Below are 57,671 nucleotides of genomic sequence, written 5' to 3' on the forward strand. Positions count from 1 at the left end.
AAATGTGCTTTTAAATACGCAGTTTGAAAAGCTATATAGGCATAACATGTAGCATGAGATTTATTAAAAGCATAACAAGAAAAATATTCCCAATCTTTCCATATTTTTTCTAATATATTTTTAGAATAACCTTTTTTCATAGCTTGAAGAATAAATAAATTCCTCATTTTATTGAGTCTTTCTTTTTGTTTTTTTCCCATAGCTATTCTAAGAATATCCGCATCTCCTTTACTAAAATCAGCTATTTTTTGAGCTATAAGCATGACTTGTTCTTGATATATTGTTATTCCATAAGTTTCTTTTAAAAATTCCTCCATTTCTGGTAAATCATAAGTTATAGCTTCTTTTCCATGTTTTCTGGATATAAAATTAGGAATGTATTGTAAAGGACCTGGTCGATACAATGCGGTCATTGCAATTAGATCATAAAATTTATCAGGTTTTAACTGTCGTAAATATTTTTTCATTCCTGGAGATTCATATTGAAAAACAGCAACAGTTTCTCCTTTTTGAAAAAGATGATAAGTTTTCTCATCTTTTAAAGAAAATGAATCCTCTGTAAGATTAATATTTTTATGTCTTTTTCTTATGAGATTCATTGCGTCTTTAATAATCGTAAGAGTTTTTAATCCCAAAAAATCCATTTTTAATAATCCAGTGTGTTCTACCACATGATTATCAAATTGCGTTAGCAATAAATCTGATTCTTTTGACATCGATACTGGAATATATTTTCTAATATCATCTGTACTTATTATGATCCCACAAGCGTGAATTCCTGTACTTCTTATAGTCCCTTCTAAAATTTCTGCCTGTCGCAAAACTTTTCCTTCCAATGTATCTTTATTTTCTGCTATTTCTCTTAATTTTCGTACATTATTCATTTCTTCTTTATTTATTGTGAGACTTTTTTGGGATAAAATTTTTTTTAATGAAAACATGTTAGGAACCATTTTTGCGAATCGATCTGTTTCTTTTAGAGATAACCCTAAAACACGTCCAGTATCTCTTATAGATGATTTAGCTCCCATAGTTGCATATGTTATAATTTGTGCCACTTGATGTTTTCCGTATTTTTGAACAACCCATTCAATAATTTTTTCACGTCCTCTGTCATCAAAATCAATATCAATGTCTGGCAAGGAAATTCTATCTGGATTTAAAAATCGTTCGAAAAGAAGATGATATTTCATTGGATCTATGTTTGTTATTTTTAAACAATAAGCAACAATAGATCCTGCAACGGATCCTCTTCCAGGACCTACTGAAATATTCATTTTTCTAGCTTGAGAAATAAAATTATGAACAATTAGAAAATAACCAGGATAGCCTATTTTTTCTATTGTTTTTAATTCAAAAAAAATTCTTTCTTGAATTTTTTTTGTTATATTTTTATAACGTTTTTTAGCTCCACAAAAAGTGATTTGTTTTAAAAAATAATTTTCTCCTCTATTTCCTCCATCTATTTTATCCATAGGATTTTCAAAAGATTTTGGAATCTGAAATTTTGGAAGCAATGTTTTATGCGAAAGATGATAAGATTCAATTTTGTTAACTAATTCTTCTAGAAAATCAAAAGATTCTGGAATATCAAAAAACATTTTTTTCATTTCTTCTGTACTTTTAAAATAAAATTCATGATTAGGAAAACCAAATCTGTAACCTTTTCCTTTTCCTATAGGGGTAAATTGTTTTTCTCCATTTTTTATACAAAGTAAAATATCATGAGCATTCGCTTCTTTTTTATCTAAATAGAAAGTATTATTTTGTATAATATATTTTACATGATATTTTTTTGAAAATTTCAGTAATACATTATTTACATAATCTTCAGCTTCTAAACCATGACGTAATAATTCTATGTAAAAATCATCTCCAAAAAGATCTTTCCACCATAAAAAAATTATCTCAGCTTTTCTTTCCCCACAATTCAGAATAGTATATGGAATTTCTGCATTTAAATCTCCAGTAAGAGCAATTAAATTTTCTTTATATTTTTCTATCAAATTTTTTCCAATCCTAGGGATTCCAGCATACAAACCTTCTGTAAAACCTAATGAACAAAGTTTTGCTAAATTATGATAACCTTTTTTATTTTTAGATAAAAGTACTTGTTGGTATCGTTTATCCGGTTCTTCTTTAGTAAACTTTTTTTGTAAATAATTATCTGAAATAAAGACTTCACAACCTACGATACCTTTAATTGATTTTTTTTTATGATATTTTTCGTTTATGGAATGAATAGCATTTAAAAAATGAAAAGATCCCATCAGATTTCCATAATCTGTTATACCTACAGCTGGCATATTTAAATACATAGCTCTTTCTACCAGTGATCTAATATTTATAGTAGAATGAAGGATAGAAAAATAGGTATGATTATGAATGTGAGAATATTTTTTTTTTTTCAATTTTTCCTTTAATAATGTATCATCATTATGGAATGAAATTTTTTCTTTTTTTTCTCTTTTTTTTTGCTCTATTTCTAATCCTAAATAAGAGTGATCTTCTGTCAATAAAACTACAGAAGAAGAAATTTTTTTGGTATATTTTTTTCTAAATTTCAGAATAATCTTTTCTTCTATTCCTATGTTTTTATGTGATATTATTCCGATACGTAACAGTTCTAAAAAAGAACGTGCTGTAGCTTTGACATCATTTGATGCATTATGCAAGTTTGTAATTTTTTCTCCAAAAAGCTTTTGATATAATTCAGATAATGTAGGCCATTTAAATCTTTTTCCATTTGTTCTTAATTGGCAATAAGAAGTAGAAATTTCTTTAGTATCTAATGTTTTTTTATTTTTAAAAAAAATTTCTTTTTTTTTTCTAAAAAATTCACATTCAATAACTTTTATATCAAATTCTAAATTGTGTCCAATTAAACATAAAGATTTATCAAAAGATTTTTTAAATTCATGAAGAACAAAACTTAAATCTACTCCATATTTATTTGCTTTTTCATTAGTTATTCCATGAATTTTAAAAGCATTAAAAGGAATATCATAATGATCTGGCTTTATAATGAAATTTTTGAATTCTATTAAATTTCCTAAAACATCATGACTTTGCCATGAAATTTGCACGATTCTCGGCCAATTATCTATATGAGTAATTGGAAGATTATAGGAAATAGGCAATCCTGTTGTTTCGGTATCAACAATGAGGTACATTTTATTTGAATTAGTCAAAAAAAGTTACTGAAAAATTATTAGTTTTGTATTGTATTACCTGTTTTTTTTATTAAAAAAAATAATAAACGATAACTCTAAAACTGTTATGCTCTAGTTTATCTGTTTATGTGTGTATTTTTATGTATAAAAAATAGAGAAAAACAATAAAATTATGTCTAATCAAACTGAAGAAATAAAAAGAAAATCACCACATTCATATGATATTCAAAATGAAAAACTGAAGGATCAGAAAAGTATTAAAACAAGTTTCGATTGGACGAAATATGAAACTCATTTTAATAATGATAGACAAGAAGAAAGAAAAAAATTTGAAGAAATATATACAAAAACTTTACCCTATGTTCAAGAATTAGAAATATATCAAGGAGTTGTAACACATATTTCGGACAAAATTATTATTGTAGATATTGGATTCAAAGCAGAAGGAGCCATTTCTATAAGTGAATTTAGAGAAAATTTTAATATACAAGTAGGCAGTAAAATAGAAGTAATGGTTGTTAAAATTGACTATAAAGGACAATGTATTCTTTCGTATCAAAAAGCGAAAATGCTAAGAAATTGGCAACGTATCAATGAAGCATATGAAAAATCTGAGGTTATATTGGGTTATGTTGCAGCTAGAACAAAAGGAGGATTAATTGTTGAAATATTTGATATAGAATGTTTTTTACCTGGATCACATATAAATGTTAAACCTGTTCGAGATTATGATATTTATGTTGGAAAAACCATGGAAGTGAAAGTGGTGAAAATCAATAAAAAAACGAAAAATGTTGTTGTTTCTCATAAAGTGTTAATAGAAAGAGATATTGAAGAACAAAGGAAAGAAATGATATCAAAATTAGACAAAGGTCAAGTCTTAGAAGGAAAAATCAAAAACATTCTTCCTTATGGTGCCTTTGTAGATTTAGGAGGTGTAGATGCTTTGCTTCATATTACCGATATGAGTTGGCCACATATTAACCATCCTACAGAAATTGTTCAGTTAGAACAGGAACTAAAATTTGTTGTATTAGGTGTAGATAAAGATAAAAATCGTGTACAATTAGGATTAAAACAATTACAACCTCATCCTTGGAATTCTTTGGATAAAAATTTGAAAGTAGGAAGCAAAGTGAAAGGAAAAGTAAGTGTTTTAGCGGATTATGGTGCTTTTATTGAAATTATACCAGGTGTAGAAGCATTATTACATATTAGTGAAATGTCTTGGTCTACAGATTTGTCTTCTACTCAAGATTTTGTAAAAATAGGAGATGAATTGGAAACTGTTATATTAACCATAGATCGTCAGGAAAGGAAAATGTCTTTAAGTATAAAACAATTAACTCCAGATCCTTGGGTTAATATACAAGATAAATATTCTATAGGATCAAAACATATTGGAATTGTAAAAAAATTCACAAATTTTGGAGTTTTTTTAGAATTGAAACAAGGAATATCTGGAATTATTTACACTAATGATCTTTCATGGATTAAAAAAATTAAACATCCTTCTGAATTTTGCAGTATAAACGATAAATTAGAAATCATTGTACTTGCTTTGGATACTCAAGCAAGAAGATTAAATTTAGGACATAAACAATTAACAGAAAATCCATGGGAAAAATATGAAAAAATTTATCATGTGGGAAGTATTCACAATGGAATAATATCAAATTTATTTGACAAGGGAGCTACTGTAAAATTTATAGAAGATCAAAAAATGGAAGCTTTTGCTCCATTCCGCTTTTTAGAAAAAAAAGATGGCTCAACTTTGAAAAAAGGAGAAAAAGCTAATTTTAAAATCATTGAATTTAATAAAGAAACTAAAAAAATAGTGATCTCTCATACGTCTATTTATCGTGATCAAGATCAAAAAAAAGAAAAACGTGTAAGAAATAGAAAATTTGAGAGATCTACTCTCGGTGATATAGCAGGATTAGCTAAACTAAAAGAACAAATAGAAAAAGAAAAAAATAAATAGTTCTAAAATAATGGAAACACACCCTATTGCAGAAAAAGAAGGATGGAAAGTAGGAAAAGATTTTCCCGTTTGGGCTAATAATGAATTATATTTAACTACAATTAAAGGTGGATACTTGTTAGATGGAGAAACTCCTTTTGAGGCATATAATAGATTAGCGAAAAATGCTGCAAAAATTTTAAAAAAACCAAAAATAGAAGGAGAGTTTTTTAATATTTTTTGGAGAGGATGGCTCATTCCTTCTACTCCAGTTATGGTTAATCTTGGAACAGAAAAAGGTTTGCCTATTAGTTGTTTCTCTGGAAGAATTGGGGATAGTATGTACGAAATATATAGAAAAAATTTAGAAATGGCGATACTCAGTAAACATGGTGGAGGCACATCTTATGACTTTAGTTTAGTTAGACCTGTAGGAAGTTCTATAAAAAATGGAACATTAGGAAATTCTGATGGAATTATCCCTTTTATTAAATCATATGATAGTGCTATAGTAGCTAGTAAACAAGGAAGAACACGTAGAGGTGCTGTGGCTATTTATTTAAATATAGAACATAAAGAATATCCAGAATTTTTGAAAATTAGAGAACCTAAAGGAGATATTAATCGTCAATGTCACAATGTTCATCAAGGTGTGATAATTTCTAACTCTTTTATGGAAAAAGTATTACAAAAAAATGGAAAAGAACGATCTTTGTGGATTGATACTCTTAAAGAACGTGTTCAAACTGGAGAACCATATCTTTTTTTTAAAGAAAATGCCAATAAAAATCTTCCAGAAAATTGGAAAAAACACGGATTAAAAATACATCACAGTAATCTTTGTTCAGAAATTATGTTACCAACAGATGAAAGTCATACTCTTGTATGTTGTCTTTCTTCTTTGAACTTATATAAGTATATAGAATGGAAAAATACAAACACTGTTTTTTATTCCATTTTATTCCTTGATGCTGTTATGCAAGAATTTATTGATAAAGGTAAACATATACGGGGGATAGAAGATTCTGTTCGTTTTGCAGAAAAAAGTAGAGCTTTAGGTTTAGGTACTTTAGGCTGGCACTCATATTTACAATCGAATATGATTCCTTTTATATCTATAAAATCGGAAATGTTAACACACAATATATTTAGAAATATACAATTAGAATCTCAAAAAGCTACTAAATATTTAGCTAAAGAATATGGAGAATCTGAATGGAATATTGGAACAGGAAGAAGAAATCTAACTTTGATGGCGATGGCACCTAATAGGAGTTCTGCTAAATTAGCAGGCGGTCTTTCTCAAGGTGTAGAACCTTTAGCGGCAAATATATATGTGGATGATGATTCAAAAGGAATGCATATCCGTAAGAATCCTTATTTGGAAAATATACTCATAAAAAATGGATATAATATTCCAGAAGTTTGGGAGCAAATAGCTAATGAAAAAGGATCTTGTCTTGGATTAACAGCTCTTAATGAAGAACAAAAAAATGTTTTTAGATGTTTCAAAGAAATTAATCAATTAGAATTAATTAAACAAGCCAGCATACGACAAAAATATATTGATCAAGGACAAAGCATTAATCTTTCTTTTCATCAAAATGCTCCAGCAAAATATATAAACAAAGTTCATATTGAAGCTTGGAAAATAGGGTTAAAAAGTCTTTATTACTATAGAAGTGAAAGTATTCTTCGAGCAGATACCAGGAATCGAGATTTATATTCGGAAAGTTTGTTATAATTTATAAATAAAAAAGGGCGGCGACTTACTCTCCCGAAATCAACCAGTACCATCAGCGCTAATGTGTTTCACTTCTCTGTTCGGAATGGTAAGAGGTGGGGCCACATTGCTATAACCACCCAATTAATTTTTATATTAAGAAAATAAAATAAGACATAACATAATATATTTTTCATGAGATAAAAAGCTTACGGGTAATTAGTACTACTCGGCTATGACATTACTATCTTTACACCTATAGCCTATCAACGTTGTCATCTTCAACGACCCTTAAATAAAAAAAATAAAAGAAGCCTAATCTTGTGGTGAGTTTCGCACTTATATGCTTTCAGTGCTTATCTCTTCCGAACATAGCTACTCAGCGATGCACCTGGCGATACAACTGATACACCAGAGGTTCGTCCAATTCGGTCCTCTCGTACTAGAATCAGGTCCACTCAAGCTTCTAACGCTCGCAATAGATAGAGACCGAACTGTCTCACGACGTTCTGAACCCAGCTCGCGTGCCACTTTAATGGGCGAACAGCCCAACCCTTGGGACCTTCTTCAGCCCCAGGATGTGACGAGCCGACATCGAGGTGCCGAACCTCCCCGTCGATGTGAGCTCTTGGGGGAGACTAGCCTGTTATCCCCGGAGTACCTTTTATCCTTTGAGCGATGGCCCTTCCATACGGAACCACCGGATCACTATGCCCTACTTTCGTACCTGATCGACTTGTAAGTCTCACAGTCAAGCACCCTTATGCCATTACACTCTACACACGATTACCAAACGTGTTGAGGGTACCTTTGGGAGCCTCCGTTACCTTTTTGGAGGCGACCACCCCAGTCAAACTACCCACCACGCAATGTTCTCAATTTTTTTAATCGAGTTAGATTTCAATTAAAAAAAGGGTGGTATTTCAAGGACAACTCCACATTGCCTAGCGACAATGTTTCAAAGTTTCCCACCTATCCTACACATTTTTTAATCAAAATCAATACGAAGCTATAGTAAAGGTTCACAGGGTCTTTTCGTCCCATTGCGAGTAATCGGCATCTTCACCGATATTACAATTTCACCGAGCTCATGGCTGAGACAGTTTCCAGATCGTTACACCATTCGTGCAGGTCGGAACTTACCCGACAAGGAATTTCGCTACCTTAGGACCGTTATAGTTACGGCCGCCGTTTACTGGGGCTTCAGTCAAAAGCTTTGCCGAAGCTAACCTTTTTCTTTAACCTTCCAGTACTGGGCAGGTGTCAGACCCTATACGTCATTTTTCAATTTAGCAGAGTCCTATGTTTTTGATAAACAGTCGCCTGGATCTCTTCGCTGCGACCTTCCCTAAAGAAGGCTACCTTTCTCCCGAAGTTACAGGTTTATTTTGCCTAGTTCCTTAGCCATGAATCACTCGAGCACCTTAGGATACTCTCCTCAACTACCTGTGTCGGTTTTGGTACGGATTACTTTTATCTGAAGCTTAGAGGCTTTTCTTGGAAGTTCTTACCTGCACTATCCACTTATCCTAAGACTTGTGGTACTATCGTAGATTAGCAAAATATACGGATTTTCCAATATATTTTATACCTAGCTACTTTAACGTACACATCCGTACGTACGCGACAGTTTCATTCCTCCGTCCCCCCATCGCAATAAAAGCAAGTACCGGAATATTAACCGGTTTTCCATCGATTACACCTTTCGATTTTACCTTAGGAACCGACTAACCCTCAGTTGATTAACATAGCTGAGGAACCCTTAGTTTTTCGGTGTACGGGTTTTTCACCCGTATTATCGTTACTTATACCTACATTTTCTTTTGTAAAAGCTCCACTACATCTTACAACATAGCTTCTTTGCCATTACAATGCTCCCCTACCGATTGATTAATTAATCAATCCCATAGTTTCGGCGATATATTTATGCCCGATTATTATCCATGCTTAATCACTTGACTAGTGAGCTGTTACGCACTCTTTAAATGAATAGCTGCTTCCAAGCTAACATCCTAGCTGTTTTAGTAACTAAACCTCGTTTGTTCAACTTAATATATACTTAGGGGCCTTAACTGATGATCTGGGTTGTTTCCCTTTTGGACATGGACCTTAGCACCCATGCCCTCACTACCGTGAAACATAATAACAGCATTCGGAGTTTGTCAGGAATAAGTAGGTGATGAAACCCCTTCATCCAATCAGTAGCTCTACCTCTGTATTATTTAACACGATGCTGCACCTAAATGCATTTCGGGGAGTACGAGCTATCTCCGAGTTTGATTGGCCTTTCACCCCTATCCACAAGTCATCCGAAGACTTTTCAACGTCAACCGGTTCGGTCCTTCACTATGTGTTACCACAGCTTCAACCTGCTCATGGATAGATCACTCGGTTTCGCGTCTAATTCTTCCGACTATACGCCCTATTCAGACTCGCTTTCGCTACGGCTCCATAGCTGAACTACTTAACCTTGCCGAAAAAAATTAACTCGTAGGTTCATTATGCAAAAGGCACGCCGTCACTTTATAAAAAAGCTCCGACAGTTTGTAAGCGTATGGTTTCAGGATCTATTTCACCCTTCTATTCGAAGTACTTTTCACCTTTCCCTCACGGTACTAGTTCACTATCGGTCTCTGAGTAGTATTTAGCCTTACCGGATGGTCCCGGCAAATTCAGACAAGATTTCCCGTGTCCCGTCCTAATCAGGTGACTACTTTTGTAATTTTTCTATTTCGCATACAGGATTATCACCTTCTATGATTGATTTTTCCAAATCATTCTGCTATAGAAAAATAGTCTTTTATAGTAGACCTACAACCCCGTTATAGCCTAGACTAAAACGGTTTGGGCTATTCCATTTTCGCTCGCCACTACTAACAGAATCACTATTGTTTTCTTTTCCTCTAGATACTTAGATGTTTCAGTTCTCTAGGTTCGCCTTACGTTAAAGTAATATCACATAAAAATTCATATGATAGGTTTCCCCATTCGGAAATCTGCGGATCAATTTGTATGTGCCAATTCCCGCAGCTTATCGCAGCTTATCACGTCCTTCTTCGCCTCTCAGAGCCAAGGCATCCACCATACGCCCTTTATTAGCTTTTATTTTCTCATTATTATATATTATGTATGTCAAAGAACTTTAAAAATAAAATGGAGAATATCGGAATCGAACCGATGACCTCCTGCGTGCAAAGCAAGCGCTCTAGCCTACTGAGCTAATTCCCCATAATAGTCTCGCGCGGAATTGAACCGCGGACCTCTACATTATCAGTGTAGCGCTCTAACCATCTGAGCTACGAGACTGATTTCAATTTACAATCAATCTCTCTACTCCTAATTTTTATTTTAATCAATTTAAAAAAAAGCTTCTAGCTTAATTCCAACTAAATTTCTTTAATAAGAAAAAAACTCTAAAAAAAGAGATGTTCCAGCCGCACCTTCCGGTACGGCTACCTTGTTACGACTTAGCCCCAGTTATCGATTTTACCTTAAGCAGTTCCTTTTACAGTCACCGATTTCAGGTCCCCCCGACTTCCATGGCTTGACGGGCGGTGTGTACAAGGCCCGGGAACGTATTCACCGCATCATGGCTGATATGCGATTACTAGCGATTCCAACTTCATAGAGTCGAGTTGCAGACTCCAATCCGAACTGAGATCGGCTTTTAGAGATTAGCATCTGATCACCCAGTAGCAACCCTTTGTACCGACCATTGTAGCACGTGTGTAGCCCAAGGTATAAGAGCCGTGATGATTTGACGTCATCCCCACCTTCCTCTCGACTTACGTCGGCAGTCTTGCTAGAGTCCCCGACGTTATTCGCTGGCAACTAACAATGAGGGTTGCGCTCGTTGAGGGACTTAACCCAACACCTCACGGCACGAGCTGACGACAACCATGCAGCATCTTGTACTCCGTCCGAAGACTAAACTATTTCTAGCTTATTCGTAGTACATTTAAACCTTGGTAAGGTTCCTCGCGTATCATCGAATTAAACCACATGCTCCACCGCTTGTGCGGGCCCCCGTCAATTCCTTTGAGTTTCAGCCTTGCGGCCGTACTCCCCAGGTGGATCACTTATCACTTTCGCTTAGTCACTGAAAAATAAATCCAACAACTAGTGATCATCGTTTACGGCGTGGACTACCAGGGTATCTAATCCTGTTTGCTCCCCACGCTTTCGTGCCTCAGCGTCAGTATAGATTTAGTAACCTGCTTTCGCGATCGGTGTTCTGTGTGATATCTATGCATTTCACCGCTACACCACACATTCCAGCTACTCCAATCTCACTCAAGTCTATCAGTATCAATAGCCATTTTAACAGTTAAGCTGCAATATTTCACTACTGACTTAATAAACCGCCTACGCACCCTTTAAACCCAATAAATCCGGATAACGCTTGTGTCCTCCGTATTACCGCGGCTGCTGGCACGGAGTTTGCCGACACTTATTCGTATAGTACATTCACAATTCTTATCACGTAAGAATTTTTATTCCTAAACAAAAGCAGTTTACAACCCGTAAGGCATTCTTCCTGCACGCGGCGTGGCTGGTTCAGAGTTTCCTCCATTGACCAATATTCCTCACTGCTGCCTCCCGTAGGAGTCTGGTCCGTGTCTCAGTACCAGTGTGGGGGATCACCCTCTCAGGCCCCCTACTGATCATCGTCTTGGTGAGCCTTTACCTCACCAACTAACTAATCAGACGCACGTCCATCTTTTGCCGCATTTCTGCTTTAATAATAAAATCATGCGATTTTATCATGCTATAGAACATTAATCCGAGTTTCCTCAGGCTATTTTCTAGCAAAAGGCAGGTTACGTACGTGTTACGCACCCGTACGCCGGTCGCCATCAAAATCTATTTGCATAGATTTCATGCTGCCCCTCGACTTGCATGTGTTAAGCCCGCCGCTAGCGTTCATCCTGAGCCAGGATCAAACTCTCCGTTGTAAATAAAATAAAATACGTAAATCCTTATTAAAAATTCTGAAGGATTAGGCTTAGAAGCTTTTTATGCAAAGAACAATAAAACAAATATAAAAAACAAGTATACATCTTTTTTTATCAAAAAAAAAGTTTTATAAATAAATGTGTTAATTTTATATAGTCATGTATATATAAATCATCTAATTCATGAGAACTTCAGATTTTAATTTCACATTTCCTATACATCTTCTTTCTAAATTTCCTTCTCAAGAAAGAGATGAATCTAAATTAATGATTATTCATAGAAAAAGTCAAAAAATAGAACATAAATTATTCAAAAATTTGCATGAATATTTTGAAGAAGGAGATACATTTATTCTTAATAATACTAAAGTATTTCCAGCAAGATTGTTTGGAAATAAAGAAAAAACAGAAGCAAAAATAGAAGTTTTTTTACTTAGAGAATTAGATACAAAAGATAGAACATGGGATGTTCTAGTTGACCCTGCAAGAAAAGTAAGAGTGGGAAATAAATTAAATTTTGGATCTGGATTAACAGGAGAAGTTATAGATAACACGACTTCCAGAGGAAGAATTTTACAACTTAATTTTAATGGAACTCATAAAGAACTTATAAAAAAAATAAAAGAATTGGGAAAAACTCCTTTACCTAAATACATTAATAGACAACCGGAAAAAAACGATGAAGAACGTTATCAAACAGTGTATGCAAAAAAAGAAGGATCTGTAGCTGCACCTACTGCAGGATTACATTTTTCAAAACATTTATTAAAAAAATTAGAAATAAAAGGAATTAATTTAGCAGAAATAACTTTACATTTAGGATTAGGAAGTTTTTTACCTGTGGAAGTGGAAGATATTTCAAAACATAAAATGGATTCAGAAAAATGTTACATACATGAAAATACGTGTAAAATTGTAAATTTAGCTATCCAAAAAAAAAAAAGAATTTGTGCAGTTGGAACCTCTTCTATGAGAGCTATTGAAAGCTCTGTTTCTTCCAATAAAAACTTAAATCCATTTTATGGGTGGACCAATAAATTTATTTTTCCTCCTTATAACTTTAGTATAGCCAATTCTATGATTACAAACTTTCATATGCCAAAATCTACATTACTTATGATGACAGTTGCTTTTGCAAATTTTGATTTAATAATGAAAGCATATCAAATAGCAATAGAAAAAAAATATAAATTTTATTCTTATGGTGATGCTATGTTAATAATATAAAAAGATCGTATATTATTGTGATATGATGAAAATCATACTAGAAGAAATAAAAACTACTATAAAAAAAGAAATAGAAAAATTTGAAAAACAGTTCATATATATAATTAAAAGCAACGTATCTCTTATAGATCAAATAACACATTATCTAACTCATAGAAAAGGAAAACTAATTCGTCCTATGTTTGTTTTTTTAATAGCTAAAATGTTAGGAAACATACAAAAAAAAACATATCATACCGCTTGTTTAATTGAATTAATACATACAGCTACACTTGTACATGATGATGTTATAGATAATAGTTTACTTCGCCGTGATTCTTTTTCTATTAATGCAATATGGAAAAATAAAATAGCAGTTTTAATTGGTGATTACTTACTTTCTAAAAGTCTTTTAATTGCAACAAATAATAATTATTATGATTTGCTAAAAATTGTATGTAAAACCATAAAAAATATGAGTGAAGGAGAATTATTACAAATGGAAAAATCCAAAAAACTAAATATTTCCGAAAAAATTTATAATCGAATTATTTATCATAAAACAGCAAGTTTGATTGCTGCTTCTTGTGAGGCAGGTGCACGCTCTGTTAATACAGATGAAAAAACTGCTTTAAAAATGAGAAAATTTGGAATTTTTGCAGGAATTGCTTTTCAAATTAAAGATGATTTGTTTGATTATGAAGAAAAAAACGAAAGTTTTACGGGAAAACCTGTAGGAATAGATTTAAGAGAAAAAAAAATAACACTTCCACTTATTTATACGATTCAGAAAGCATCTCAAAAAGATCAGCAACATATATTAAATTACATAAAAAATTATGACAATAAAAAAAGATATAAAATAATTGATTATGTAAAAAAATATGGAGGGTTAGAATATGCAACTAAAAAAATGATTAGATTCCGTAATAATGCATTAGAAATTTTAGAAATTTATCCAGAAGGAACAATCAAAAGAGCATTAAAAATGATGGTGAATTTTATTGTGGAAAGAAATCGGTAATTTAAAATTAGATGAAAAAAAATTTAGTAATTGTAGAATCACCTACTAAAGCACATACAATACAAACATTTCTTGGAAAAAGTTATTATGTAGTATCCAGTTATGGACATATTATAGATTTACCAGATAAGGAAATAGGAGTTAAAATTCAAGAAAATTTTAAACCTAATTACGTAATATGATCCCAAAAAAAAAAATTGTTCAGAATCTAAAAATATTAATCAAAAATTATGAAACTATTTGGTTAGCCTCTGATGAGGATCGAGAGGGTGAAGCAATAGCTTATCAAATTTATAAAACATTTAATATTTCTGATAAAAAATACAGAAGAATCGTTTTTCACGAAATTACAAAAAAAGCGATATTTCACGCTATTAAAAATCCTAGGTTTATCAATTACAATTTAGTTCATGCACAACAAGCTAGACGAATAATAGATCGATTGGTAGGATTTCAATTATCTCCTATTTTATGGAAAAAAATAAACGCAGGTCTTTCTGCAGGGAGAGTTCAATCTGTAGCTGTGAGACTTATAGTAGAAAAAGAAGAAAAAATTCATAGTTTTGTCCCCCATCCAATTTATCAAATATATGGAATTTTCAAAAATTCTAAACAAAAAGAAACTTTTAACGCTAAATTAGAAAAAAAAGTAGAGGATAAAAACAAAATGAAAAAGATTTTAATATCATGTATTAATAGTATTTTCACAATAAAAAAAATTACTGTAAAACAAGAAAAAAAAAGTCCTCTACCTCCATTTACTACGTCTTCCTTACAACAAGAAGCTTCTAATAAATTAAATTTTTCTATATATAAAACAATGTTATTAGCTCAAAAATTATATGAAAAAGGATTTATTACGTATATACGAACAGATAGTACAAGTTTGTCAAAAAGTATACTATTAGAAATAAAAAATTTTATTCTTTCTTTATATGGAAAAAAATATTTATACATAAGAAAATTTTCTAATTTAAAAAATAAATTATCTCAAGAAGCTCACGAAGCTATCCATCCCACTGTTATTAATTTTAATGAAAATTATTTAGATTCGTTAGATATATTTCAAAAACGTCTTTATAAACTTATATGGGAACGAACAATTATAGGACAAATGACAGATGCTCTTTTTGAAAAAAAAGACATTTATATTCAATCTTCTCATTTTAAAAATTTTTTTATTTATACAAAAAAAACAGTATTATTTGATGGATTCATGAAAATATTAAACAAAGAGAAAAAAGAAAAATCTAATATTGATATTTTAGAAATGAAAAAAGGTTCTATTTTAGAAAAGAGAAAAATTATAGCTAAACAAGCTATTAAAAATTGTATACACAGATACAACGAAGCCAGTTTAGTCAAAAAATTAGAACAATTAGGTGTTGGAAGACCTTCCACTTATGTTCCCATTATCTCCACAATTCAAAAAAGAAATTATGTTAACGTACAAAAAATTTCAAAAAAAACAGAAGTGCGTGAAATTTTTATTCTAAAAGGAGATTCAATTGTTAAAGAAAATGATCAAATTATTAAAACGGAAAAAAATAAATTTTTTCCCACTGAAATGGGAATTTTAACTACTAATTTTTTAAAAAAAAATTTTCATGAAATAATAAATTATGATTTTACTGCAAATTTGGAAGAAAATTTTGATAATATAGCTAAAGGAAAACAATCTTGGATCAAAACTGTTGAAGATTTTTATAGTAAATTTTATAACAAAATACAATATGTTAAAAAAAATGTTAATAAAATTAATAAAGAACGTTTTATTGGAATAGATCCAAAATCTAATAAAAAAATTTTTGCAAAAATAGGAAAGTATGGTCCTATTATTCAAATAGGAGAATCTAACAATAAAAAAAAACCTAAATTTTTTCCTTTATTAAATAGACAAAAAATAGAAGAAATTTCTTTTGCAGAAGTTCTAAAAATTATTGAACTACCCAAGTCATTGGGAATATTTGAAAAAAAAGAAATTTTATTGAAAATAAATAAACACAATATTTACATAAAATACAACAATAAATCAATTCCGATTGATGAAAAAATGTTTTTTAAAAATTTATTAAATTTAGAACAAGCTATTAATATTATAATTGAGAATATAAAATAAATTGAACAATTGTATCAATATCTCAATTAATTAACTTTCAAAATATCTTTGATTTAAATAAGTAGTTGGATAGGCTTGATCATGACCTGTTCGTCTAATATGATCTAAATATTTAGGAATATAAGACAAAGCTTTAACTCTGTCAGATAAAGACATGCGATTCCATATATTTTCAGCCATTCTTTTTTTTCCTATTTTATATTTATAATCTGTCCAAAAACGATTAAAAGATAAATCAGTAGGAATTTCTTCTATAGAAAAAGCCGCTTTTGTATTTTTCATTTTATTTATAATAGATTCATTATAAGGTAAATATTTACCTATCCATATATAATGAGATAAAGAAAGTCTTTCAGGAAAAATAACTTCTCTTAAAAAACCATTTAAATCATATTTAAATATGATTTCTCCAGATACTAAACGACTTCTAAATATATATTGTTTACCTCTCATTATTATTGATTTCATCAGCATTAATAATGTACTCAACTACAACTAATTATTATTGCGAATAATCATTTTATTTTATGATGAAATTTTAAATTTTTAAAAAAAAGTATTTTACATAATCTAATTGTCACAAATATTTTTCATAAACTATATAACAAAAGTTATAGATTTTTATAATAATAGATTTATTATATCTTTTTTTCACATAATTTTCTTAAGATTTTTTTTAAAATTTTAAATTTTAGTATGTTATATATTGTACCTACTCCTATAGGAAATTTAGAAGATTTTACTTTTAGAAGTTTACGAATATTAAAAGAAGTAGACTTGATTTTAGTTGAGAGTTTTAAAATTTCCAAAAAATTATTGAATTTTTATAATATTAAAACTAACATAAATAAATATCATATTTATAATGAACATAAAATAATTCCCTTTTTTATAAAAAAAATTAAAGAAGGAAAAAAATTAGCATTAATATCTAATGCAGGGACTCCCTGTATATCAGATCCAGGTTTCTTACTTATTAGATCTTGTATTGAAGCTTCTATTTCTATAGAATGCTTACCTGGTCCTACAGCTTTTGTTCCAGCATTAGTTTGTTCTGGAATATCTTCTAATGAATTTATTTTTATTGGTTTTTTGCCTAGAAAAAAAAGAAAAACAAAATTAGAAAATCTGTCTAAAGAAAACAGAACCATTATATTATATGAATCTCCTCATAGGTTATTACGAACATTAAATGATATGAAATATTTTTTTGGATCCAAAAGAAATATTGTCATATGCAAAGAAATATCTAAATATTTTCAAAATATATTAAGAGGAAATATAGAAAAAATGATTCTATATTATAAAAATATAATAAAAATATCAGGAGAGTATACTATCATTATTGAAAAAAATTTTGATAAATAAATAAAATAATTAAACATATTTTTTCATTATTAAATATTCTGCAATTTGAATTGCATTAGTAGCTGCACCCTTGCGAAGATTATCTGATACTATCCAAATATGGATAGAATTTTTAAATGAAAAATCTTCTCGTATTCTACCTACAAAAACTTCATCTTTTCCATGAGCATATAAAGGTGTTGGATAAATATTTTTTTTTGGTTGATCTTGAAGTATTATTCCTTTTGTTTTCAATAATATTTCACGGACACGATTTATACTAGGTTTTTTTACAAATGTTATATTAACACTTTCTGAATGCCCCCCTATAACAGGAACACGTACAGCTGTAGCTGTTATTGCTAAATTATAATCATTCATTATTTTTTTTGTTTCATTTATTAATTTCATTTCTTCTATCGTATATTCCTTATCTGTAAAATGATCACAATGAGGTAAAACATTTTGATATATAGGATATGGATACACTTTATTGCAAGAATAATTTCCATTTTTTTCTTGATACAGTTGATCTAAAGCTTTTTTTCCAGTTCCTGTTACAGATTGATAGGTTGAAACAATAACTCTATTAATTTTGTATTCTATATGTAACGGAAATAAAACCATAACTAATTGTACTGTAGAACAATTTGGATTGGCAATAATTTTATCTTGTTTACATAGACAAGAAGCATTAATTTCAGGAACAATTAATTTTTTTCCAGGATCCATTCTCCATGCAGAAGAATTGTCGATAACTGTAGATCCTATCTCTGAGAATTTTGGAGACCATTCTTTGGATATGTTAGATCCCGCTGAAAATAAAACAATATCAGGTTTTTTTAAAAATAAATCATATACACTAATGACTTTATGCTCTTTTTTTTTAAAAAGAATTTTTTTTCCTACAGACTTGTTGGAAGCAGAAATGTACAATTTTTTTAATGGAAAATTTCTTTTTTCTAAAAGATCAATCATCACGCGACCTACCATACCTGTTACACCTACTATTCCTAATTTCATTTCATATAAATTTTTATAAAAACTTAATTTTCCATGATATTAAACAAAACAAAGTTAGGCAAAATAATGAAAAAAGGAAAAATGATTATTCTGTCAGGCCCTTCTGGATCTGGAAAAACAACCATTTCGCATTATTTACTTTCAAAATTTCCGGAATTAAAATTTTCTGTTTCATGCACAACGCGATCAATTCGGAATAATGAAATACATGGAAAAGATTATTATTTTTTATCTGTAAACTCTTTTATTTATAAAATAAAAAAATGCCAATTTGCAGAGTGGGAAGAAGTTTATCCAAACTTATTTTATGGAACCTTAAAAAACGAAATTTCCAAAATTTGGAAATCTAATCAACATATTTTATTTGATATAGATGTAAAAGGAGGATTAAATTTAAAAAAAAAATACCCAAATAATTCTTTATCCATATTTGTAACAGTAAATTCTATAAATATTTTAAAAAAAAGACTTATTGCAAGATGTTATAAAAATAATACGAACATCAACACTCGTTTAAATAAGGTTCAAGAAGAAAATAGTTATGCTAAATTGTTTGACTTTATTTTATTCAATATTGATTTGTATCAAACTAAAAAAAAAGCGATTCAAATAGTTTCCAATTTTATTTATGGAAAACAATCGGAGTGAGTGGATTTTAATTAACGATTATACATACTATAAACAAGCTGTTCTAATCTATGTACACTCCAACTCCTCAGGCTGGATTCGAACCAGCGACCCTCTGATTAACAGTCAGATGCTCTAACCAACTGAGCTACTGAGGATTTTAGATATTTTCTTTATTCTTATTTCGTGTCTTCCACCCTCAAAATTTGTTTCCAAAAATATTTTCACAATTTCTATAATCTCATTATTATCTACAATAAAACGTGCTGGTAAACTAATAATATTTGCATTATTATGCTTTCTTGCCAAAATTGCAATTTCCTTTTTCCATACCAAAGCTGCTCGTATTTTTTTATATTTATTCGCTGTCATGGCCGCGCCATTCCCACTTCCACATATAATTATGCCAAAATCAGCTTGTCCTTTATTTACGAGTTCTGCTGTAGGATGAATGAAATCAGGATAATCAACTTTTTTTCCATATTCGGAAAATCCTAAATCTTCTATTTTGTATCCTTTTTGAATTAAAAAATTTTTTATTGAATATTTGTAATCTACGCCTGTGTGATCAGAACCTATTGCAATTAGCATTGTATTTCAAAAAAAATGAATAACAAATATACATCTTTTATACATAAAGATTTTTTTTTCAAACATTGAATTTATTAATTTTGCATAATATCTTCTTTTGCATTTATATCATTTTATAATGAAGGAAATAAAAACTGTTAACGATTTTAATTTTGAAAATCAAACTGCTTTAATAAGAGTTGATTTTAACGTTCCTATAAATGAATATTACGAAATTATAGATGATACACGTATTCAATATAGTATTCCGACTATACAAAAAATTATTTCTGAAAAAGGAAAAATTGTTCTGATTTCTCATTTTGGAAGACCAAAAGGAATTTCTTCAAAAACTTATTCTTTAAAATTTTTAACACATTATTTATACAAAAAATTAAAAATCAATGTATTTTTTCACGAAAATTGTATAGGAGAAACTGTCGTAAAAAAAGTTAATGAGTTAAAAAACGGTGAAATATTGTTGTTGGAAAATCTTCGTTTTTATAAAGAAGAAGAAAGAGAAGATAAAAATTTTGCTTATGAATTATCAAAGTTAGGAGATATATATGTTAATGATGCTTTTGGAGTAGCACATCGTTTTCATACTTCCATTACTATTCTTCCAAAATTTTTCGGAAAAAAAAAATGTATCGGTCTTCTCATGAAAAAAGAAATACAATTATTAGGTCAATTTTCTTATGGAAAAGGAAAAAGACCTATCACTGCTTTATTAGGAGGTGCTAAAATTTCTTCAAAAATAGAAGTTATTGAAAATCTTATTGATTTCGCAGATTATATTTTGATAGGAGGCGGAATGTCTTATCCTTTTATAAAAATGAAAGGAGGAATGATAGGAAATTCTATGATTGAAAAAGATCAAATAATTGAAAAAACATTAAAAAAAATTTTTTTTAACAAAAAAATGAATATTATACATCTTCCAAAAGACGTAATAATAGCTGATTCATTTAAAAATGAAGCAAATACCAAAATTTCACCTATTCATTCTATTCCAAACGGATGGATGGGATTAGATATAGGTCCTTTTTCTATTAAAAAATTTTGTAAAATTATAGAAAAATCTAAAACTATTTTGTGGAATGGACCTGTAGGTGTTTTCGAATTTTCAAATTTTTCTTTAGGAACTAGATTGATAGCAAAATCTATTGCGAATACAACTGAAAAAGGAGCATTTTCTTTAGTAGGAGGAGGTGATTCTATAGCTGCACTTAAAATGGAAAAATATGATAAAAAAATCAGTTATTTATCTACAGGAGGAGGGGCAATGTTAGCAAGTTTAAAAAAAAATAAAATAAAAATACTCCCCGGAATTAATGCAATAAAATAATTACCAAGGTTTTTCATTATATTTGTTTTACTAACATTTTACTAATATATTAAAAAAATAACTATGTCATTTAAACTTCCAAAGTTTCCTTATTTATATAAGGATTTTGAGCCTTACATAGACAGAAAAACTATAGATATTCATTATAATAAACATCATGCGGCTTACACAAACAATTTAAATAAAGCCATTTCAAATACAACTATGATGAATTTTTCTATAGAAAAAATTTTAAAAAGAGCACATGTTGAATCTTCAATAATACGAAATAACGCTGGAGGTTTTTACAATCATAATCTTTTTTGGGAAATATTAATACCTCATACAGAATATATTCATCCAAGTACATATTTTAATAAAATTATTCAAGAAAATTTTAGTTCTTTTGATTTTTTTATAGATAACTTTTCTAAAGTTGCAGCTAATCATTTTGGTTCTGGATGGGTTTGGTTATGTGTAAAAGAAAAAAAATTAACAATTTGTTCTACAACGAATCAAGATAATCCTCTAATGTTGTGTGGAATAGGTTGTGAAGGAATTCCCATACTAGGATTAGATGTTTGGGAACATGCTTATTATCTACAATATCAAAATCGTCGTTTAGATTATATTTCATCCTTTTGGAATATTGTGAATTGGATCAAAGTGGAAAAAAATTACAAAACAGCTATGAAAATGTAATATTTTTTTTCTATGGGAAGAATTTTATTAGAAAATATTAAGTTATTTGGGTTTCACGGATGTTTACCAGAAGAAAAATATATTGGATCTCACTATACAATTAATATAGAAGTTGAATTAGATTTTTGTAAAGCATCTGTTGATGATGATTTATCCAAAACTATTAATTATGTAGATTTGTATTACATTGTAAAAGAAGAAATGAACATTAATTCTAAATTGATAGAACATTTAGCACAAAGAATAATTAAAAGAATAAAAAAATACAAAAAACCTTTAATAAAATATACAAAAGTGAAAATTTGTAAGGAAAATCCTCCATTACAAGGAAATGTAGATAGAGTATGTGTAATTTTAGATGATTGATATTAATGGCACTGTGGTCGAGTGGTAAGGCAGAGGTCTGCAAAACCTTGTATAGCGGTTCGATTCCGCTCTGTGCCTCTTTTTAACTTTTTTTATATTAATTTTCTGTATACATTTGCAAATTTAAACAAGTTCTATTGCATACATATACGTAAAAAAAAGGATGAAGATAAATAATATTCTGATTTCACAACCTCTAAGTGGTAGTTCTAATACTCCATATATAAAACTTAGTAAAAATAAAAATATAAATATTGATTTTCGATCTTTTATAGAAGTAAAAGGAGCATCATCTAATGATGTAAGAAAGCAGAAAATAAATTTCTCTGATTTTACCGTAGTTCTTTTTATTAGTAAAAAATCTGTAGATCATTATTTTCGATTAGCAGAATCTATGCGTTTTAAAGTCCCTATATTCATGAAATATGTATGTCAAACAAAAACTATAGCATATTATTTACAAAAATATATTATCTATAGAAAAAGAAAAATTTATATTGGAAATAAATCATTTAAAGATTTGCTTCCTTATATTAAAAAATACCCTAAAGAAAAATTTCTTTTACCTTCTTCTGATATACTAAAACCAGAAATTCCTGAAATGTTAAACCAACAAAATATTTTTTGGAGAAGAGCCATTTTATATAAAACGACTTCTAGCGATTTATCTGATTTAGAACATGGATGTTATGATATTTTTGTTTTTTTTAGTCCTGCAGAAATCAAATCTTTATTTGATAATTTTCCTAATTTTGATCAGAATAATATTAAAATTGCTACTTTTGGAAAAAACACCTTAGATGCGGCTTATAAAGCAGGATTAAAGATACACATCAAAGTTCCAACACCGGAATTTCCTTCTATGTCTATGGCTTTAGAAAAATATATTAAAAAACTAAACGCAATTAAATAATGAAAATATTTTTTATTTTTTTTTCTTTTTTTTTAATCTCATGCGCAAATTATAAACCACTTACTGGTGGTAATGTTGATATATTATCTCCACGTTTTATATATTCTATTCCTAATAATTTTTCTACTGATATTCAAGTTAATTTAAAAAAAATTCAAATTTTTTTTGATGAAAATATTATATTAAATAACATATATCATCACAATCATGTAATTGTAAATCCATATTATATACGGAAATATATAATTATACATCCTGGAAATTTACCTAGAAAATATATTAGTATTCGATTTATAAAAACATTAAAAAAAAATACTACTTATAGTATTCAGTTCAACAATTGTATAAAAGATAATAAAGAAGAAAATGTTTTATCTTTTTTTGAATATGTTTTTTCTACTGGAAAAAATATAGATTTAACCTATATTAAAGGAAATATAACAAATTTTAAAAATAAAAAAAATACAATAATAGGATTATATAAATATAATGATGATATGACATTGTCATTGAAAAAAAAACCGGATTATATTGCTTTTATAGATTATGAAAATAATAAATACAAAATTCTACATATAGAAAAAGGAAAATACTTATTATTTTGTTTTTATGACGAAAATGACAATCAAATATATGAACCAAACAAAAAAGAATTAATTTTTTTCAAAAAAACTTTATTTTTATCAAAAGATCAGGAATATCTTTATCACATACAAATTTCAAAGTAGTTATTATTCTACTGTTACTGATTTTGCTAAATTTCTTGGTTGATCTATGTTTTTTCCACGTATATAGGCTATTTGATAAGCTAATAATTGAAGAGGAACAACAGTTATTAATGGACTAAGTATTTCAGAAATATTTGGTATTTCTATCACATGATCTGCTAAAAGATGAACTTGAATATCTCCTTCATTAATTATGGCTATAACTTTTCCTCTCCTAGCTTTTATTTCTTGAATATTACCAATAATTTTTTCGTAACATCCTTTTCTTGTAGCGATAATAACTACTGGTACATTTTCATCAATTAAAGCAATAGGACCATGCTTCATTTCTGCGGCAGGATAACCTTCCGCATGAATATAGGATATTTCTTTTAATTTCAAAGCTCCTTCTAAAGCTACTGGAAAATTGATTCCTCTACCTAAATAAAGAAGATTATCTACATTGTAATATACTTGAGATATTTTTTTTATAGCATCATCCATTTTTAAAGCATGATCTACTTTTTCTGGAATTGATCCAAGTTCTTTACATAAAAATTTATAACGGAAATCATCAATTGTAGATCTATGTTTTCCTATAATCAAAGCTAATAAAACAAGAACTGTAATTTGTGCAGTAAAAGCTTTTGTAGAAGCTACACCAATTTCAGGGCCTGCATGTGTATAAGCTCCTGCATCTACATTTCGTGCTATAGATGATCCAACTACATTGCAAATTCCGAACACAAAAGCTCCTTTATTTTTTGCTAATTTCAAAGCGGCTAAAGTATCAGCAGTTTCTCCTGATTGTGAAATTACAATGATTACATCTTTTTTTTCTATAATAGGATTTCTATACCGAAATTCAGAAGCGTATTCTACCTCTACTGGAATACGAGTAAGCTCCTCTAATAAATATTCTCCAATTAAACTAGCATGCCAAGAGGTTCCACATGCTATTATAGTTATAGATTTAGCATTCAAAAAAATCTCTTTATTAGATTCAATTCCATCAATACAAATAATTTTTTCCGGAATTAACAATCTACCTCGTAAAGTATCCAAAATTGTTTTAGGTTGTTCATATATTTCTTTCAACATAAAATGTTTATATTTTCCTTTTTCAATTTCTTTTAGATTAATTTTAAGTTTTTCGATAACTGGATTTAATTTATGATTATCTTTAATTTTTCTTAAATCTAGTTTTTCTCCTTTTTTGAGTATAGCCATTTCTCCATCTTTTAAATAAAGAACATTTTTGGTATAATCAATAAAAGAAATAGGATCAGATGCAACAAAAAATTCTTCATTATTAATGCCCAAAGACAAAGGACTTCCCAGTTTGGCAATAATAATTGTTTCAGGATGAGATTTTTCTATTACAGCAATTGAGTAAGCTCCCACAACTTCATTTAAAGAAATTCTCACAGCTTTTTCCAAAGAGAATTTATTTTCTTTTTTAATATATTCAATAAAATTAACAAGAACTTCTGTATCAGTTTTACTTTTAAAAGTAAATCCATTCTTTAATAAAATAATTTTGATAGCATAATAGTTTTCTATAATTCCATTATGAATCATAATAATTCCATTAGAATTTGAAACATGAGGATGAGCATTTATATCATCTGGTATTCCATGAGTAGCCCATCTTGTATGACCGATTCCAGTTGTTCCTTTTACTTGTTTTTTACAAGAAAAAATTTTTTTTTCTAATTCATGAACTCTTCCTTTGGTTTTATATAAATTATATACATTATCATAAAAAACAGCAATACCAGAACTATCGTATCCTCTATACTCCAATTTCTTTAATCCATTGATAAGAATAGGATAAGCATCTCTATAACCTAAATAACCAATTATACCACACATTCTAGATAAAATTAAAAGTTTTTATCTATTTTAATTTATCTGTTCTAAAACAGTTTCTTTATAAAATTGTTGATAAACGGTTTCTATCTTTTCTACAGGATAGTATTTTAATACTAACAATTTGGTTACTTTTATGTAATCCTCTATTTTCTCTGGAAAAAAAAGATCTCCTTTTATAATAGCATCCGAGAAATATATACATAATTTGATTAGATTAAAATAATTTGGATTTTCTAACAGTTTTAATTTTCTGGATTTGATGCCATCAAATTTTATTTTTTTAATAATATTTTTATTTAAATATCCCTTAAAAGGTTTATTGTAGATAGATACAATTATTTTTACATTTTGATACACTGGATCACTTTTATAAAAATTTTTAATATATAAAGGAATAAAAGAACTCATCCATCCATATATGTGTATTATATCAGGTTTCCAATTTAATTTTTTTACAGTCTCTAAAACACCTTTTGTAAAAAATAAAGCTCTTTCATCATTATCTTGAAAAAAAATACCATTCTCATCTTCATCTATAGCCTTTCTTTTAAAATATTCTTCATTATCTATAAAATAGACTTGTAATCTAGCATCAGGAATGGATGCTACTTTTATTAATAAAGGTTGATCTATATCATTAATTACTAAATTCATGCCTGATAAACGAATCACTTCATGTAATTGATGCCTTCTTTCATTAATGACTCCAAAACGAGGCATAAATATACGTACATCGTTTCCTATTGATTGCATAAATTTAGCGGCTTTCAATACGGATAAAGATATTGTATTCTCTGAAGAAAATGGAAATAAATCTGAAGAAACATATAATATACGTTTACCTGTCATCTTAGAGATATTTTATTTTTATTAGTAAAAAAAACGGATCATTGCAAATATAATAAATAATATACTAAGTTTAGTAATAAAATTTCTTTTATATATATATAAAATCTTTAGATTATAGATTTTTTAACTATTTAAAAACTAAAATTCTTTATATATATATGTTTTGTCATGAAAAAAGAAAGAAAAATAAAAAAGTATAATAATTTATCCATAGGATGGATTAGGATTACTAACCATGGATATGCATTTGTTCATATAAACGGATTTCAAAAAGATGTTTTTATTCCAAAAAATAAAACTAATCGAGCTTTAGAAGGAGATTTAGTGGAAATTAAATTTTATATGAAAAAAGGAATTAAAATGGAAGGAGAAGTATTAAAGATTATAAAAAGAAAAACCAATAAATTTATTGGAATATTAAAAATTCATAATAACTATGGTATAGTATATAATACTAATATTCATGTAAATATATTAGTTCCAATACAAAAATTGGAAAAATGTCATCACAATGATAAAGTATTAGTTCAAATTGAATCATGGCCTAAAAAATTTAAAAATCCTTTTGGAAAAATAGTAAAAGTATTTGGCTCTTATGGAGAATACAAAACAGAAATTTCTTCTTTATTAGAAGAATATGAAATATCCTATAAATTCTCAAAAAAAATGGAAAATGAAGCCAAAGTTATTTTTTCAAAAAAAGTTATGGATATCAGATTAAGAAGAGATATGCGAAAGGTAAAAACTTTTACTATAGATCCTTTAAATGCAAAAGATTTTGATGATGCTCTTTCCATTAGAAAGTTAAGTTATGATACTTGGGAAATAGGAGTTCATATATCTGACGTATCTCATTATATAAAAGAAGGAAGTTTACTGGATCAAGAAGCATATTCACGTGCTACATCTATTTATTTTGTAGGAGAAGTGATTCCTATGCTTCCTAAAATATTGTCTAATAATCTTTGCTCATTACAACCAAAAAAAGATAAATTAAGTTTTTCTTATATTTTTAATATAAATCGTAAAGGAAAAATATTGAAAAATTGGTTTGGAAAAACCATAATACGATCTGATAGAAAATTTACATATGATGAAGTTCAGTCTATTATAGATAAAAAAAAAGGAGATTATTACGAGGATATTTATACATTATTTTTGTTATCTAAAATATTGATTCAAAATCGATTAAAAAATGGAGCACTTTTTTTAGAAAGGGTAGAAGTAAAATTTCATTTGGATAAAAAAAATAATCCAATATCTTTATACTTAGAAAAAAATAATGATGCGCATCGTTTAATTGAAGAATTTATGTTATTAACAAATCAAAAAATTTCAGAATTTGTTAGTTTAAATTTGGATGGAGGAACTTCCAAAAAACTCTATATTTATAGAATACACGATAAACCCGATTTTCAAAAAATTTTTTTAATAAAAAAAATTATAGAACCTTTAGGTTATTTTTTAGATACAAAAAATTTAAAAACTTCTATTAATCATTTATTAAAACAGATTAAAGGAAAACCTGAACAAAATATGATTGAAAATTTAATTCTTCGTTCAATGAGTAAAGCTAAATATTCCACAAGAAATATAGGACATTATGGATTATCTTTCATTTATTATACACATTTCACTTCTCCTATAAGAAGATATTCAGATATAATTGCTCATCGTTTATTATATTATTATTTAACAAAAGATAAAAACAAAAATGAAGAATATAAACTTAAAACAATAGAATTTTATGAAAAACAATCCCATCATTGTAGTTGTAAAGAACGTTTAGCTATAGATGTAGAAAGAGAGTTTTTAAAATATATGCAAGTTAAATATATAAGACAATTTGTAGGAGAGGAATTTTATGGAATTATTACAGGATTTACTAATTGGAGTGTTTATATTGACTTACTATTGTTTCAAACCGAAGGAATGGTCAGATTAAATGATATTAAAGAAGATTCTTATGTTCTAAATTCGAATGATTATAGTATAATTGGAAAAAAAAAAAGAAAAATTTATCATTTGGGAGATAAAGTAAAAGTAAAACTCATGGATGCTAATATAGAAAAAAATCAAATTATTCTTGATTGGATTGATGACGTATAGATGACGTACAAACGTATTTTATATTCTAACAGTAGAAGGAACAAATATGGTATAATCTCCTCCATTTTTTATTACATCTCTTACGAGATAAGAATTTATATGAGATTTTTCATAAGAAGAAAAAAGATAAACTGTTTCAATAATATCTTTTTTACACAATTCTTGATTCGAAAAAAATATATTTTTTTCAAGCTCAAAATCCAATTGATTTCGAATTCCTCTTAACAAAAATTTAGCTTTTTTTCTGATGCAAAAAGAGAGAGTTAATTCATTAAATGAATCAATTTCTATTTTTTTTGATAAACTTAAAAAAGTTTTTTGTATCCAATTTTTCCTTTTTTCAATAGAAAACATATTTTTTTTTTCAAAATTTTTTCCAATAGCTATAATAATTTTATCAAATAAATTTAAAGCCCTAATAATAATATCATAATGCCCTAAAGTTAGAGGATCAAAAGATCCAGGAAATACTGCTATTTTTTTATTCATTTTTTAGAAATATATTTATATATAAATTTTTTGTTGAAATAAACAAAAAAAGAAACATAATTTTTCTTAGTAAACTTATGAACAAATCATGCTCTGATTGTTTAAATAAATGTGAAAAAAAAGAAAATTTTTTTCAAAAAAAACAATGTAACAAATCTAATGTATTTGATTGGTTGTCCAATATAAAATCTCCCTTTGAATATCAAAAATATGATATTGTGGAAGTCCAATTTAAAAATAAAAGAAAAGAATTTTTTCTTAATAAAGAAAAAATTTTCCTTAATAAAGGAGATACAGTTACTGTAGAAACCAAATCTGGTATAGGGTACGACATAGGCCTCGTTTCTTTAACTGGAGAATTAGTAAAGTTTCAAATAAGAAATTATACAATTAATCCAAATACTTTTAAAAAAATATATAGAAAATCAACATGCAAAGAAATAAATAGTTGGAAGTATTTAAAAAGAAAAGAGTTTACAACTATTTTAAAAGCTAAAAAAATTGCAAAAAATCTGAATCTTTCTATGAAAATTTGTGATATAGAGTATCAAGGAGATGGAAAAAAGGCTATTTTTTATTATACAGCTGAAAATAGAATTGATTTTAGAAAATTAATAAAAGAATTTGCTTTATATTTTCATATACGTATAGAAATGCGTCAAATAGGATATAGACAAGAAGCGGCAAAAATTAGTGGAATTGGTTCTTGTGGTAGAGAACTTTGTTGTTCTACTTGGTTAAAAAATTTTAAAAGTGTAACAACTAATTCAGCAAGATATCAACAACTTTCCATAAATATGGAAAAATTAACTGGACAATGTAGCAAATTAAAATGTTGTCTTAATTATGAATTAGATGCTTATTTAGATACCATAAAAGATTTTCCAGATTTTAACAGAAAAATTCATACAGAAAAGGGAATTGCTCAATGTATGAAAATTGATGTTTTCAAACGAGAAATGTGGTTTTCTTATGTTAAGAATTCCAATATCTGGTTCAGAATAAAAGTAAAAAAGATTAAAGAAATTTTTGAAAAAAATAAAATCGCACCTCCTTTAGAGGAATTATCAACTTCTATTCAAAAAAAAGAATTAATATTTAAAGATTTATCTATATAACTATTTTCATATTTTCACATTATATTATATGATGCATGATTATTAATCATTTTTTTTACGTGTACAAAATTCGTAAACTTATTTTTTATTTTTGGTTTTTATTCCTCATAGGAATAAGTGCTATTTTTATCATTTTTTATGCAGCTTTTAAAGGTTATTTAGGTACTTTACCTAATACAAAGGATATAGAAAATCCTACTATGAAAGTAGGATCAGAAGTATATGATTCCAACGGAATATTATTGGGAAGATTTTTTTCAGAAAATAGAACTTTAGTTAGTTATCAACAACTACCAAAAGATCTTGTAAATGCACTTCTTGCGAAAGAAGATATTCGTTTTAAATATCATTCTGGAATTGATGCTAAATCTTTTCTTAGAGCAATTCTTTCTTTAGGAAAAAAAGGAGGAGGGAGTACAATCTCTCAACAGTTAGCAAAACTTCTTTTTACAGGACCATCTGCAAAAAATAAACTCCATAGAATTCATCAAAAACTTTTGGAATGGGTAATGGCAATTGAATTAGAAAAACGTTATACAAAAGAAGAAATTATAACTATGTATTATAATAAATTTGATTTTTTGTATAACGCAAAAGGAATAGAAACAGCAGCTCATACTTATTTTAATAAAAAGGTTTCTGAACTCAATTTGGGAGAATGTGCAACATTGGTCGGAATGTTAGAAAATCCTTCTTTATATAATCCTAAAAATTATCCTGATAGAGCAAGAAAACAAAGAAATTTAGTTTTATTTCAAATGAAGAAATATAATTTTCTAAATATATATAGATATAAAAAAGAACTGAAAAAACCTCTAAAAATTAATTTCAAAATACAAAAAAAAGATTTTGAGTTACTAACTTATTATGGTGAATTTTTAAAAAAAGAAATTCAGGAAGCTTTAGACGAACATGAAGAAAAAACTGGACAAAAATTTAATCTTTATTCTAGCGGATTAAAAATATATGCATCTATTGATGCTAGAATGCAAGATTATGCAGAAAAATCTGTAAAAAGTCATCTCAGTCAATTACAAATTTTATTTAATCGTTTTCAAAAAAAAAATAGAAATGCTCCATTTTCAAATATTTCTCCAGAAAAAACAAAACGAATTCTCATATCTGCAATGCATAGAACACCCCTTTACCAAGATTTAAGACAAAGAGGATTAACAGAAGAAAAAATTATAAAAGAATTTAAAAAACCACAATTAATAAAATTATTTACTTGGAACGGATCTAAAAAAGTATTTATGTCTCCATGGAATTTTATACGTTATCAAAAAAGTATTATTCAAGCAGGAATGTTATCTATAGAATCTTCTACTGGATTTATTAAAGCATGGGTAGGTGGAATCGATTTCAATTATTTCCAATATGATCATGTAGCACAAACACAACGTCAAGTTGGTTCGATATTTAAACCTATTTTATATGCTGCAGCTATTAATGAATTACATTATAATCCTTGTACGAAAATTTCAAATGAAAAATTTCATTTAGGAAAATGGAAACCTAGAAATTCTAATGGAAAATACGGAGGTTTTCTTACTTTGAAAGATGGATTAGCTTTTTCTGTCAATACAATTTCAGCTCGTTTAATATCACAAATTACTCCAGGTCCAGTAATTAATTTAGCAAAAAAAATGGGAATTGAATCTGTAATTCCTGAACATCCATCTATTGCACTTGGTTCTGCTGATTTAACTTTATATGAAATGACAGGAGCTTTTAATACATTTACTAATTATGGTATTTATATAAAACCTAGTATTTTAGTAAAAATAGAAGATGAAAATGGAAATTTAATTAAAGAGCATGTAGATCTTAGCAGAAGACAAGTTTTTAGTGAAGATGTAGGATATATTATGTTAAAATTAATGCAAGGGGTAGTTAAATATGGAACAGCAAAAAGATTACAATCATACAATCTCATAGGAGAGATAGCCGGAAAAACAGGAACAACTAATGAAAACTCAGATGGATGGTTTATAGGGATGATTCCAAATTTAACTACTGGAGTTTGGGTTGGTTGGGAGGATCGATTTACTCATTTTGATAGTATTAAATTGGGACAAGGAGCAAATATGGCTTTACCTATATGGGCTTATTATATGAAAAATTTGTATAAAGATATTAATTTGATTTATCACGATAAACTATTGTTTCATAAACCTAAAAATTATCAATCTTATTGGGATCATTGCAGCAATGAAATCCATAAAGAAGAAAACGAAATCAACGAAGAAAAAAAAGAAGAAAATTATTCAGAAAAAATTATAGATTTTGATGTAAACTTAAACTCAGAAAGCAGTCAATATTATGATAAATGATAAAAAAAATATTAATATTAGATAAAAATCATTCTTTTATTATATACAAATTAAAAAAAGAAGGATTGATTTGTGATGAAAATTACAATGATTCAACAGATAAAATTGATATATCTGCATATGATGGCATCATTTTAAGAAATAGATTAGAAATAGATAAAAAATTTATTAAAAAAGCTAAAAACTTAAAATTTATTGCTCGTATTGGATCTGGAACAGAAAATATAGATAAAGATTATGCTATAAAAAAAGGAATAACTTTGATTTCTTCTCCAGAAGGAAATAAAGATGCAGTAGCAGAACATGCTACAGGAATGCTTTTGTGTATGATGAATTATATCGTTCGTTCACATCAACAAATTATAAAAGGAAAATGGATCAGAGAGATAAATAGAGGAGTAGAAATTATGGGAAAAACAATAGGTATTATTGGATATGGAAATACAGGAAAAGCTTTTGCAAAAAAACTTTCAGGTTTTGATGCTAAAATATTATGTTATGACATATTACCTAAAGTAGGAGATATTTATGCAAAACAGGTAAACATGAGTACAATTTTTAAAAAATCAGATATAATAAGTTTACACGTTCCCTATACTATAAAAACAAAAGGAATGATTAACTATAATTTCATAAAAAAATTTTGCAAACCTTTTTATTTTATAAACACCTCTCGTGGAAAATGTGTAATAACAAATCATTTAGCCGAAGCATTAAAAAATGGAAAAATATATGGAGCGTGTTTAGATGTATTAGAATATGAGAATCTTTCCTTTAAGAACTTTTTTCATCATCATAAACTTACTAAAAGTTTTCTTTATCTTATTAATTCTGATCAAGTGATATTTACTTCACATATTGCAGGATGGACTAAAGAATCAAAATATAAAATGGATAAAAAAATTGTGGAAAAAATTATTCTTTTAATAAAAAAGTTTAATCAAAAATATCATATTCGTTAAATTGAATTATATCACTCAATATACATCTTTTAAGTATCTCCCTTCTTTTTTCATTTTTTTAATAAAAAGTTTTGAATCGCATTTTCCTACTTTTTCTATAACGTGACAAATCATTTTTTCTACATCTAGACTCATAGGAATTTTATTTCCACAAATATAAACATGAGCTCCATTTTTTATCCAAGAAAAAAATTCAATTCTATTTTCCCATATTTTGTTTTGCACATAAATTTTTTTTTCCTGATCTCTAGAAAAAGAGAAACTCACACGATGAAGAATTCCTTTCATTTTCCAATTTTTAATTTCTTTTTGATATAAAAAATCAGCATAAAAGTGTTGATCTCCAAAAAATAACCAATTCTTACCCGTAGCTTCTGTTGCTTCTCTTTCATACAAAAAAGATCGAAAAGGAGCAATTCCAGTGCCAGGTCCAATAAGAATTATATCTTTATCCAAATTGGGTAATTTGAATGATTGATTTTTATAAATAAAAAAAGACAATTCATCTCCTATTTTTAATTTAGATAAAAAATCAGAACAATGACCATATAAAGTCTCTCCATATAATTGAAAACGATGACGAGATACAGTAATATGAATTTCATTTACATGAGCGGTAGGAGATGAAGAAATAGAATATAGTCTAGGTTTTATAGGGTCCATGATTTTTATCAATTCTTTTAAAGAACATTTATTTTTCATAGGAAATTTGATTAAAAGATCAGTAAGTTTCCATTTCTGATTTAAAGGAATATTTTTTTTTTCTGATAAAAAAGAATATTTTTTCAAAAAATTATCAGATAAATAAAGAATATTTAAATTCTTTTGAAAAAGATCAAAAATTTTGTTTTTTTCTTCATATTTTTCATATTCCTTTTTTCTATTATTTTTGATATATTCTATAATATTATTTACTTCATTATAAGGATTTTCAGGATAAATTCCTATTGAATCTCCAGGTAGATATTTAATTTTATTTTTTTTAACAAAAATTTCAATATGATGAATCTCTTTATTAGATCCTTTTTCTTGATTATTTAAAATTATTTTGTTTAAAATTTTTCCATATATTTTTTTATTTCTATTTTCTGTGTTAATTTCACATTTTTTTTTTTTTATAAAATTTAAAATTTCAGAAAACCATCTTTCTGCTTGGATTTCATAATCAATATCACATTTCTGTAATGGAACAATTCTTATTGCCCCTATATCATATAAACGTTTATCTACATCTTCTCCTGCTTTGCAAAAATAAGTATAAGATCTATCCCCCAACGCTAACACACTATATTTCATATTTTTTAGAAAAATATTTTTATTATGATGAATAAAATTAAAAAAAGATTTTGCAGAAAAAGGAGGCTCCCCTTCTCCATGCGTACTCATGATAATGAAAAAATAATCTTCTTTTTCTAAATCTTTCAAACAATATTGATCTAAACTAATCAATTTTATTTTCAATTTTTCATTCTTGGCTTTTTGGTAAAAATCAAAAGCCAAATTTTTAGCATTTCCTGTTTCCGTACCATAAACTAACGTAATTTTTTCTTCCTCTTTTTTTTGAAATATTTTAGAATCTTTGTTATAAAATAACAATCCATACATATAACCACACATCCATATAATTTCTTCCTTAGAGGACTCTTGTATCAACTTAAAAAATATTTTGTTATTTGACTCAGATAACATTTTTTTTTTTTTATAAAAATACTAAATACTATAACTTTTTTTATTTAATTTTCTTAAATTTTCTTAAAAAATAATGTAAAAATTATATCTTTTTCAATTATACGAGTTATATGTTGTTAATACTCATTAAATAAACGATTTACAAAGACTATTCTACTATTCTTTTGATCATAAAAAAAGATTGTCAACTGACAAATATCTTTCCCCAGTATCATAATTTAAAGTTAATATTATCGATTGTTTTGAAAATTTATATAATTGTTTTTCTATAGCAGATAATGACGCTCCAGTAGATATTCCAACAAGAATTCCTTCTTTTTTTGCAGTTTTTCTAACATAATGAAAAGCTTCTTCTTTAGATACTAAAAAAGATCCATCTAATATTTTTACATTCAAAATAGATGGAATAAAACCTGCGCCTAATCCTTGTAAAGCGTGAGGATTGGGTTCACCGCCTAATATAACTGGAGATTCTATAGGTTCTACAGAAAATATTTTTATATTTGGAAATTTATTTTTTAATACTTCTCCTATTCCAGTAATATGACCTCCAGTTCCTACTCCTGTTATGAAATAATCTATTCCTTTAGGAAAAGCATTAATAATTTCTTTTGCTGTTGTATTTTTATGTATATTCGGATTTGAAACATTATCAAATTGTTTAGGCATCCAAGAATTTGGAATAGTATTAATTAATTCTTCTGCTTTTTTAATAGCTCCTTTCATTCCATTTTCTTTTGGAGTAAGAACAAATTTTGCTCCAAAAATAGAAAATAATTTTCTTCTTTCAAGACTCATTGATTCTGGCATAACTAAAATAAGACGATAACCCTTTACAGAACACACCATAGCTAATCCTATTCCTGTATTACCAGAAGTTGGTTCTATAATAATGTCTCCTTTATGAATAATTTCCTTTTCTTCTGCGTCTTCTATCATAGATAATGCGATTCTATCTTTTATACTTCCTCCAGGGTTATTCCTTTCCAATTTAATCCAAACCTGATGATTAGGGAATAATCTTTTAAGATGTACATGAGGCGTATTTCCGATAGTTTTTAAAATGCTATCAACTTTAACTTTCATTTTTTTTAATTATATCATAAAATTAATGGGATTAGGAAAAGGACTATTATTTCTCATTTTTATTTCGTTTTTCTGATATACTATAGAGAAAGGAGGAACACTTTTGGTAACCCAAACATTACCTCCAAGTACACAATCATGACCTATTACTGTTTCTCCCCCCAAAACAGTGGCACCGGCATAAATAGTTACTCTATCTTCTATTGTAGGATGACGTTTTGTATTCGCTAATTTTTTATCCACATAAATTGCTCCTAAAGTTACACCTTGATATATTTTTACTTTATCTCCTATTTTTGTACTAGAACCTATAACTATTCCTGTTCCATGATCAACAGCAAAAGCTTCTCCTATTCTTGCAGAGGCATGAATATCAACTCCAGTTTTACTGTGTGCATATTCTGTAATTAATCTTGGAATTATTGGAATTTTTTGAATCCATAATTGATGTGCTATCCGATATAATGCAGTAGCAAAAAAACCAGGATAAGAAAGAAAAATTTCTTCGATAACTGTTGCTGCAGGATCCGATTTCAATATTGCATTAGCATCTATTACCAATGTATTATAAATACTAGGAACTTCTCTAAAAAAAATCCGAGTAAAATTCACCGAATCTTTTTCATTCAGATTTAATTCAATAAAAATTTCATATAAAATTCTTTGTAATTTCTCGTAATTTTTTTTAAAAAGAACTGTATCATTCAAAATATTTCGATCTGGAGTAAATAAAGTGTAAAACAATTTTTTCACAAAAAACTCTGATTTTTTCTTATCAGGAAAAACATCTTTTTTTTTATTATTTTCAAATATGGTTGTTAAAAAATCTAACATTTATTTTGATTGTATCAAACAAACACTGTGTGTATAAAAAACGGAAACACTATTTATCCTTTTCATTTTTTGTAAGAATGTAGAATCGGTAGGTTTTTTTGTTTTTTTATTCGGATTTTCATAATTCTTAACAGGTTTATTTATAATTATTTTATAAAAAACCCTCCAAATTATTTTAGGTATATTCATTTCATTCATTCCCTTCCTTCTATTTACCATTACACAAATATATAAGAATTTCTTCTTTTTAAAAAAACATGTTATATTATAACAAACTTTTCAAATTCATGAAAAAAATTAAAGTCAACAATCCTATAGTAGAAATAGATGGGGATGAAATGGCTAGAGTTATATGGAAATATATAAAAAAATATTTTATTCTACCTTATTTAGATATAAATATCATTTACTTCGATTTAGGAATAGAAAATAGAAATATAACGAATGACCAAATTACTATAGACGCCGCTCATGCTATAAAAAAATATAATGTAGGAATTAAATGCGCAACAATTACGCCAGATGAAGATAGAATGAAAGAATTTCATCTAAAGAAAATGTGGAAATCTCCAAATGGAACTATTAGAAATATAATCAACGGAACTGTTTTTAGAGAACCTATTATCGTAAAAAATATTCCTCGTTCGATTAAAAATTGGAAAAATCCCATATGTATAGCTAGACATGGTTATGGAGATCAATATCAAGCTACAGATTTTTTCATTAAAAAAAAAGGAAAATTATATATTTCTTTTGTTCCAGATGACGAAAAAAATAAACCAATAAAATTTGAAATTCATCATTTTATGGGACCAGGAGTCGCTATGGGAATGTATAATACTGATCAATCTATATATGGATTTGCTCGTTCTTGTTTTAACTATTCTGTATATAAAAAATGGCCTCTTTTTTTATCTACTAAAAATACTATATTGAAAGCATATGATGGAAGATTTAAAAATATATTTCAAGAAATATATAATAATGAATTCAAATCAAAATTTGAAAATTTACAGATTACTTATGAACATCGTTTGATTGATGATATGCTGGCAAAAGCAATTAAATTAAATGGAAAATTTATATGGGCTTGTAAAAATTATGATGGAGATCTGTTATCAGATTGTATAGCTCAAGGATTTGGTTCATTAGGAATGATGACTTCTATTTTGCTTACTACAGATGGAAAAACTTTAGAATCTGAAGCAGCTCACGGCACTATAACAAGGCATTATAGATTACATCAAAATGGAAAAGAAACATCTACCAATCCTATTGCTTCTATTTTTTCTTGGACTCGTGGTCTTAAACATCGCGCTGTTTTAGATAAAAATAAAGATCTAAAATTATTTTCGGAAAAAATGGAAAAAACATGTATAGACTTTATTGAATCCGGAAAAATGACTAAAGATTTATTTCAATTGTCTTATAAAAATAAAAAAACATGTAATTATTTAAATACCAATATTTTTCTTGAAAAATTAAGAATTCTTTTTGATAAAAAAATGAATCAAAGTATATAAATATTATGTTTTTATCTTTATCAGTTTTTTCATAATTTCTTTTCTTCTGAATTTATCCAATAAATTTTCCGTAAAATGAGAAATAAAAAAAATATTTTTTGGTTTATAAAATTTTTTTTTACCATTAAAAATATTATCTGGAATATCTAATGAAAAAGGATTTCCTTCAATAATCAATATTATTTTCTCTCCTAAAATTTTATCTGGGATTGAGGATATAAAAAATCGTTTATCACAAGGAATAAAGGAACTAATTTCTCTTTCTATTAACTCAGGAATAATTTTAATTCCTCCACTGTTAATAATATTATCATATCTACCGATCCAAGTAAATGTATTTTCAGATATCATATGAACAACATCATTTGTTTGCACAAATGAATTCATACTGCATGAAGAAAAAATACCTAAACAATTTCTATTATCAACACTCAAAGATACATCTTGAAATGATTTATAAAAAGTAGATTTATTTGATCCATTAATCTTTTTTATGGCTATATGACCTGAAGTTTCTGTCATTCCATAAGTGGAATAACAAATGGTTGAAATATTTTGCAATTTTTCTTCTAAAATATTTGATATTGAATATCCTCCTATTAAAACAATTTTAATATTTTTTAAGTATTTTAAACTAAAATAAACTTGCATGGGAACCATTGATGTAATGTCAAAATGTTCCTTAATGTTTTTTAAAGGATTAGATGATGGAGGAACACAATATATCTTCCACTTAAAAATAATAGCACGTACTAAAAACATTTTAGCAGCTATAAAATCTGGAGATAAACATAATAATCCTCTAATTTCTTTTTTTTTCAGTTTTAAAAATTCTACAGTTTTTATAGCTCTTTCATACATATGTTCTTTACGTAAAGAAATGACTTTAGAAACTCCTGTTGTTCCAGAAGTTAAAGACAATATAGGTTTGTTTTCATACCAATTTTTTAAAAATGAAAAAATAGCTTTTTTCCAATCTTTATTTTGTTCTTTGAAATCTTGATCTTTTAAAAAATTAGTTTTTTTAGAAGAAAAATCTATCCACATTTTTATTAATTATTAATTTAATAATGTTTCTATTCTCCATTTCGTAAATGGATTAAACCAAATAAAACCCTTTTTAATTTCTAAAGAGGAAATCCAATTGTTTATGTATAAAATTCCAGTATTTAATCCATGTGCATTAAAAAAATTTTTATGACTATATTTATTTTGCATCATAAAAGTCCACTGAGCTATCGCATTAATTCCGATATTACTTTCTAAAGAAGAACTAATGTACCATTTTATTTTTCTTTTTTCAGCTTCTAATATCCATTCTTCAGATCCATAAAATCCATTATTTATACTAGGTTTCAATACTATATATTGGGGTGAAATTATATCCAATAATCTTTTTTTTTTTTTTAATATATTTACATTTTCTAGTTCTTCGTCTAATGCTATAGGCAATTTTGATTTTTCACATATTTCTGACATATATTTCCAATTTCCAGGTAATATAGGTTGTTCTATAAAATCAATTATATCCAAATCATAAAATTTATTTAAATAATATAAAGCCATTTGAATATTTTCAAAGCAACCATTTGCATCTACACGTATTTTTATTGATGGATATATTTTTTTTATTTTATTTAAAACAATAAATTGATTCTCAATTAATTCTTTATTAATTTTCATTTTTATAAATGAAAAACCTTTCATAATTTGATTTTCTATTTCTTTTATTGCATATTTTGTCTTATTAAAAGAATTTAACCACATTAAATTATTTGTAGGAATTCCTTCGTTTCCATGAGTAAATTCAGAATGATATAAGATAGGAAATTCATTTTTCAAACTTAAAAATGCTTGCTCTAACCCAAATAAGATAGATGAATATGAGATATATTTATAATAATAATATATTTCTGTTTTTTTTAAAAAAATAATTTTCTTGTAAATATTTTCCAATTCTATCTCAAATTTTTTTAGGTTTTTTAAAGCATATTTATCCAATATTGGATTACATTCTCCTATTCCTATTTTATTATTTTTTATTAATATAATGAACCAGATAACATTTTTTTGAAATGTTCTATTAGAATTAAATATTTTTTTTCTAAAGAAAAATGTTCGTTTTTTCAAAAAACAATTAATCTCTTTATACTTGTTCATTTATTTAACATATATAGTTTTTTCCTTTTCCAATAAAATTAATTCTTTTCCTTTTTCAAAAAATCTTTTTTTTGCTTGTTTCTTATTAATTCGAATATCTTCAAAAGTATCATAATGAACTCCTAATATTTTTTCAGATTTCAAAAGATCTGAAGCAAGAATAGCTTCTTCTATGTCCATAGTATATCTTCCTCCTATTGGTAAAATAGAAAGTTTTAATTTTCCAAAATAAGGAATAAGGCTCATTTCATACATTACAGATGTATCTCCTGATATATATAAATTTCCTTCATCTGTATGTAGAAGAAATCCTCCTGGATTTCCTCCATAAGTTCCATCATTAAAAACACTAGAATGAGTTGCCCAAATATATTTTAATTTTCCAAAAGGAAAAGATATAAAAGAACCATAATTCATTCCATATGTTTTTATTCCTTTTTTTCCAAAATAATTAGATATTTCATAATTAGAAATAACTAAAACATTATCAAATTTACGTGAAAATAATTCCACATCACATACATGATCATAATGCGCATGAGTTAATAAAATATAATCTATATTTTGAAATTTTTTCAAAAAATTAGTATTTCTAAAAACAGGATTTTCAGAAAAAAAAGGATCAATTAATAAATATTTATCATGTATTTTTAACATACATGTACTATGAGCAAAAAAAGTAACTTTCATAATTTATAAAATAAAACCAATTCCTATACCAAGTTCATATAAAAAAGTGAGTATAACTAATTTTTTCAATTCAGAATTGAACAATTTTTTTTCTTTTATATAAATTATATTTTTAATGTGCAATATTAAAAATATAACAGTAAAAATAAAAAAAAACCATTGATAAACAGTTTTTTGATTCAAAAATATAAAATATGAACCTAAAAATATAGAAATCAATATAATAAATGCATGATATAATTTTGCATATTTTATGCCTAACCATACAGGTATAGTATATTTTCTATTTTCACAATCATTATTCAAATCTCTCATATTATTAATATTTAAAACTCCTACATTCAAAAATCCTATAGATAAAGAAAGAATAAATATATCAACACATAAAGTATAAGTATACAAAAAATAGCTTCCTTTTATTGAAAGAACACCAAAAAAAATCATAACAAATAGATCGCCCATTCCGATTTTATATCCATAAGGATTAGATCCAATGGAATATTTTATTGAACTATATATACATATAAAAATACCTATGAAATATAGAATAAAAATAAAAAAATTTTTCCATAAAATAGTTTTGCAAAACAATAATAATCCTGAAAAAAAAGATAATATAGAAAATATATAGATAGCTTTTTTCATTTCTGATAAAGAAATAAAACCACATTGAACTGTTCTTTTGGGGCCTACTCGTTTTAAATTATCTACTCCTGTTATACTATCTCCATAATCATTTGAAAAATTGGCTAATATTTGCAATAACAAAGCAGTAATAACACACAGAATATAAGCAGTAATACTTACATTTGTTCTAGATTTGGATATAAAAAAACTCAAAGTTACACCAGAAAAAGATAAAGGTAAAGTATAAATACGAGCTGCATAAATCCAATACTTTAATTTCATAAAAATTTTGTAAATTTTTTAAAATTTGGAGATCTTTTTTCTAAAAAAGCTTTTTTTCCTTCTTGAGATTCTTCCATTAAATAAAACATTAAAGTAGCATCTCCTGTCAACTGCATTAATCCATGTTGTCCATCCAACTCAGCGTTTAAACTACGTTTTATCATCCTTAAAGACATAGGACTTCTTTTTTGTATAATTCGACACCACTCTATGGTTTCTTTTTCCAATTCTTTTTTTTTTACAACTTTATTAATTAATCCCATTTCTAAAGCTTCTTTAGCAGTATATTTTTTACATAAAAACCACATTTCTCGTGTTTTTTTTTGTCCAATATGACGAGCTAAATATGAACATCCAAATCCTCCATCAAAAGACCCAACTTTTGGCCCAACTTGACTAAAAATAGCATTATCAGAAGCTATAGTTAAATCGCAAACAACATGCAAAACATGACCTCCTCCTACTGCATATCCATTAACCATAGCAATAACTGGTTTAGGGATTTCTCTTATTCTTTTATAAAAATCTAAAATATTTAATCTTGGAACTCCATCTTTATCTAAATACCCACCCATTCCTCTTGTGGTTTGATCTCCACCAGAACAAAAAGATTTATTTCCAGACCCAGTTATAATCAATACATCTATATCACTTCTATTGCTACATATATTTATAGCATCTATCATTTCATTAACTGTTTCTACACGAAATGCATTATGACACCATGGCCTATTAATCTCTATTTTAGAAATACCTTCTCCGAAAAAAAATAAAATATCTTCATATTTTTTAATAGGAGTCCAATCTATAGTATAATTCATAATATTAAAATTAAAAATTGATGTTTATTTTTACAAAATAACAAAAAAAGAGATTCTATTATGTTATGTTACGTAATATATTGTCTATATCTATAGGTGTTGTGATAAGTATTGTGGAGATACTTTGTTCTATAAAACTTGTAAAAAAATGGTTTGCAAAAATACAATTAATTCCATTAAAAAAATTCAAATATCTTTTGACTGAAGCTCCTACTGAATTTTTCATAATTTTAATTTTTTTTTATGCCTCTAGCGCTTTATTAGGAGGGATAATCACTGCATTTTTTACAAAGAATGCAAAAAAAGCTTATGCTATATTAACAGGTTTTATTTTATTTATTATTACCATATTTCATATGTTTTTTTATCCATTTCCATTATGGTTTAAAATAATGATATTACCTATTTTTTCCTTTTTTTCATATATAGGAGGAAATTTTATAGAATTTTTACAAAGAAAAAAATGGATAAATTAATAAATAAATAAAGCCAGATATATATCCGATTAAAGCAATCCAACTAATTTTTTTTAAATACCAAAAAAAATCAATCTTTTCCATGCTCATAGCTGCCACACCTGCAGCAGATCCTATAAGAAAAATGCTTCCTCCTGTTCCAGAAACATAAGCTATAAAATGCCATAAATCATGATTAATCGAATAAGAAAACATAGCTATGGTAGCAGCTACTAAAGGAACATTATCTATAATAGAAGAAATTAATCCAAATAAAAAAGTTGTAATTTTCCATGTATAAACAGTTTCATTTATCCAATGAGATAATCTATATAATTTTCCCATAGATTCCAGAGAGGAAACAGAAAGTAAAATACCCAAAAAAAATAAAACACTAGATATATCTATTTTTTTTAATGTATCATCTATAATAGATTTTGATTTATATTTCTTAGATGTTATAAGAAGTATAATTCCTAAAGAAAACATTATTCCCATGTATGGAGGAATTCCTATTATAGTTTTAAAAATTGGGACAAGTAACATTAGAAATAAACCTATTTTTAACATAAAAAAACCTCTATTTATCGAATCTCTTGAGAGATCATTTTTTTTGATTTGAATATTTCCATTAAAAATAGACATATAAGAAGCAATTAAAGTAGAAATAACCATACACAATATAGATGGTATAAATATTTTTTTTATAAGATAAATTGTAGTTACTTTATTAGAAATCCATAACATAGTTGTAGTTATATCTCCAATTGGAGACCAAACTCCTCCTGCATTAGCAGATATAATAACTAGTCCCAAATAATATAAACGATCTTTATAATTGTAAATTGTTTTTCTCAAAAGAGAAATCAAAACCATAGTAGCCGTAAGATTATCTATTATAGCAGATAATAAAAAAGAAACTATACTTATGATCCATAAAAATTTACGTTTTGTATTTTTACTTGTACAAAGTAATTCTTTTAAAGCTTCAAATCCAGAATATTTTTCAATGACAGCAATAATAGACATAGCTCCAATAAGAAAAAAAACAATTTCCGATGCTCTTCCCAGATGAAATAATAATAAATATTTAGGATTTTTTTTTATAATTAAATGTTGATCATACTCATAGACTGGAATATTAAAGTATATAATTAAAGACCAACAAATAGAAGCCATCAAAATAGATGTAATAACTTTATTTACAGAGAAAAAACTCTCAAGAGTAATTAATAAATATCCAAAGATAAAAATTAAAATTACCATTGATTATTGTATTGTTCTATTCTAATATTATTGATTATTTAATAATTCCATTTTGAATAAAATGAATTTTCTCCAAGAGCACTCTCAATACGTAATAATTGATTATATTTTGAAGTTCGTTCAGAACGACATAAAGAGCCTATTTTTATTTGTTCAATATTAAACGCAACAGAAAGATCAGAAATGAAAGAATCTTCAGTATCTCCAGAACGATGAGAAATAATATTTTTATACTTATTTTTTTTAGCTACATTTATTGTTTCAATCGTTTCTGTTAGTGTTCCCACTTGATTTACTTTAATTAAAATAGAGTTTGCTACTTTTTTTTCTATTCCTTTATTTAATCTATTTACTTGTGTAACGAAAAGATCATCTCCAACTAATTGAACTTTATCTCCTATCTCATGAGTTAACAATTTCCATCCTTCCCAATCATTTTGATCCATACCATCTTCAATAGATATAATTGGATATTTTTTGATTAAATAAGATAAATAATGAATATGTTCTTCTTTTGATTTTATCAAATCTTTTGTTTTTTTTCCTGATTTTTCAAATTTTGAATAATCATATTGATTATTTTCATAAAATTCAGATGCAGCACAATCTATAGCTATTGCTATTTGATCATAAGGTTCATAATTTGCCATATGTATAGCTTCTAGTATATGATCTAAAACATCTTCAATTCCATTTTTTGAATTAGGAGAAAAACCTCCTTCGTCACCTACATTTGTAGAAAACCCTTTTTCATTTAAAATGTTTTTTAATTGAAAAAATACTTTATGCGCCATTTGAATCGCTTCTCCAAAAGTGTTTGCTTTAACAGGAACTATCATAAATTCTTGAAAAACTATAGAAGAAGCATTTGAATGTTTTCCTCCATTTATAATATTTATCAAAGGAATAGGAAGAAAACAGGTATAGATTCCTCCTATATATTTATAAAGAGGAACGTTTAATTCATTAGAAGCGGCTTTCGCTGTTGCTAACGATATAGCTAAAATAGCATTAGATCCTAGTCTTTTTTTATTTTTTGTTCCATCTAATTCTAACATTAATTTATCGATGTAAATTTGATTTAAAACTGATTTTCCAATTAATTCAGGAGCAATAATCTCATTAACATTTTGAACCGCTTTTAAAACACCTTTTCCGAAAAAAATATTTTCTTTATTATCACGTAATTCAAAAGCTTCATTTTTTCCTTTTGATGCTCCAGATGGAACAGAAGCACGTCCTAATATATTATTTTCTGTTATTACATCTACTTCCACAGTAGGATTTCCTCTAGAATCTAATATTTGTCTAGCTTGAATACTTTTAATTTTTCTCATTGTTCACTTTTTTTTTATCTATTTTTCTCCTGCTATTACTCCGTCTTATCCGTCTTACAGATTTTACTTCTTTTTTAGAAGTATAAATCTCATTGAAATCCACTAGTTCTATGAGAGATAGAGGAGCTTGATCTCCAAAACGAAATCCAATCTTTATTATTCTAGTATATCCACCAGGACGTTTACGTACTTTTTCAAAAATATCTTTAAATAATTCTGACACTGCGGTCTTATCTTTTAAATACGAAAAAATATTTCTTCTGGAATGAATTGTATTAACTTTTGATTTTGTAATAATAGGTTCTATATATTTTCTTAAAGCTTTAGCTTTAGCTAAAGTAGTAAAAATTCTTTTCTTTTTTATAAGAGAAGTAGCCATATTGGAAAGAAGAGATTTACGATGTCCACATTTCCTTCCCAAAGGATTATTTTTATTTCTATGATTCATCGATTCATCAATAATTTAATCTTTATGATTCCTTCAATTTATATTCTTCTATATTCATTCCAAAATATAATCCTTTTTCCTTCATTTTTTTCTCTAATTCCTCTAGAGATTTCTTACCAAAATTTCTCATTTTTAACATATCATTTCTACCACAATTTACTAAATCTGCTATAGTAGTTATAGAAGCAAACTTTAAGCAATTTTTTGTACGAACAGATAAATCCATATCACTTAATTTTGATTTTAATAATGTTTGCATTCGCAAAAATTCTTCATTATATTTTTTATCCTTATTAGTTTTTTCTTGTTTTTTTTCACCTATTTTTTCTTGTGAAAAAATAGAAAAATACTTAATTAATATTTGAGAAGCCTCCATCAAAGCTGATTTTGGACTTATAGATCCATCTGTTTTAATTTCCAATGATAGATTTTCAAAATCAGTTTTTTGTCCTACACGACAATTTTCTATTGTGTATTTTACATTTTTAATAGGAGTATAGATAGAATCTATAGGGATTATTTCAATTGAATCATCATTATTTTTTTTATTTTCTTCTGCAGGAACATAACCTCTTCCTTCTTCAATTGTAAAACTTATTTCTAAAGGGATCAATTCATCTTTATTGCAAATAACTAAATCATCGTTTAAGATCTTAAATCCAGAAATAAATTTATTTAAAATTTTTCCTGTTACTTGTTTTCCATGATTTATATAAGCGTGAACTATTTCTTTACAAGTTCCTGATATTTTTTGTTTAAAACGGATTTTTTTGAAATTTAAAACAATTTCGGTAACATCTTCAAGAACTCCTTTTATAGTAGAAAATTCATATTTTACCCCTTTAATTCTAATAGAAGTAACTGCAAATCCTTTTAAAGAGCCCAATAAAACTCTTCTTAACGCATTTCCCAATGTAATCCCATATCCAGGTTCTAAAGGTTTCAAACAAAAAATACCTTTATTATCTGAAAATTCAGATATTGTAATTCTATCAGGTTTTACAAAATCTAGAATAGCCATTGATTTTACACTATTTTATTTATTTGATTATTTTGAATATAATTCAACAATTAATTGCTCTTTAATATTTTCAGGTATTTGTATTCTTTTTGGGATCATTCTAAATATACCAAACATATTTTTTTCATCTAAAACCAACCATTCTACTAATGGTCCTGTTTTTTTTTGTATAGAATTTAATATTACAGGATGTTTTTTAGATTTTTCTTTTATTTCTATTTTATCCCCTGGTTTTAATCTAAAAGATGGAATGTTTACCACTTTATTATTAACGATAATGTGTCTATGAGAAACAAGTTGACGAGCAGAAGATCGAGATGGTGAAAATTTTAATCTAAAAACTATGTTATCTAAACGACTTTCACATGCTTGTAATAATAATTCTCCAGTTATTCCTTTTTTTCTTGCAGCTTCAAAAAATAAACTCTCAAATTGTCGTTCCAATATTCCATAAGTATATCTTGCTTTCTGTTTTTCTATCAATTGAACAAAATATTCTGAACGTTTTCCTCTACGACGACTACTTCCATGTTGACCAGATGGATATTTCCTTCTATCGAAATATTTATCTTCACCATAAATACATTCTCCAAATCTTCTAGAAATTTTAGTTTTAGGTCCTATATATTTTGCCATAATTTTTTTATATTGATAATATTTGAATTAAAAAGAAATAGAATATTAAATATTAAACTCTTCTCCTCTTAGGGGGACGACAACCATTGTGTGGCAATGGAGTAATATCTTTAATTATTGTAACGACAATACCAGAATTACTTAATGCTCGTATAGCTGCATCTCTTCCTGCTCCAGGCCCTTTAATTTTAACTTCAACTTTTTTTATTCCAGCATTCAACCCTTCTTTTGCTACATTTTCTGCAACCATTTGAGCTGCATATGGGGTATTTTTTTTTGATCCTTTGAAATTCATTTTTCCAGCAGAAGACCATGCAATCACATCTCCTTTTTTGTTTGTTAAAGTTATAATAATATTATTAAAAGTAGCTTGAATATGAGCTTCTCCTATAGAATCTACTATTACTGATTTTTTTTTACTTTTACTTAATGATGGTTTTATCATATTTTATTTTGTAACTTTCTTTTTATTCGCTACAGTTTTCTTTTTTCCTTTTCTAGTTCTGCAATTATTTTTTGTTTTTTGTCCTCTTAATGGCAATCCTTTTCTATGTCTAGTTCCCACATAACAACCAATATCCATCAATCGTTTAATATTATATTGAATTTCAGATCTTAACTCTCCTTCAATTTTTATAAAATCAGATATATACTTTCTAATTTTACTAATCTCATCATCAGACCAATTTTCCACTTTTTTATTTTCGTCTATTCCAATAAAGTGAAGTATTTTTTTTGATAAACTTTTACCTATTCCATATAAATAAGTAAGACCAATAATCCCTCTCTTATATCTTGGAAGATCAACACCTGAAATTCTTACAGACATAAAATTTTTTAACCTTGTTTTTGTTTAAATCTTGGATTTTTTTTATTAATAATACGCAAACGCTTTTTTCTACTAACAATTTTACAATTATCCGTTCTTTTTTTTAAAGATGCTCTTACTTTCATAAAATAAAATTTTTAATATCAATATCTATAAGTTATTCTTCCTCTTTCCAAATCATAAGAGGACATTTCTAATCTAACTTTATCTCCTGGTAATATTTTTATATAATGCATTCTCATTTTACCCGATATATGAGCTTTAACAATACATCCATTTTCCAATTCTACACGAAACATTGCATTTGGAGATGATTCAATAATTGTTCCATCAACCTCAATATGCTTTTGTTTAGCCATATACAGCAAATAATTTTATATGCATTATAATATACATAAAATATTATTATCTAGCATATCTTCTATTACGATATTTTATCATCATTAATTCATCATAATGATAGTTTAACAAATGTATATTTACTTGTTGTGAAATATCTAAAATAACTCCTACTACGATTAATAATGAAGTACCTCCATAAAATAATGCAAAATTTTGATTAAAACCCATACGAAAAACTATAGATGGTAATATTGCTATTATTGCTAACAAAACCGCTCCAGGTAATGTGATTGTTGATAAAATATGATCTATATATTCAGCTGTTTCTTTTCCAGGTTTAATTCTAGGTATATGTCCCCCATTTCTTTTCAAATCATCAGCCATTTGATTTACTGGAATCGCAATAGCGGTATAAAAAAAAGTAAAAACTATAACTAGTACAAAAATTGTCAAATTATACCATATTCCATAAATATCTTGAAAAAGATGAAAAAAATTTTTAATTTTTATATTTTTTACATAATCATAAAATGTTAATGGAAACAACATAATAGCTTGAGAAAATATGATAGGCATAACTCCAGCAGATGTCATTTTTAATGGAATATACTGATGTTTTTTATGAATTAATTGAGAATCTAATCCTAAAGATTTATAATGAGAAACGTACTGTACTGGAATTTTTCTAATTGCTTGAATAATTATAACAGAAAATAAAATAACTAATAACCACAACAAAAATTCAAAAAACAAAACTATTAATCCTCCATTACCAGTTTCCAGTTTACTAAAAATTTCTTTACTTATAGCATCTGGAAAACGTGCTATTATTCCAGACATTATGATTAGGGAAATTCCATTTCCTATTCCTTTATCTGTTATTTTATCTCCTAACCACATAGTAAATAAAGTACCAGAAGTTAAAATCATTATTCCTATAATCCAAAAAAGACTTTTTCCATAAAAAGTATCTAAATCAATTAAATAAGTGCTTTTAGAAGAATGAAAAGGAATAAATTGTTGAGTTAAAGAAATAAGATATACTGGAGCTTGAATTAAACAGATACCTATAGTTAACCATCTGGTAATGAAACTAATTTGTCTTCTTCCACTTTCTCCATCCCTTTGTAATCTTTGTAAATAAGGAATAATTATACACATTAATTGTATTATAATAGACGCAGATATATAAGGCATAATTCCTAAAGCTAAAATTGATGCGCGATTAAAAGCTCCTCCCGTAAAAGAGGATAAAATTTGCATTAATCCCTTAGATCCTAAATTAAATTTTTCTATAAAATCACTTATTCCCAAAGGATTAATACCTGGAATAGGAATATATGCTCCAAAACGATATACCAATAATAAACCTAAAGTTGTTATTATTTTTTTTCGTAATTCTTTTACATTCCAAATGTTATAAAGAGTTATTATAAAATTATTCATAATAATTTTTTCATATAAATACAGTCTCTCCTCCTACTTTTTTTATAGAGGATAAAGCTTTTTTGCTAAATTTATATGCATATATCTTCAATGGACTATATAGCTTTCCTCTTCCTAAAATTTTTACAAAATCATTTTTTCTAGATAAATTATTTTTTATAAAAAATTCTTTGTCGATAACATTTTTTTCTTTGAAATCATGTATTTTATTAATACGATTTTGAATTGTATCTAAATTAATTCCAACAATTTTTTTACCAAAAATATTTCTTCTAAATCCAAATTTAGGAATTCTTCTTTGAAATGGCATTTGTCCTCCTTCAAATCCTTTTTTTTTAGAAAAACCAGATCTAGATTTAGCTCCTTTATGCCCTCTTCCACAAGTTCTTCCCTTTCCTGAACCTTGTCCTCTACCTAATCTTAATTTTTTTCTTTTAGCTCCATTGTTTGGATGTAAATTACTAATATTCAAAAAAAAATTCTTATTATCCATTATACACTTTTTTTGTAGTAATTCCTCTTTGTTTTGCTATAATATGAACATCTCTCATTTTACTTAATGCTTTTATAGTAGCTTTTATAATATTATGATGATTAGAAGATCCTTTAGATTTTGATAAAACATTTCTTAATCCTGCAGCCTCTAAAACAGCTCTTAAAGGTCCTCCAGCAATTATTCCTGTTCCATCAGAAGCTGGTTTAATAAGAATACGCGCACCTCCATATTTAGCCTCTTGTTCATGAGGAATTGTTCCATTGGATATACATACTTTACATAGGTTTCTTTTTGCTTGTTCTCCAGCTTTGTGAATAGCATCAGGAGCTTCTTTAGATTTTCCAAAACCATAACCAACAATTCCATTTTCATTTCCTTTAATAACAATAGCACTAAAACTAAAATATCTTCTTCCTTTAGTAACCTTACATACTCTTGTAACTCCAACTAATTTTTCTTTCAATTCTAATCCTATATATTTTATTTTTTTTTCAGACATATTTTAATTTAAAATTCTAATCCAACTTCTCTAATTCCATTAGCTAAAGATTTTATTCTACCATGATACAAATATTTTCCTTTATCAAAAACTAATTTTTTTATTTTTAATTTTTTTGCTCTGTTTCCCAATAATTTTCCTACTTCATTAGCTAATTCTGTTTTATTTTTTTTTTTATATTTTTGAAATTCTTTTTCTATAGAAGAAGATGTTACTAAGGTTTTTCCAGATAAATCATCTATTATTTGTGCATATATTTCTTTATTACTTCTAAAGACAGAAATTCTGGGTCTTTCTGGATAACCAAAAACTTTTTTTGATTTTTTATTTTTCATTTTAAAATCGTTTAAGCAGATTTTCCTGCTTTTCTTCTAACTTCTTCTCCAAAATATCTTATTCCTTTTCCTTTATAAGGTTCTGGCGCTCTAAAAGATCTAATTTTAGCCGCTATTATACCTAATAATTGTTTATTATTAGATTTTAAAATAAGAATAGTATTCTTTCCTTTTTCAGATTGTATCTCTATCTTAACTTCTTTAGGAAGTTGCATCATAATATTATGAGAAAAACCTAAATTCAAATCTAAAATTTCACCATTATAAAAAGAAGCTCTATATCCAACTCCTACTAACTCTAATTTTTTCTGAAATCCTTTTGTCACTCCTATAATCATATTTTTAATTAAAACATGATATAATCCATGTAAAGATTTAGATTTTTTATCTTCTTTATTTCTAATAATCAATAACTGATTATTATTCAAATTTAATTGAAATTCTTTAAAATTTTTTTGACTTAAACTTCCCAAAGATCCTTCTACTAATATTTCTTCATTAAAAATTTTTATACTTACATCTTTAGGAATAAAGATAGGTTTCTTTCCAATTCTAGACATTTAAATTTAATTATTTGATTTTACCGATCAATATACATAACATAATATTTCTCCTCCTATTTTTTGTTTTATTGCCTGTTTATCTGTAATAATTCCATTAGAAGTGGATATAATAGCAATCCCTAATCCATTTAACACTCTAGGTATATTTTTATATTTACAATATTTTCTTAATCCTGGTTTACTAATTCTAATAATCTTTTTAATAACAGAAGTTTTTTCTTTATAATATTTTAAAGCTATTTTAATTATTTTTTTACTTTTTTCTACTTCTATTTTATAATCTGAAATATATCCATTTTCTAATAAAACACGAATAATTTCTTTTTTTATTTTAGAAGATGGAATTTCAAGAATTTTATGTTTTGCTAAACTTGAATTTCGAATTCTAGTTAAAAAATCAGCGATTACATCCATATATCTGCATTTTTCGTTACCAACTTGCTTTTTTTACTCCAGGAATAAGGCCTTGAGAAACTAAATTTCTAAAAACAATACGAGAAACTCCAAATTTACGCATGTACCCTCTACATCTTCCCGTAATAGAACATCTATTTCTTAAACGAACTGGAGAAGCATCTCTAGGTAATTTTTGTAATAATTCATAATTTCTCGCTTTTTTTAAAGCTTTTCTTTTATTTGCATATTTTAAAACCATTTTTTCTCTTTTTCTTTGTCTTGCTTTAACAGATTCTTTAGCCATTTTATTTTTTTTTAAAAGGAATTCCAAATAAAAATAAAAGACTTTTAGCTTCTTCATTTTTTTTCGCAGAAGTAACAAATGTAATATTCATACCTATATTTTTTTTTATTTTATCAATATTTATTTCAGGATAAATTAACTGTTCTACAATGCCCATATTATAATTTCCATGACTATCAAAACTACTTTTTTTTACCCCATTAAAATCTCTTACTCTAGGTAAAGAAACAACTATAAGCCTTTCCAAAAACTCATACATTTTTATTCTTCTCAAAGTTACTTTGACTCCTATTGGCATTCCTTTTCTAAGCTTGAATCCTGATTCATCATGTTTAGAATAACAAAGAATAGCTTTTTGTCCTGTAATGTCTGTTATTTCATTCATAGAACAATCTATTATTTTTTTGTCTAAAACAGATGAACCTACTCCTTGATGAATCACTATTTTTTTTAATTTGGGAACTTCCATAATAGAACTATATCCAAATTTTTCCATCAAATTTGGAACTATTTTTTCTTTGTAAAGCTTTTGTAATTTTGATTGATAAATCATTTTTATTTAATTTTTTTCAAATTAGATAAATGTATAGGTGCTTCTTTTTCAATAATTCCGCCTTTAGGTTTTTTTGGAGTAGGTTTAGTATGTCTTTTTATCATATTTACTCCACGTACAATAGCTTTATTTTTTTTAGAAAAAACTTTAACAATTTCCCCTTCAACTCCCTTATGATTTCCTGATAAAATCAAAACCTTGTCCTCTTTTTTTATTTTTTTCATAAAAATATTTTTCATAAAACTTCTTGTGCCAAAGAAATAATTTTCATGTATTCTTTTTCTCTAAGTTCTCTTGCTACTGGACCAAAAACTCTTGTTCCCATTATTTCTCCAGATGGATTAATTAACACACAAGCATTATCATCAAAACTTATATATGATCCATCTTTTCTTCTAGTTCTATTTTTTGTTCTAATTACTACAGCTTTACAAACTTGTCCTTTTTTAACTGTACTTCCTTTAGAAGTCGCTATTTTTACAGTGACCACTATAGTATCCCCTAATGAAGCATACCTTTTTTTAGTCCCACCTAAAACTCTAATAATTAAAACTTCTTTAGCACCTGTGTTATCTGACACTTTACATCTAGATTCTTGTTGTAACATTATATATTAGACTTTTTCAATATAGTAACAAGTCTCCAACATTTTCTTTTACTTATAGGACGCATTTCCATAATACTTACTTTATCTCCATTCTTAGATATATTTTTCTCATCATGAACCATATATTTTTTATTTTTAGTAATACTTTTTCCATAATATTTATGTTTCATTTTTTTCATTTCAGATACAACAATAGTCTTACTCATTTTGTCACTAATAACTATTCCTTGTCTTTGTTTTCGAATATTTCGAATTTTTTTTTTTGATTTATATTCTTCTATCATCAATTTTTTTATTATACTCAGTTTTTAATTTAGCAATATTTCTTCTAATAAATCTAATTTCCATAGGATTTTTGAGTATTTTAATATGATGACGAAATTTCAAATTTTGATAATTTTTTTGATTTTTATCAATTTGTTTTATCAAATCATGAACAGACAAATTTTTTATATTTATATCTGAATTATTTACATTCATAATTTTATTTCATTAGAAAAAATGAATTTCATTTTTATAGGAAGTTTTTGAGCTGCTAATCTTAGAGCTTCTTTCGCAACATCTATCTCTACTCCATCCACTTCAAATAAAATTCTTCCAGGTTTAACTACGGATACCCAAAATTCAACAGGACCTTTTCCTTTTCCCATACGTACCTCTTGTGGTTTTTTTGTAGCGGGTTTATCTGGAAAAATATTAATCCATAATTGTCCTTCTCTTTTCATATATCTCGTAGCAGCAACTCTTGCCGCTTCTAATTGTCTAGAAGTAATCCAAGCTTTTTCTAAAGCTTTAATTCCATACAAACCTCTAGAAAGAATAGTTCCTTTTTTAGCTTTTCCACGAATTCTTCCTTTTTGTTTTTTTTTATATTTTGTTCTTTTTGGTTGCAACATATGATAAAAAAATTGATATAAATAAGTATATAAAAATTTATTTATTTTTTTTTCTGTTAAAATGATAAGATTTATATCCTCTTTGTTTTTTTTGAATTTCCAATAATGGAGATAATTCTCTTTTTCCATATATTTCCCCTTTCATTATCCACACTTTAATTCCTATACTTCCATAAACAGTATGAGCAACTGCCATATGATAATCAACATCAGCACGAAAAGTTCCAAGAGAAATCCTTCCTTCTTTGTAAATTTCACATCTTGCCATTTCTGATCCATTCAATCTTCCAGAAATCTGAATTCTTATTCCTTGAGCATTCATTCTAATAGCAGAAAGAATAGATAATTTAATTGCTTTTTTATAAGAAATACGATTTTCTAATTGTCTAACTAAACCTTTAGCAACCAATGGAGCATCTAATTCAGGACGTTTAACTTCAGAAATATTAATTTGAACTTCTTTCTTTGTAAGTTTTTTCAATTCTTTTCTCACTGTATCTACTTCATCTCCTCTTTTTCCTATAACAAGTGCAGGTCTTGATGTTCGAATAGTAATCGTTATAAATTTTAAAGTTCTCTCTATAAAAATACGAGAAACAATTCCTTTTGGAAATCTTGCTTCTATATATCTTCTTACTTTAAAATCTTCTTGTATTCTATCTCTATAATTGTTACACCAACTTGATTGCCATCCTGTTATAATTCCCAAACGATTGACAATTGGATTTGTTTTTTGTCCCATAAAAATTATATTTTATCTATTTTTGACCTAAAACAACTATAATATTACTTGATCTTTTTCTAATTCTATGTCCTCTACCCTGAGGAACAGGCCGCAACCTTTTTAAGGTTTTACCTTGATTTACTCTAATTTCTTTTATATATAAAAATTTTTCATTTTCAGATTGATCATTTTTTTTTTTCCAGTTAGACAATAAGGAAAGAAGTAATTTTTTAAAAATAAAAGAAACTTTTCTTTTTTGACTGTAAGTCAATAAATCTATAGCATTCTGTATTTCCTTATTTCTAATTAAATTTGCTATCAATCTCATTTTTCTAGGAGAATTTCTGACTCCATTCAAAGAAGCTGAAACTGCACTACTACTAGTTTCTTGTTTCATGTTTATTTTGTTTTTAATTTTCCTTTAGATCCAACATGTCCTCTAAAATTACGAGTGGGAGCAAATTCTCCAAGTTTATGACCTATCATGTTTTCTGTAATATGTACATTAATAAATTGTTTACCATTATGAACAGAAAAAGTTTGTCCAACAAAATCTGGTAAAATAGTAGTAGGTCTAGACCAAGTTTTAATTACATTTTTTTTATCTAGTTTTATATTTTTTAATACTTTTTTGTGTAATTGTTGAGAAACATATGGTCCTTTTTTCAAAGATCTTCCCATAATTAAATAAAATTTTATTTTTTTCTTCTTTGCAAAATATATCTATCAGAATATCGTTTTTTATCACGAGTTCTAAATCCTTTGGAAGGATTCCCTTTTCTATCTCTAGGAATTCCTCCAGAAGCCTTTCCTTCTCCACCTCCCATTGGATGATCTACAGGATTCATAGCTACACCTCGTGTTCTTGGTCTTCGTCCTAAATGTCTATTTTTCCCTGCTTTACCATATGTTTCTAACTGATGATCAATATTCGAAACAATTCCAATAGTAGCCATACAAGTAATCATCATCATTCTAATTTCTCCAGAAGGAAGTTTAATCGTTGCATATTTATCATCTTTTGCGGATAATTGTGCAAAAGACCCTGCACTTCTAGCTATTTTAGCACCTTGTCCTGGTTTAAGTTCTATACAAGATATATTAGTTCCCAAAGGGATATCACTTAAAAAAGTAGAATTTCCTATATTAAAAGGTATATTTTTTCCAGAAATCACTTTTTGTCCTACTTTTAATCCTTCCATTGCTAGAATATATCTTTTTTCTCCATCCTCATAATGAAGTAAAGATATAAAAGAAGATCGATTAGGATCATATTCTATAGATTTTATAATAGCAGGAATCCCAAATTTTTTTCTTTTGAAATCT

The 57,671-nt window shown here is 27.0% G+C and carries 60 protein-coding genes, 4 tRNA genes and 3 rRNA genes (2 of these 67 cut by a window edge); 20 read left to right on the top strand and 47 right to left on the bottom strand.

The features are described from left to right. A protein-coding gene (gene dnaE, locus BGIGA_RS01610) for a DNA polymerase III subunit alpha (RefSeq protein ID WP_014726637.1) crosses the window boundary here: on the bottom strand, positions 1-3,173 show its 5' portion. 1,129 nt of this gene lie to the left of the window's left edge; the window shows 3,173 of its 4,302 coding nt (coding positions 1-3,173); it begins with the start codon at positions 3,171-3,173; the stop codon falls past the left edge of the window. 172 nt (positions 3,174-3,345) lie between these two features. Between dnaE and rpsA the strand changes: the two genes are divergently transcribed. Then, positions 3,346-5,157, top strand: a complete 1,812-nt coding sequence (gene rpsA, locus BGIGA_RS01615) for a 30S ribosomal protein S1 (protein WP_014726638.1) — start codon at positions 3,346-3,348, stop codon at positions 5,155-5,157. Between the two features lie 10 nt (positions 5,158-5,167). Beyond that, entirely contained in the window at positions 5,168-6,880 is a 1,713-nt protein-coding gene (locus tag BGIGA_RS01620; protein ID WP_014726639.1) for a ribonucleoside-diphosphate reductase subunit alpha, read from the top strand. 12 nt (positions 6,881-6,892) lie between these two features. Here BGIGA_RS01620 and rrf read toward each other — a convergent pair. From rrf to BGIGA_RS01645, 5 genes are all read right to left on the bottom strand, one after another. Beyond that, positions 6,893-7,003, bottom strand: a 5S ribosomal RNA gene (gene rrf / locus BGIGA_RS01625). Between the two features lie 54 nt (positions 7,004-7,057). Further along, positions 7,058-9,965: ribosomal RNA gene (locus BGIGA_RS01630) — 23S ribosomal RNA — on the bottom strand. A 48-nt stretch (positions 9,966-10,013) separates the two neighbouring features. Continuing rightward, positions 10,014-10,087, bottom strand: a tRNA-Ala gene (locus tag BGIGA_RS01635). A gap of 4 nt (positions 10,088-10,091) precedes the next feature. Then, positions 10,092-10,165 (bottom strand) — tRNA-Ile (locus tag BGIGA_RS01640). Between the two features lie 112 nt (positions 10,166-10,277). Then, positions 10,278-11,814: ribosomal RNA gene (locus BGIGA_RS01645) — 16S ribosomal RNA — on the bottom strand. The 16S, 23S and 5S rRNA genes sit together here with 2 tRNA genes alongside, the layout of an rRNA operon. Before the next feature lie 183 nt (positions 11,815-11,997). Here BGIGA_RS01645 and queA point away from each other — a divergent pair. From queA to topA, 4 genes are read left to right on the top strand one after another with little or no spacing between them, the layout of a single operon-like run. Then, positions 11,998-13,041: a tRNA preQ1(34) S-adenosylmethionine ribosyltransferase-isomerase QueA gene (gene queA / locus BGIGA_RS01650; RefSeq protein ID WP_014726640.1), complete on the top strand. Its 1,044-nt coding sequence runs from the start codon at positions 11,998-12,000 to the stop codon at positions 13,039-13,041. 25 nt (positions 13,042-13,066) lie between these two features. Then, a complete protein-coding gene (locus tag BGIGA_RS01655; RefSeq protein WP_041178343.1) occupies positions 13,067-14,044 on the top strand; it encodes a polyprenyl synthetase family protein in 978 nt (325 codons plus the stop codon). Between the two features lie 11 nt (positions 14,045-14,055). After that, positions 14,056-14,226, top strand: coding sequence for a toprim domain-containing protein (locus tag BGIGA_RS03170; protein WP_083829894.1), 171 nt, complete (start codon positions 14,056-14,058; stop codon positions 14,224-14,226). Continuing rightward, positions 14,223-16,163 (top strand): type I DNA topoisomerase, encoded by a 1,941-nt coding sequence (topA, locus tag BGIGA_RS03175; RefSeq protein WP_014726642.1) that lies wholly within the window; start codon positions 14,223-14,225, stop codon positions 16,161-16,163. The genes BGIGA_RS03170 and topA overlap by 4 nt, the downstream gene beginning before the upstream one ends. A gap of 30 nt (positions 16,164-16,193) precedes the next feature. On the opposite strand, the gene BGIGA_RS01665 is transcribed toward topA, so the two are convergent. Next, on the bottom strand, positions 16,194-16,616 hold the full coding sequence (locus BGIGA_RS01665; RefSeq protein ID WP_041178344.1) for a hypothetical protein: 423 nt from the start codon (positions 16,614-16,616) through the stop codon (positions 16,194-16,196). Between the two features lie 243 nt (positions 16,617-16,859). Here BGIGA_RS01665 and rsmI point away from each other — a divergent pair, with 243 nt between their 5' ends. Next, positions 16,860-17,531, top strand: coding sequence for a 16S rRNA (cytidine(1402)-2'-O)-methyltransferase (rsmI, locus tag BGIGA_RS01670; RefSeq protein WP_014726644.1), 672 nt, complete (start codon positions 16,860-16,862; stop codon positions 17,529-17,531). Positions 17,532-17,540: 9 nt separating this feature from the next. On the opposite strand, the gene BGIGA_RS01675 is transcribed toward rsmI, so the two are convergent. Beyond that, positions 17,541-18,533, bottom strand: a complete 993-nt coding sequence (locus tag BGIGA_RS01675) for an aspartate-semialdehyde dehydrogenase (RefSeq protein WP_014726645.1) — start codon at positions 18,531-18,533, stop codon at positions 17,541-17,543. A gap of 66 nt (positions 18,534-18,599) precedes the next feature. Here BGIGA_RS01675 and gmk point away from each other — a divergent pair, with 66 nt between their 5' ends. Next, positions 18,600-19,181 carry a guanylate kinase gene (gene gmk / locus BGIGA_RS01680; protein WP_041178386.1) on the top strand — a complete coding sequence of 194 codons (582 nt, stop codon included), beginning with the start codon at positions 18,600-18,602 and terminating at the stop codon, positions 19,179-19,181. 63 nt (positions 19,182-19,244) lie between these two features. On the opposite strand, the gene BGIGA_RS01685 is transcribed toward gmk, so the two are convergent. Next, a tRNA-Asn gene (locus tag BGIGA_RS01685) sits at positions 19,245-19,318 on the bottom strand. After that, on the bottom strand, positions 19,296-19,751 hold the full coding sequence (locus tag BGIGA_RS03115; protein WP_014726647.1) for an RpiB/LacA/LacB family sugar-phosphate isomerase: 456 nt from the start codon (positions 19,749-19,751) through the stop codon (positions 19,296-19,298). The genes BGIGA_RS01685 and BGIGA_RS03115 overlap by 23 nt, the downstream gene beginning before the upstream one ends. A gap of 118 nt (positions 19,752-19,869) precedes the next feature. Here BGIGA_RS03115 and pgk point away from each other — a divergent pair, with 118 nt between their 5' ends. The 6 genes from pgk to BGIGA_RS01720 all read left to right on the top strand — a co-directional run bounded on the left by pgk (position 19,870) and on the right by BGIGA_RS01720 (position 23,766). Then, the gene (gene pgk, locus BGIGA_RS01695; protein WP_014726648.1) at positions 19,870-21,078 is read left to right on the top strand and encodes a phosphoglycerate kinase; all 1,209 of its coding nucleotides are present in this window, start codon (positions 19,870-19,872) and stop codon (positions 21,076-21,078) included. Positions 21,079-21,141: 63 nt separating this feature from the next. Then, a complete protein-coding gene (locus tag BGIGA_RS01700; RefSeq protein WP_014726649.1) occupies positions 21,142-21,759 on the top strand; it encodes a superoxide dismutase in 618 nt (205 codons plus the stop codon). A 12-nt stretch (positions 21,760-21,771) separates the two neighbouring features. Next, a complete protein-coding gene (gene folB, locus BGIGA_RS01705) occupies positions 21,772-22,125 on the top strand; it encodes a dihydroneopterin aldolase (protein ID WP_014726650.1) in 354 nt (117 codons plus the stop codon). A gap of 7 nt (positions 22,126-22,132) precedes the next feature. Further along, positions 22,133-22,203 (top strand) — tRNA-Cys (locus BGIGA_RS01710). A gap of 85 nt (positions 22,204-22,288) precedes the next feature. Continuing rightward, positions 22,289-23,038, top strand: coding sequence for a uroporphyrinogen-III synthase (locus BGIGA_RS01715; protein WP_014726651.1), 750 nt, complete (start codon positions 22,289-22,291; stop codon positions 23,036-23,038). After that, positions 23,038-23,766: an Ig-like domain-containing protein gene (locus tag BGIGA_RS01720; protein ID WP_014726652.1), complete on the top strand. Its 729-nt coding sequence runs from the start codon at positions 23,038-23,040 to the stop codon at positions 23,764-23,766. The genes BGIGA_RS01715 and BGIGA_RS01720 overlap by 1 nt, the downstream gene beginning before the upstream one ends. A gap of 3 nt (positions 23,767-23,769) precedes the next feature. Here the strand turns inward: BGIGA_RS01720 and glmS are convergent, their stop codons facing one another. Further along, positions 23,770-25,620: a glutamine--fructose-6-phosphate transaminase (isomerizing) gene (gene glmS, locus BGIGA_RS01725; protein WP_014726653.1), complete on the bottom strand. Its 1,851-nt coding sequence runs from the start codon at positions 25,618-25,620 to the stop codon at positions 23,770-23,772. Positions 25,621-25,650: 30 nt separating this feature from the next. Next, positions 25,651-26,469, bottom strand: a complete 819-nt coding sequence (locus tag BGIGA_RS01730) for a glycogen/starch synthase (protein ID WP_014726654.1) — start codon at positions 26,467-26,469, stop codon at positions 25,651-25,653. A gap of 168 nt (positions 26,470-26,637) precedes the next feature. On the opposite strand from BGIGA_RS01730, the gene rnr reads away from it, so the two are divergent. After that, positions 26,638-28,578, top strand: coding sequence for a ribonuclease R (gene rnr, locus BGIGA_RS01735; protein WP_014726655.1), 1,941 nt, complete (start codon positions 26,638-26,640; stop codon positions 28,576-28,578). Between the two features lie 18 nt (positions 28,579-28,596). Here rnr and coaD read toward each other — a convergent pair whose 3' ends face one another. Next, complete coding sequence (coaD, locus tag BGIGA_RS01740; RefSeq protein WP_014726656.1) at positions 28,597-29,067, bottom strand: pantetheine-phosphate adenylyltransferase; 471 nt, start codon at positions 29,065-29,067, stop codon at positions 28,597-28,599. A gap of 77 nt (positions 29,068-29,144) precedes the next feature. Between coaD and BGIGA_RS01745 the strand changes: the two genes are divergently transcribed. From BGIGA_RS01745 to BGIGA_RS01755, 3 genes are read left to right on the top strand one after another with little or no spacing between them, the layout of a single operon-like run. Continuing rightward, entirely contained in the window at positions 29,145-30,185 is a 1,041-nt protein-coding gene (locus tag BGIGA_RS01745; protein ID WP_014726657.1) for a regulatory iron-sulfur-containing complex subunit RicT, read from the top strand. Between the two features lie 35 nt (positions 30,186-30,220). After that, positions 30,221-32,518, top strand: coding sequence for a transglycosylase domain-containing protein (locus BGIGA_RS01750; RefSeq protein WP_014726658.1), 2,298 nt, complete (start codon positions 30,221-30,223; stop codon positions 32,516-32,518). Beyond that, a complete protein-coding gene (locus BGIGA_RS01755; RefSeq protein ID WP_014726659.1) occupies positions 32,515-33,480 on the top strand; it encodes an NAD(P)-dependent oxidoreductase in 966 nt (321 codons plus the stop codon). The genes BGIGA_RS01750 and BGIGA_RS01755 overlap by 4 nt, the downstream gene beginning before the upstream one ends. A gap of 15 nt (positions 33,481-33,495) precedes the next feature. Here the strand turns inward: BGIGA_RS01755 and BGIGA_RS01760 are convergent, their stop codons facing one another. The 3 genes from BGIGA_RS01760 to BGIGA_RS01770 all read right to left on the bottom strand — a co-directional run bounded on the left by BGIGA_RS01760 (position 33,496) and on the right by BGIGA_RS01770 (position 37,089). Further along, complete coding sequence (locus BGIGA_RS01760; RefSeq protein ID WP_014726660.1) at positions 33,496-35,169, bottom strand: sulfite reductase flavoprotein subunit alpha; 1,674 nt, start codon at positions 35,167-35,169, stop codon at positions 33,496-33,498. 168 nt (positions 35,170-35,337) lie between these two features. Then, positions 35,338-36,255, bottom strand: a complete 918-nt coding sequence (gene cysK, locus BGIGA_RS01765) for a cysteine synthase A (protein WP_014726661.1) — start codon at positions 36,253-36,255, stop codon at positions 35,338-35,340. Between the two features lie 9 nt (positions 36,256-36,264). After that, positions 36,265-37,089: a serine O-acetyltransferase gene (locus tag BGIGA_RS01770; protein ID WP_014726662.1), complete on the bottom strand. Its 825-nt coding sequence runs from the start codon at positions 37,087-37,089 to the stop codon at positions 36,265-36,267. A 287-nt stretch (positions 37,090-37,376) separates the two neighbouring features. Here BGIGA_RS01770 and BGIGA_RS01780 point away from each other — a divergent pair, with 287 nt between their 5' ends. Next, the gene (locus tag BGIGA_RS01780; protein ID WP_041178347.1) at positions 37,377-38,612 is read left to right on the top strand and encodes an NADP-dependent isocitrate dehydrogenase; all 1,236 of its coding nucleotides are present in this window, start codon (positions 37,377-37,379) and stop codon (positions 38,610-38,612) included. A 3-nt stretch (positions 38,613-38,615) separates the two neighbouring features. Here BGIGA_RS01780 and BGIGA_RS01785 read toward each other — a convergent pair whose 3' ends face one another. From BGIGA_RS01785 to menB, 5 genes are read right to left on the bottom strand one after another with little or no spacing between them, the layout of a single operon-like run. Continuing rightward, the gene (locus BGIGA_RS01785; protein WP_014726664.1) at positions 38,616-39,659 is read right to left on the bottom strand and encodes an AMP-binding protein; all 1,044 of its coding nucleotides are present in this window, start codon (positions 39,657-39,659) and stop codon (positions 38,616-38,618) included. 12 nt (positions 39,660-39,671) lie between these two features. After that, positions 39,672-40,772, bottom strand: a complete 1,101-nt coding sequence (locus BGIGA_RS01790; protein WP_014726665.1) for an enolase C-terminal domain-like protein — start codon at positions 40,770-40,772, stop codon at positions 39,672-39,674. After that, a complete protein-coding gene (locus tag BGIGA_RS01795) occupies positions 40,773-41,462 on the bottom strand; it encodes a metal-dependent hydrolase (RefSeq protein WP_014726666.1) in 690 nt (229 codons plus the stop codon). It lies immediately after the preceding gene. A gap of 3 nt (positions 41,463-41,465) precedes the next feature. Next, positions 41,466-42,371, bottom strand: a complete 906-nt coding sequence (menA, locus tag BGIGA_RS01800; protein WP_014726667.1) for a 1,4-dihydroxy-2-naphthoate octaprenyltransferase — start codon at positions 42,369-42,371, stop codon at positions 41,466-41,468. After that, entirely contained in the window at positions 42,368-43,192 is an 825-nt protein-coding gene (gene menB, locus BGIGA_RS01805) for a 1,4-dihydroxy-2-naphthoyl-CoA synthase (protein WP_014726668.1), read from the bottom strand. Before menB ends, menA begins: the two co-directional genes overlap by 4 nt. A 65-nt stretch (positions 43,193-43,257) precedes the next feature. On the opposite strand from menB, the gene BGIGA_RS01810 reads away from it, so the two are divergent. Then, entirely contained in the window at positions 43,258-43,668 is a 411-nt protein-coding gene (locus tag BGIGA_RS01810; RefSeq protein WP_014726669.1) for a hypothetical protein, read from the top strand. On the opposite strand, the gene nhaD is transcribed toward BGIGA_RS01810, so the two are convergent. The 26 genes in view from nhaD to rplB are tightly spaced (at most 52 nt apart) and all read right to left on the bottom strand, a layout consistent with a single transcriptional unit that may run on beyond the window. Beyond that, positions 43,642-44,913 carry a sodium:proton antiporter NhaD gene (gene nhaD, locus BGIGA_RS01815; protein ID WP_014726670.1) on the bottom strand — a complete coding sequence of 424 codons (1,272 nt, stop codon included), beginning with the start codon at positions 44,911-44,913 and terminating at the stop codon, positions 43,642-43,644. The two genes, BGIGA_RS01810 and nhaD, sit on opposite strands and share 27 nt — an antisense overlap. Positions 44,914-44,951: 38 nt before the next feature. Beyond that, complete coding sequence (gene eno / locus BGIGA_RS01820) at positions 44,952-46,250, bottom strand: phosphopyruvate hydratase (RefSeq protein WP_014726671.1); 1,299 nt, start codon at positions 46,248-46,250, stop codon at positions 44,952-44,954. Further along, complete coding sequence (gene rplQ, locus BGIGA_RS01825) at positions 46,237-46,698, bottom strand: 50S ribosomal protein L17 (RefSeq protein ID WP_014726672.1); 462 nt, start codon at positions 46,696-46,698, stop codon at positions 46,237-46,239. The genes eno and rplQ overlap by 14 nt, the downstream gene beginning before the upstream one ends. A 22-nt stretch (positions 46,699-46,720) precedes the next feature. Continuing rightward, on the bottom strand, positions 46,721-47,719 hold the full coding sequence (locus BGIGA_RS01830) for a DNA-directed RNA polymerase subunit alpha (RefSeq protein WP_014726673.1): 999 nt from the start codon (positions 47,717-47,719) through the stop codon (positions 46,721-46,723). A 27-nt stretch (positions 47,720-47,746) separates the two neighbouring features. Beyond that, positions 47,747-48,355, bottom strand: a complete 609-nt coding sequence (gene rpsD / locus BGIGA_RS01835; protein WP_014726674.1) for a 30S ribosomal protein S4 — start codon at positions 48,353-48,355, stop codon at positions 47,747-47,749. A 52-nt stretch (positions 48,356-48,407) separates the two neighbouring features. Beyond that, a complete protein-coding gene (rpsK, locus tag BGIGA_RS01840) occupies positions 48,408-48,800 on the bottom strand; it encodes a 30S ribosomal protein S11 (protein WP_014726675.1) in 393 nt (130 codons plus the stop codon). Positions 48,801-48,803: 3 nt separating this feature from the next. Then, positions 48,804-49,184, bottom strand: coding sequence for a 30S ribosomal protein S13 (gene rpsM, locus BGIGA_RS01845; protein WP_014726676.1), 381 nt, complete (start codon positions 49,182-49,184; stop codon positions 48,804-48,806). An 8-nt stretch (positions 49,185-49,192) separates the two neighbouring features. Then, positions 49,193-49,309, bottom strand: coding sequence for a 50S ribosomal protein L36 (gene rpmJ / locus BGIGA_RS01850; protein ID WP_014726677.1), 117 nt, complete (start codon positions 49,307-49,309; stop codon positions 49,193-49,195). A gap of 18 nt (positions 49,310-49,327) precedes the next feature. Further along, positions 49,328-49,543 (bottom strand): translation initiation factor IF-1, encoded by a 216-nt coding sequence (infA, locus tag BGIGA_RS01855; protein WP_014726678.1) that lies wholly within the window; start codon positions 49,541-49,543, stop codon positions 49,328-49,330. 46 nt (positions 49,544-49,589) lie between these two features. Then, positions 49,590-50,972, bottom strand: coding sequence for a preprotein translocase subunit SecY (gene secY / locus BGIGA_RS01860; RefSeq protein WP_014726679.1), 1,383 nt, complete (start codon positions 50,970-50,972; stop codon positions 49,590-49,592). A 10-nt stretch (positions 50,973-50,982) separates the two neighbouring features. Continuing rightward, the gene (gene rplO, locus BGIGA_RS01865) at positions 50,983-51,465 is read right to left on the bottom strand and encodes a 50S ribosomal protein L15 (RefSeq protein WP_014726680.1); all 483 of its coding nucleotides are present in this window, start codon (positions 51,463-51,465) and stop codon (positions 50,983-50,985) included. After that, complete coding sequence (gene rpsE / locus BGIGA_RS01870) at positions 51,458-51,967, bottom strand: 30S ribosomal protein S5 (protein ID WP_014726681.1); 510 nt, start codon at positions 51,965-51,967, stop codon at positions 51,458-51,460. The genes rplO and rpsE overlap by 8 nt, the downstream gene beginning before the upstream one ends. Before the next feature lie 8 nt (positions 51,968-51,975). Then, complete coding sequence (gene rplR, locus BGIGA_RS01875; protein WP_014726682.1) at positions 51,976-52,302, bottom strand: 50S ribosomal protein L18; 327 nt, start codon at positions 52,300-52,302, stop codon at positions 51,976-51,978. 11 nt (positions 52,303-52,313) lie between these two features. Further along, positions 52,314-52,862 carry a 50S ribosomal protein L6 gene (gene rplF / locus BGIGA_RS01880; protein WP_014726683.1) on the bottom strand — a complete coding sequence of 183 codons (549 nt, stop codon included), beginning with the start codon at positions 52,860-52,862 and terminating at the stop codon, positions 52,314-52,316. Between the two features lie 27 nt (positions 52,863-52,889). Further along, positions 52,890-53,279, bottom strand: coding sequence for a 30S ribosomal protein S8 (gene rpsH, locus BGIGA_RS01885; RefSeq protein WP_014726684.1), 390 nt, complete (start codon positions 53,277-53,279; stop codon positions 52,890-52,892). 16 nt (positions 53,280-53,295) lie between these two features. Next, positions 53,296-53,565, bottom strand: a complete 270-nt coding sequence (rpsN, locus tag BGIGA_RS01890) for a 30S ribosomal protein S14 (protein WP_014726685.1) — start codon at positions 53,563-53,565, stop codon at positions 53,296-53,298. 1 nt (position 53,566) lies between these two features. Next, positions 53,567-54,118, bottom strand: a complete 552-nt coding sequence (gene rplE, locus BGIGA_RS01895; RefSeq protein WP_014726686.1) for a 50S ribosomal protein L5 — start codon at positions 54,116-54,118, stop codon at positions 53,567-53,569. 2 nt (positions 54,119-54,120) lie between these two features. After that, the gene (gene rplX / locus BGIGA_RS01900) at positions 54,121-54,342 is read right to left on the bottom strand and encodes a 50S ribosomal protein L24 (protein WP_041178389.1); all 222 of its coding nucleotides are present in this window, start codon (positions 54,340-54,342) and stop codon (positions 54,121-54,123) included. Positions 54,343-54,353: 11 nt separating this feature from the next. Continuing rightward, entirely contained in the window at positions 54,354-54,725 is a 372-nt protein-coding gene (rplN, locus tag BGIGA_RS01905; protein WP_014726688.1) for a 50S ribosomal protein L14, read from the bottom strand. Further along, a complete protein-coding gene (gene rpsQ, locus BGIGA_RS01910) occupies positions 54,725-55,009 on the bottom strand; it encodes a 30S ribosomal protein S17 (RefSeq protein ID WP_014726689.1) in 285 nt (94 codons plus the stop codon). The genes rplN and rpsQ overlap by 1 nt, the downstream gene beginning before the upstream one ends. Then, the gene (gene rpmC, locus BGIGA_RS01915) at positions 54,993-55,205 is read right to left on the bottom strand and encodes a 50S ribosomal protein L29 (protein WP_014726690.1); all 213 of its coding nucleotides are present in this window, start codon (positions 55,203-55,205) and stop codon (positions 54,993-54,995) included. The genes rpsQ and rpmC overlap by 17 nt, the downstream gene beginning before the upstream one ends. Then, positions 55,202-55,621: a 50S ribosomal protein L16 gene (gene rplP / locus BGIGA_RS01920; protein ID WP_041178390.1), complete on the bottom strand. Its 420-nt coding sequence runs from the start codon at positions 55,619-55,621 to the stop codon at positions 55,202-55,204. The genes rpmC and rplP overlap by 4 nt, the downstream gene beginning before the upstream one ends. A gap of 37 nt (positions 55,622-55,658) precedes the next feature. Continuing rightward, the gene (rpsC, locus tag BGIGA_RS01925; protein WP_014726692.1) at positions 55,659-56,363 is read right to left on the bottom strand and encodes a 30S ribosomal protein S3; all 705 of its coding nucleotides are present in this window, start codon (positions 56,361-56,363) and stop codon (positions 55,659-55,661) included. Positions 56,364-56,379: 16 nt separating this feature from the next. Then, a complete protein-coding gene (gene rplV / locus BGIGA_RS01930; RefSeq protein ID WP_014726693.1) occupies positions 56,380-56,742 on the bottom strand; it encodes a 50S ribosomal protein L22 in 363 nt (120 codons plus the stop codon). 2 nt (positions 56,743-56,744) lie between these two features. Beyond that, on the bottom strand, positions 56,745-57,026 hold the full coding sequence (rpsS, locus tag BGIGA_RS01935) for a 30S ribosomal protein S19 (RefSeq protein ID WP_014726694.1): 282 nt from the start codon (positions 57,024-57,026) through the stop codon (positions 56,745-56,747). A 14-nt stretch (positions 57,027-57,040) separates the two neighbouring features. Continuing rightward, on the bottom strand, positions 57,041-57,671 hold the 3' portion of the coding sequence (rplB, locus tag BGIGA_RS01940; protein WP_014726695.1) for a 50S ribosomal protein L2. 194 nt of this gene lie beyond the right edge of the window; only the last 631 of its 825 coding nucleotides appear in the window; its start codon lies off the right edge, out of view — the gene reads right to left on this strand; its stop codon occupies positions 57,041-57,043.

It is taken from the genome of Blattabacterium sp. (Blaberus giganteus) (genome assembly GCF_000262715.1).
Classification (GTDB): Bacteria; Bacteroidota; Bacteroidia; order Flavobacteriales; family Blattabacteriaceae; genus Blattabacterium.

Excerpts from the sequence above, each read along its gene's own strand:
- rpsA (WP_014726638.1), top strand. The coding sequence starts at position 3,346 with ATGTCTAATCAAACTGAAGAAATAAAAAGAAAATCACCACATTCATAT.
- BGIGA_RS01620 (WP_014726639.1), top strand. The coding sequence starts at position 5,168 with ATGGAAACACACCCTATTGCAGAAAAAGAAGGATGGAAAGTAGGAAAA.
- queA (WP_014726640.1), top strand. The coding sequence starts at position 11,998 with ATGAGAACTTCAGATTTTAATTTCACATTTCCTATACATCTTCTTTCT.
- BGIGA_RS01655 (WP_041178343.1), top strand. The coding sequence starts at position 13,067 with ATGAAAATCATACTAGAAGAAATAAAAACTACTATAAAAAAAGAAATA.
- BGIGA_RS03170 (WP_083829894.1), top strand. The coding sequence starts at position 14,056 with ATGAAAAAAAATTTAGTAATTGTAGAATCACCTACTAAAGCACATACA.
- topA (WP_014726642.1), top strand. The coding sequence starts at position 14,223 with ATGATCCCAAAAAAAAAAATTGTTCAGAATCTAAAAATATTAATCAAA.
- BGIGA_RS01665 (WP_041178344.1), bottom strand. The coding sequence starts at position 16,616 with ATGAGAGGTAAACAATATATATTTAGAAGTCGTTTAGTATCTGGAGAA.
- rsmI (WP_014726644.1), top strand. The coding sequence starts at position 16,860 with ATGTTATATATTGTACCTACTCCTATAGGAAATTTAGAAGATTTTACT.
- BGIGA_RS01675 (WP_014726645.1), bottom strand. The coding sequence starts at position 18,533 with ATGAAATTAGGAATAGTAGGTGTAACAGGTATGGTAGGTCGCGTGATG.
- gmk (WP_041178386.1), top strand. The coding sequence starts at position 18,600 with ATGAAAAAAGGAAAAATGATTATTCTGTCAGGCCCTTCTGGATCTGGA.
- BGIGA_RS03115 (WP_014726647.1), bottom strand. The coding sequence starts at position 19,751 with ATGCTAATTGCAATAGGTTCTGATCACACAGGCGTAGATTACAAATAT.
- pgk (WP_014726648.1), top strand. The coding sequence starts at position 19,870 with ATGAAGGAAATAAAAACTGTTAACGATTTTAATTTTGAAAATCAAACT.
- BGIGA_RS01700 (WP_014726649.1), top strand. The coding sequence starts at position 21,142 with ATGTCATTTAAACTTCCAAAGTTTCCTTATTTATATAAGGATTTTGAG.
- folB (WP_014726650.1), top strand. The coding sequence starts at position 21,772 with ATGGGAAGAATTTTATTAGAAAATATTAAGTTATTTGGGTTTCACGGA.
- BGIGA_RS01715 (WP_014726651.1), top strand. The coding sequence starts at position 22,289 with ATGAAGATAAATAATATTCTGATTTCACAACCTCTAAGTGGTAGTTCT.
- BGIGA_RS01720 (WP_014726652.1), top strand. The coding sequence starts at position 23,038 with ATGAAAATATTTTTTATTTTTTTTTCTTTTTTTTTAATCTCATGCGCA.
- glmS (WP_014726653.1), bottom strand. The coding sequence starts at position 25,620 with ATGTGTGGTATAATTGGTTATTTAGGTTATAGAGATGCTTATCCTATT.
- BGIGA_RS01730 (WP_014726654.1), bottom strand. The coding sequence starts at position 26,469 with ATGACAGGTAAACGTATATTATATGTTTCTTCAGATTTATTTCCATTT.
- rnr (WP_014726655.1), top strand. The coding sequence starts at position 26,638 with ATGAAAAAAGAAAGAAAAATAAAAAAGTATAATAATTTATCCATAGGA.
- coaD (WP_014726656.1), bottom strand. The coding sequence starts at position 29,067 with ATGAATAAAAAAATAGCAGTATTTCCTGGATCTTTTGATCCTCTAACT.
- BGIGA_RS01745 (WP_014726657.1), top strand. The coding sequence starts at position 29,145 with ATGAACAAATCATGCTCTGATTGTTTAAATAAATGTGAAAAAAAAGAA.
- BGIGA_RS01750 (WP_014726658.1), top strand. The coding sequence starts at position 30,221 with ATGATTATTAATCATTTTTTTTACGTGTACAAAATTCGTAAACTTATT.
- BGIGA_RS01755 (WP_014726659.1), top strand. The coding sequence starts at position 32,515 with ATGATAAAAAAAATATTAATATTAGATAAAAATCATTCTTTTATTATA.
- BGIGA_RS01760 (WP_014726660.1), bottom strand. The coding sequence starts at position 35,169 with ATGTTATCTGAGTCAAATAACAAAATATTTTTTAAGTTGATACAAGAG.
- cysK (WP_014726661.1), bottom strand. The coding sequence starts at position 36,255 with ATGAAAGTTAAAGTTGATAGCATTTTAAAAACTATCGGAAATACGCCT.
- BGIGA_RS01770 (WP_014726662.1), bottom strand. The coding sequence starts at position 37,089 with ATGTTAGATTTTTTAACAACCATATTTGAAAATAATAAAAAAAAAGAT.
- BGIGA_RS01780 (WP_041178347.1), top strand. The coding sequence starts at position 37,377 with ATGAAAAAAATTAAAGTCAACAATCCTATAGTAGAAATAGATGGGGAT.
- BGIGA_RS01785 (WP_014726664.1), bottom strand. The coding sequence starts at position 39,659 with ATGTGGATAGATTTTTCTTCTAAAAAAACTAATTTTTTAAAAGATCAA.
- BGIGA_RS01790 (WP_014726665.1), bottom strand. The coding sequence starts at position 40,772 with ATGAACAAGTATAAAGAGATTAATTGTTTTTTGAAAAAACGAACATTT.
- BGIGA_RS01795 (WP_014726666.1), bottom strand. The coding sequence starts at position 41,462 with ATGAAAGTTACTTTTTTTGCTCATAGTACATGTATGTTAAAAATACAT.
- menA (WP_014726667.1), bottom strand. The coding sequence starts at position 42,371 with ATGAAATTAAAGTATTGGATTTATGCAGCTCGTATTTATACTTTACCT.
- menB (WP_014726668.1), bottom strand. The coding sequence starts at position 43,192 with ATGAATTATACTATAGATTGGACTCCTATTAAAAAATATGAAGATATT.
- BGIGA_RS01810 (WP_014726669.1), top strand. The coding sequence starts at position 43,258 with ATGTTACGTAATATATTGTCTATATCTATAGGTGTTGTGATAAGTATT.
- nhaD (WP_014726670.1), bottom strand. The coding sequence starts at position 44,913 with ATGGTAATTTTAATTTTTATCTTTGGATATTTATTAATTACTCTTGAG.
- eno (WP_014726671.1), bottom strand. The coding sequence starts at position 46,250 with ATGAGAAAAATTAAAAGTATTCAAGCTAGACAAATATTAGATTCTAGA.
- rplQ (WP_014726672.1), bottom strand. The coding sequence starts at position 46,698 with ATGAATCATAGAAATAAAAATAATCCTTTGGGAAGGAAATGTGGACAT.
- BGIGA_RS01830 (WP_014726673.1), bottom strand. The coding sequence starts at position 47,719 with ATGGCTATTCTAGATTTTGTAAAACCTGATAGAATTACAATATCTGAA.
- rpsD (WP_014726674.1), bottom strand. The coding sequence starts at position 48,355 with ATGGCAAAATATATAGGACCTAAAACTAAAATTTCTAGAAGATTTGGA.
- rpsK (WP_014726675.1), bottom strand. The coding sequence starts at position 48,800 with ATGATAAAACCATCATTAAGTAAAAGTAAAAAAAAATCAGTAATAGTA.
- rpsM (WP_014726676.1), bottom strand. The coding sequence starts at position 49,184 with ATGTCTGTAAGAATTTCAGGTGTTGATCTTCCAAGATATAAGAGAGGG.
- rpmJ (WP_014726677.1), bottom strand. The coding sequence starts at position 49,309 with ATGAAAGTAAGAGCATCTTTAAAAAAAAGAACGGATAATTGTAAAATT.
- infA (WP_014726678.1), bottom strand. The coding sequence starts at position 49,543 with ATGGCTAAACAAAAGCATATTGAGGTTGATGGAACAATTATTGAATCA.
- secY (WP_014726679.1), bottom strand. The coding sequence starts at position 50,972 with ATGAATAATTTTATAATAACTCTTTATAACATTTGGAATGTAAAAGAA.
- rplO (WP_014726680.1), bottom strand. The coding sequence starts at position 51,465 with ATGGATAATAAGAATTTTTTTTTGAATATTAGTAATTTACATCCAAAC.
- rpsE (WP_014726681.1), bottom strand. The coding sequence starts at position 51,967 with ATGTCTGAAAAAAAAATAAAATATATAGGATTAGAATTGAAAGAAAAA.
- rplR (WP_014726682.1), bottom strand. The coding sequence starts at position 52,302 with ATGAAAAATAAAAAATCAAAAAAAGTTTTTGGTTATCCAGAAAGACCC.
- rplF (WP_014726683.1), bottom strand. The coding sequence starts at position 52,862 with ATGTCTAGAATTGGAAAGAAACCTATCTTTATTCCTAAAGATGTAAGT.
- rpsH (WP_014726684.1), bottom strand. The coding sequence starts at position 53,279 with ATGGATGTAATCGCTGATTTTTTAACTAGAATTCGAAATTCAAGTTTA.
- rpsN (WP_014726685.1), bottom strand. The coding sequence starts at position 53,565 with ATGGCTAAAGAATCTGTTAAAGCAAGACAAAGAAAAAGAGAAAAAATG.
- rplE (WP_014726686.1), bottom strand. The coding sequence starts at position 54,118 with ATGATTTATCAATCAAAATTACAAAAGCTTTACAAAGAAAAAATAGTT.
- rplX (WP_041178389.1), bottom strand. The coding sequence starts at position 54,342 with ATGAAAAAAATAAAAAAAGAGGACAAGGTTTTGATTTTATCAGGAAAT.
- rplN (WP_014726688.1), bottom strand. The coding sequence starts at position 54,725 with ATGTTACAACAAGAATCTAGATGTAAAGTGTCAGATAACACAGGTGCT.
- rpsQ (WP_014726689.1), bottom strand. The coding sequence starts at position 55,009 with ATGATAGAAGAATATAAATCAAAAAAAAAAATTCGAAATATTCGAAAA.
- rpmC (WP_014726690.1), bottom strand. The coding sequence starts at position 55,205 with ATGAATGTAAATAATTCAGATATAAATATAAAAAATTTGTCTGTTCAT.
- rplP (WP_041178390.1), bottom strand. The coding sequence starts at position 55,621 with ATGTTGCAACCAAAAAGAACAAAATATAAAAAAAAACAAAAAGGAAGA.
- rpsC (WP_014726692.1), bottom strand. The coding sequence starts at position 56,363 with ATGGGACAAAAAACAAATCCAATTGTCAATCGTTTGGGAATTATAACA.
- rplV (WP_014726693.1), bottom strand. The coding sequence starts at position 56,742 with ATGAAACAAGAAACTAGTAGTAGTGCAGTTTCAGCTTCTTTGAATGGA.
- rpsS (WP_014726694.1), bottom strand. The coding sequence starts at position 57,026 with ATGGGAAGATCTTTGAAAAAAGGACCATATGTTTCTCAACAATTACAC.